The organism is Nocardioides szechwanensis, assembly GCF_900103935.1.
In the GTDB taxonomy this organism is placed as follows: Bacteria; Actinomycetota; Actinomycetes; order Propionibacteriales; family Nocardioidaceae; genus Nocardioides; species Nocardioides szechwanensis.
Window position 1 is genome coordinate 438,874 of the sequence record NZ_FNIC01000001.1, and the last position, 57,013, is coordinate 495,886.

A 57,013-nucleotide genomic window follows, 5' to 3' on the forward strand; every position below is an offset into this window, starting at 1 on the left:
GTGGACGCCGCTGATCGGCCACCTGACCGCACGGCTCCCGCGCGACCGGCGGCCGTGGCCGTTACCGCGCAGGGTGCTCGCGGAGCTGGTCGTCGGTGCCGCGATCGTGCTCACCGCGACGGCTGGGCTGGCCGCCGCAGCAGCGGAGCGACCCGCCGGCGACGACGAGCGCGCGGCTCTTGCCGCCGAGGTCGCCGCCTGGTCCCGGTCGGCCCCACCAGGTCGGGTCCTGGTGCTGCCCGCGACCGCCCAGGAGCCGCCCGAGCACTCACTGGCGGTGGCGCTGGGAGCCAGGCCCTGGGTCGGTCGTGGCTCGCTCCCGACGTCGGGTGCCGCCGCGACCGCCGCGCTGGACGAGGTCGTCACGCGCCTCAGCAGGGGGGACGGCGGTCCCGGCACCCAGCGGGCCCTGAGCAGGCTCGGCGTCGGCTACGTGCTCGTTCACCTGGGGGATCCGGACGGTTCGGACGCCGTGGCCTCGCTGGCACTCGTCCGGTCCGCGCTCGCCGAGCAGGACGCTCGACCCGTCGCCGTACTGGACGCAGGGGGGACGTCCCCGGAGATGCTCATCGACCTCGGAGTCCGCGCCCCGACAGAGCGGGTGGAGATCTGGTCCGTGCCAGAGCCGGCGAGCGGCTTCGTCTACGCCGGTGCCCCGCTCGACGTCGTCGGCGACCCCGGCGCCGTGGCCGACCTGGATGACGCCGGCGTGCTGGGGGCCCGCGCGGTCCGCCTCCAGGACGGCTCGTCCGGCGACCCCGTCGTCCTCTCCGACAGCGCGCGCAGACGTGACGTCGACCAGCGGGTCGCGGTCGACCCCTACGGACCGGCTCTGGCCGCCGATGAGCCTCGGTCCCTGGTCCCCGCCGACGCCTCTCCCGCGACGACGGCGGTCAGGCGCGTCACCGGGGTGCGCTCGGTCGCAGCCTCGTCGACGGCAGCAGCAGTCTCAGGCGACCTCCGCCAGCAGGGTACGGACGCCTACGCGGCGGTCGACGGCAACGTCTTCACGGCGTGGCAGTCGCGTCGGGGCGCGGGCCGGGGCCAGTGGTGGGAGATCGACCTCGAGGCGCCGGCGGACCTCGCGGGAACCGCTGTGCAGCTCGTCACCAACCCCTTCGGCGGCCACGTCGTGACGCAGCTCGAGGTGTCGACCGACCACGGCTCGATGGATCTGGCAGTCCCCGTCAACGGGCTCCTCACGCTGGACTCGCTGCCTCGCTCGGCCCACCTGCGCATCCGGGTGAGCGAGGTCGCCGGGACCACGACGCCACGAGACAGCGTGGGGATCGCGGAGGTGACCATCCCAGGGGTGAGGGTGCGAGACCAGCTGGTCGTGGTGGGTCCCGCGCCGACGACGTGGGTCCTCGGGGCAGAGCGAGGCAGCAGCGCACACTGCGTCCCGGCCGTCCTGAGCCAGCCGGCGACCCAGGGCCTGCCGACCGTGTGCAACGGGAGCATCTCCGTCGCCGGACCGGACGTCGGAGCGATCGAGCGCGTGCTCACCGTCGCGGAGCCCACCGCGGTGACCGGCCTCGCCTGGGCGCGAGCGAGCCACACAGCCGACGCGGCAGCGCTCGCCGATCGGCTGGGGCGCCCCACCGTCGTGGCATCGGGGTCCAGCGTCGTCGTCGCCGACCTGGTGACGCGTCCCCAGGCGGCTGCCGACGGCGACGCGTCCACGGCGTGGAGGCCGGCGTTCGATGACCCGACGCCCACCCTCACCCTGACCTGGCCCGAGAGCACGAAGGTCTTGGGACTCCGCCTGGAGACTCCTGACGATGGTGCCGCGTCCGTGCCGACGCGGGTACGCGTCGTCGCGCAGCGGGACGACGCAGACCCCTCGACGACCGGACCACCGGCCACCGAGGCGGACGTGCGGGGGGGCGGTTGGGTGGTCATCCCCCCCGTGCGCACCCGGCAGCTGGTGATCACCGTGCTCGAGGACACGGGCCGGATCTCTCTCGACCCGCTCACGAGTGCGCTCCGCCATGTCCCGATCGCGGTGGCGGAGGTGGACATCATCGGCGGTCCCGCGGTCCGCTACGACTCCTCGGGAGTGCACGACCTGCCCTGCGGCAGTGGTCCTGAGGTCGAGCTCGACGGACGGTCGTACCAGACGCGGGTGAGCACCTCCGCCGCTGACGTCGTCAACGGGCACATGGTGCGGGCGTCGCTCTGCCGCTCGGTGCGCCTGGACGCCGGTGAGGTCGAGGTGCGGGTGCCCGCGTCGTACGCGTGGGCACCCCAGGGCCTGCTGCTGGCGCAGGAGGGCGGGCCCTTCCGGCCGGGAGGGGAGGAGATCGAGGTGCTGTCCGACCGCCCTGTCCCTCTCGTGGCTCCCGTGCTGGGCGCCGGCGAGGACTCGGTCCTGGTCGACCTGGAGGACGTCTCGACCGAGCGGACGCTCGCCGTGGCCGTGCCCGCCGACAGCGGGTGGGACGCCATGACCGACGAGGGCGCGCTGGTGCCGGTGACGCTCGACGGCTGGGCGCAGGGATGGCAGGTCCCACCCGGTGTGACGCGTGTGGAGCTGCGCTACTCCTCCGCGGAGACCCTCCGCGACTGGGCGGGGGCGGGGGCCATCGGCTGGGGGTTGGTGCTGCTGCTGGCAGTCGTCGGGCTCCTGCCGTCGCGCGGGAGGTCGGCCGCAGGCGGCCGGTCCTGATCCGCACCCGCAGGTGGCGTCGTAGAGGTCCCCGGGTCCGGGTCGGCGCCGAACGGCGTGAGCCCCTGTGACCACCGGATGGCCGGCCGCTCGACCCACGCGTAGGTGGCGGCGCTGAGGGGAAGGGTCAGCGCTAGAAGCAGCGCCAGGCGGTAGGCAAGGCCATGGAGTCCCGTGGGGTAGGCGACGTCGGCCTCGAGGATCACGATCAACGGCAGGTGCCACAGGTAGATGCTGTAGGACCAGCGGCCTGTCGCCACGAGCCAGGTCGCGCCCATGAACCGGGAGAGCGGTGACGAGGGCTCCCCGAAGACGATGCCCACCAGCAGGATCGTTGCGGCGAGGGTCGCGCAGGCGAAAGAGAGCTGCTCCTCCGCAAAGGTGCGCGGCGCAAAGCCCGCCGGTCCGCCCAGGGACGAGGTGCCCAGCAACGTGAGGGCGAGCGCCGCGACCAGCAGCGTCCAGGGGTCTGCAGCAACACGCCCCAACCCTCCCATCGAGACCAGGCCAGCCCGGCGGCCTTCGGCCAGGTGAGCCACGAGCGCGCCGCAGGCGAACGCGGCGAGGAACCCAGGGAGCCAGAACGAGTAGGTGAAGTAGATCGTCAGGTCCTCGGCGTGCACCCACCATCGCCACGCTGCGGTGACCGGGAACGCCGCAGCGAGCAGTGCGGTCGTCAGCCAGAACCCGACCTTCGGCGACCGGGTGCGCGCCACGACGGCGGCACCCCCCAGCAGCACCGGCACGGCGACGTACCAGGAGAGCTCGGTCGCGAGGCTCCAGGTATGGAGGAGGGCGACCGGCAGCTGGCCCGGCTCGTAGATCCAGGTCAGCGTCAGCAGCCGCACCCATCCGCCGGGCGTCCCCGGGCGCGAAGGGGGATCGAGCAAGGTGACGACCATCGCCACGACGAGGAAGGCCGGGAAGATGCGCGCCAGCCGGCGACGGGTGAACTGCCGCAGCGACGGCCGGGCCGCGACCTGCATCCCCCAGCGGCCCCACGGGCGGTAGAGCAGGTAGCCGGACAGGACGAACAGGATGAGCACGCCGAGGTCGGTGATCCCCAGCCACTCGTAATCGGTGCGTCCCGACACGTGGATGACCACGACCATCATGGCGGCGAAGCCACGCAGGCCGGTCAGCGCGGCCACCTGCGCACCACGGGTGGCCGGGGTGCGGTTGGGCGGTGTGTCCTCGAGCGTCACAGCGGTGCTGGCGGCCACGTCACGTATTAGAGCACAGCGACGCGCCCGGTCCACCGGGCGCACTTCGGGCGGTCCGATCGCCCCCGGGGGATCGGATAGGGTCGCCCGGTGACCCCGGACCGCTCCTCAGAAGGCTCGTCCTGGGCGCCGACGCTGCGGCGATCGGTCAGGCTCTTCAAGGCGTTCCGGCTGGAGCAGACCCGCCCCGACATCTTCTACGGGGCGCTCGCTGCGGACTCCGCGAACCACCTCGAGCACTACGTCGACCTGGCCGGGAAGACGGTGCTCGACGTGGGCGGTGGGCCCGGCTACTTCCGCGACGCATTCAAGGCCAGGAAGAGCACCTACGTCTCGCTCGACGCGGACGTCGGTGAGCTCTCGGGCCTGGGCGACATCGCGCCGGGGACGGTGATCGGCAGCGGCATGCAGCTGCCGTTCGGCGACGCGACGGTCGACGTCTGCTACTCCTCCAATGTCCTGGAGCACGTCGCGGAGCCGTGGCGGATGGCTGAGGAGATGGTGCGAGTGACCAAGCCCGGCGGCATCACCTTCGTCTCCTACACCGTCTGGTACGGACCTTGGGGCGGGCACGAGACCGCACCGTGGCACTTCCTCGGAGGCCAGCGCGCCCGGGAGCGCTACCGCCGCCGGCACGGCCGGGAGCCCAAGAACCGGTACGGCGAGTCGTTGTTCCCGGTGACGGTCAAGGCGGGCCTCGCGTGGGCGCGCGCTCAGACCGGCGCCGAGGTCATCGACATCCTGCCGAGGTACAACCCGGCCTTCGCCTGGTGGCTCACTCGCGTACCCGTCGTCCGTGAGCTCGTCACCTGGAACCTGGTGATCGTGCTCAAGAGGCGATGAGCGGCTCGGCACCTCCGGCGGTGGACCAGGTCACGCGGCGCTTCCGGCTCGCTGCCTGCGCCCTCGTCCTGGCCGCCGTCGCGTTCTCGCAGCGGCCGGGGCAGCTGGTGGGGGACACCAAGTTCGACCTCGTCGTCAACCCGGCTGGGATGCTGGCGCGCTCCCTGCACCTGTGGGACCCCCAGGGTGGCTTCGGCCAGGTGCAGAACCAGGCCTACGGATACCTCTTCCCGATGGGGCCCTTCTTCTGGCTGGGCGAGCAGCTCACGATCCCGGGCTGGGTGGTGCAGCGGCTCTGGTGGTCGCTCCTGCTGGGCGTGGCCTTCGTCGGCATGGTCAAGCTCGCTGAGGCGTTGGGGCTCGGGACGCCGACCACGCGCCTCGTGGCTGGATTCGCCTACGCCCTGTCGCCGCGGATCCTGACGACGATCGGGCCGATCTCCATCGAGGCGTGGCCAAGCGCGCTCGCCCCGTGGGTCCTCGTGCCCCTGGTCGTCGGCGCGTCCCGGGGGTCACCGCGTCGCGCGGCTCTCCTGTCGGGGCTGGCCGTGGCCGCGGTGGGTGGCGTCAACGCCGCCGCGACGTTCGCCGTGATCCCGCTGGGCGCCCTGTGGCTGCTGACCCGGGAGCCCGGTCCGCGCCGTCGCGCGCTGATGACCTGGTGGCCGCTCTTCGTCGTCCTGGGGACGGCCTGGTGGCTGGTGCCGCTGCTCCTCCTCGGCCGCTTCAGCCCACCGTTCCTCGACTACATCGAGACCGCGAGCGTCACCACCCTCCCGACGACCCTGTTCGACTCCCTGCGGGGCACCTCGCACTGGGTCCCGTTCGTCGACTCCACCTGGCTCGCGGGCAACGACCTGATCTCGACCAGCTATCTCGCACTGAACAGTGGTGTCCTGCTGCTGGCGGGGGTCGTCGGCATGACCATCCGGCAGAACCCCCACCGACAGTTCCTCGTGCTCGCCACCCTCCTCGGGCTGCTCATGGTCACCGCGGGACACGGGGGCGTCCTCCAGGGCTGGTTCGCCGGCACGGAGCGGGAGGCTCTCGACGCGGCGCTCGCGCCGTTGCGCAACGTGCACAAGTTCGACCCGGTCATCCGCATCCCGGTCGTGCTGGGGCTCGCGCACCTGCTCGGCGTCCTGCGGGAGCAGGCGAGGGACGGCGCGGGCCAGCGAGAGCACGACGTACGCCGCTCCGGCGACCGCCTGGCCTATGCCGGTGTGCTGGTCGTGTGCCTGATCTCGGTCGCCGGAGCGGCCGGTCCCGCACTCACCGGCCGGCTCAGCCCGGCCAACAGCTTCGAGGCGGTGCCCCAGTACTGGTCGAACACGGCCGACTGGCTCGACCAGAACTCCGACGGCACCACCGCCCTGCTGGTCCCGGGCTCCAGCTTCGCCTTCTACGTGTGGGGCGATCCGGACGACGAGCCGCTGCAGTCGCTGGCGGCCTCGAGGTGGGCGGTGCGCAACGCCGTCCCCCTCGCTCCGGCCGGCAACATCAGGATGCTCGACGCCATCGAGGACCAGCTGGTCTCGGGTCGCCCATCTGCGGGTCTGGCGCGGTATCTGCGCCGCGCGGGGATCGGCCACCTCGTGGTGCGCAACGACCTGCGTGGAAACGACCAGCCGCCACCCGTGCTGGTCCACCAGGTCCTCGACGGCTCGCCCGGGATCCAACGGGTTGCGGAGTTCGGACCCGACCAGGGCAGCCCCGTGCGGATCGAGGAGGACGGGGAGAGCACGCTGGTGGAAGACGGGTGGGTCGAGCGCTACCCGGCGGTCGAGATCTACGAGGTGCTCGGCGCCCACCCGGCGGTCGTTGCCTCCTCCGGCCCGGTCGTCGTCGGGGGCCCCGAGAGCCTGCTCGACCTCCTGGACGTGGGGGAGCTCGGTGACGAGCCGACCATCCTTGCGGTCGACGCACCGGAGGGGATCGCGACCGACGACCTGATCCTCACCGACGGCCTGCGCCGGCGTGAGGCCAGCTTTGCGCGCATCCACGACGGCAGGTCGGCGACCCTCGAGCCCGATGACACGGGCCGGCGTGGTGCTCCGGCCCGCGACTACTCGCTGGGTGAGGCTCGGTGGGAGACCCAGGCACAGATCCTCGGCGCCAGGTCGGTGACGGCTTCCTCGTCGCGGGCCTTCGCGGACACGTCGGGTCCCGTGCTGCCGGAGACCCTGCCGTTCGCCGCCTACGACGGGCTCACGAACACCGCGTGGGAGTCGGACGGGCAGGACGGGCTGCCCTGGGTCGAGCTCGAGCTCGAGAACCCCTTGTCCGTCGCGCAGGTCACGGTCGTCGCGGCCGGCGAGGAGGGCGACGAGGTCGACCAGGTCGAACGCATCCAGGTGGAGACCGACCAAGGGTTGAGCGAGTCCTACCCCGCGCCCCCGGGCCAACCGGTGACGATCCCGCTGCCGCCGGGCCGTACCTCCGCGGTCCGGGTGCTCCGCGCCGCCCCCCACGTGGGCCCGTTCCGGGTGGCCGAGATCCAGATCCCAGGGGTCGACGTCGACCGCACCCTCGTGCTGCCCCTGGTCGAGGCTGCGTGGGGATCCCCCGACCTCGTCCTGCTGTCGGCCACTGCCGGATGGCGCGAGGCCTGCGTGAGCGTCGACGACGACGTACGGTGTGCCGCCGGGCGGGCCCGGGTCGGCGAGGAGCCGGGGGCGCTCGACCGCACTCTCCGGCTCGGGACCGGTGCTGCCTACGAGGTCTCGGCGATGGCGGCCCCGGTGGACGGCCAGGCTCTCCAGGGGCTGATCCAGCGCGACCAGCTCGTGAACGTGCGCTCGTCGTCGTCGGCCGTGCAGGACGCCCGGGCCTCGGCCGTGGCCGCCATCGACGGCGACCCCGGCACCACGTGGACCGCCGACCCCGACGACGAGCACCCGACGTTGTCGCTCGAGTGGCTGAAGGAGCGGACCGTTCGTGCCGTGCACGTGGCCCTGGACCGTCAGGCCGCGGCCTCCGAGGCGACTCGGCTCGTCCTCGACTACCCCGGTGGGCGGCAGACGGTCGAGCTCGACGACACGGGCCGCGCCGAGGTGGAGCCGTTCCGGGCCACCCGCGTCGACGTGCGCCTGGTCGCTGCCCGGACGACCGAGAGCCTGCACCTGGACGGCACCCGCGAGCCGCTCGGCGTCGGGGTCAGCGAGCTGCGTCTCGGCGGCACCGGGCTGCTGCCGATCGAGCTCTCCGACGTGCCGGTCGACCTGGGGTGCGAGTTCGGGCCGACGCTGCGAGTGGGCATCGGGCTCTACCCGACCGCGGTGACGGCGTCGCCCCAGCAGCTCTTCTCGGGCGGCGCGCTGCCGGCGAGGGTCTGCGGGCCACCCACGGTCGACGTGCCCAGCGGCTCGACGCGGGTCGTCCTCTCGCCGGCTCCCGCGTTCCGCGGGGTACGGGTCCTGATGCGCACCGGGGACCGCCCCCCGGCGATCGTGTCCCCCGTGGACCTCGAGGACGACTCGCCGGTCTCCCGTGTGCTGGTCCTCCCGCCGGGCGGCGGAGCTGCGTTGGCCGCGGTCCGCGAGAACCAGAACGAGGGCTGGGTGGCCTCCGCTCCGGGCCCCGGTGAGGTGACCCCCGTGACGGTGGACGGCTGGCAGCAGGGGTGGCAGCTCACGGGGCCGGTCGAGCGGGTCGAGATCTCCTACGGGCCGGACCGCTGGTATCGCGCGGCCCTGGCGGTCGGCCTGCTGATGCTGGCTCTGCTGGCGGCCCTCGCGGTGGTACGCCGTACCGCGTCGGGCGCCCAGCCGGGCCTCAGGCCCCGGCGGATCAGACCGGTCCTCCTGGTGGCGGGTGGTCTGCTCGCGCTCGGACTGATGGCGGGGTGGGCGGCGCTCGCCTGCGGCGCGGGTGGGGTGGCAATGGCCGTCCTGCTCGCGAGGTGGGGTCACGTCGACACGCGTTCATGGGTGGCCGGCCTGCTGGTCGCTGCCGCGTCGCTCTACTACGCCCTGCGCCCGCTCGGGTCGTCCGACGGGTGGGCCGGAGCGCTCGGAGCGCCTCAGCTCCTGGTGGCCGTGGCCTTGGGCGTGCTGCTCTCCGTCGACCTCGAGCCCGGTCGGCTCAGGTCCTTGAGGCGCATGGCCGGTCGCTCGAGCAGCCAGTAGAGCAGCTCGGCGACGAGGAGGCTGAGCGCGAGGGTGACTGCGAAGAGCTCGAGGGTCCTGCCCCGGAACAGCTCGAGGTCCAGCCACCTCGCCACCAGCTCGAGGATGACGAGGTGCATGCAGAACACGCCGTAGGAGATGTGGCCGAGATGGCGGAGCAGGGGCAGTGACAGCACCCGGACGTAGCGGCCGCCGGGATCCGCGAAGATGCCCGGCAGGATGAGCAGACCGGCCGCCGCGGCGTACAGGAGGTTCTTGGCCAGGGCCTCGCCCAGGGTGGGCGCGATGAGGGTGGACGGCCCGGCGATGGGCGTCGCCGCGATCGCGAAGATGGCCAGGCCGGCGGTCCAGCAGACCCCCGGGAGACGACCCATCTCGCGCACCGCGACAGCGAAGCGCGACCAGCCGCCCGCGCCGTCGGCTCCGCCCTGGTCGAGGTGGACGCCGCACGCGGCGAGCACGATGCCGACCGAGAACCACGTGAGGTAGGACGGCAGCCAGAGCGCGGGCGTCGCTCCCTCGAGGTCGAGCCGCGCGGCGAGGTCGAGGACCCACGCCATGTTCACGAGCACCAAGACACCCACCAGGGTGCCCACCCGGCTCGCGGACGCGGCCCCGCTCCGACCGCGGGAGAGCGCGACCCACATGAGCACGGGCAGCACCAGGTAGAAGGCCACCTCGGTGCTGAGGCTCCACATCTGGGTGAGCCCGTCGGGGAGCCCGCCGTCGACGTAGATGTTGCCCAGGAGGAGGGTCTTCACCCACGTGGTCGGGCCGGCCCCGTCGTTGCCGGGCAGCAGCACCAAGGCGGTGACCACGGCCACCACGTAGACGGGCAGGATCCGCAGCGCCCGCTTCCACAGGTAGCGCCCGGTCGAGGGTGCCGGCCGGCCGCGGGCGTGGCGCGACAGGAACGGACGCGCCAGCAGGAACCCCGAGAGGACGAAGAAGATGGCGACCCCGATGTCGAGTCGTGCCAACGCCGTACCGAACACGGGCTGCGCATAGGCGCCACCCCAGAACGACGCATGGGTGGCGAGCACCGCGATCGCCGCGATCGCTCGCATGGTGTCCAGCGCCGGGAAGGTCGCCGGGGCGTTCGGGTCGTCCGCGCTCACTGCGGGGACTCCGGACGGCGGGGGTGGCACCCGCCGACTATGGCATGAAGGTAGGCGAAACCCGGCCGCTACCCTCGGCGCCATGACGCTCCTGCAGAAGCCGGCCGCCGTGCTGGGGAGACTCGTCCACTTCGGTCGGCAGCGCGGAGTCCGGTCCGTCGTGCGCTCCGCGCTCCGGTGGGGCGGGCAGTGGCTCCTGGGGCGACTCGGAGTGACCAGCTACGCCCGAGGCTCCTTCGAGTACGACGGGCGGTGGGTGCCGTACTTCCACCACCCCTACAACTACACCTGGCTCAACGAACGGGCGGTGGAGACCGCTCTCGCGCTCGAGGTGCTCGAGGAACACCGCGGGAAGGACGTCCTGGAGGTCGGCAACGTGCTGGGTCACTACGTCCCGGTCGGGCACGTCGTGGTCGACAAGTACGAACGCGCTCCAGGTGTCCTCAACGTCGACGTCGCCGACCTCGCCCTGGACGCGCGCTTCGACCTGATCCTCGCGGTGTCGACCCTGGAGCACGTCGGGCTGGACGAGGAGGTGCGGGACCCTCTCAAGGCGGGGCGGGCGATCTCGGGGCTCAAGGGCCTGCTGAAGCCGGGAGGGCGGCTGTGGGTGACCCACCCGGTGGGTTACAACGCAGACCTCGACCGCCAGCTCAGGGCGGGGGAGCTCGGGTTCACCCGGCTGCGGGCCCTGCGCCGGGACGACACCCGCAACAGCTGGCGCGAGGTCTCCGTCGACGACGTCTGGGACGCGGCGTACGACCGGCTGGTCTACACCGCACACGGCGTCGTGGTCGCGGAGTACGTCGCCGCGCCGTGACCGGCGGAGCACGGGTGGCGCGGCCGCCCAGGGCAGTCCGGGCGCGCGGTGTGACGTCGAGCCGACTACGCCCCGAAGTCGCACGAGCGGTGTGTGACGTGCGCTACTGTGCGTCGATTCGACTTTCCTTGGGAGGGGAATAACAAGTGCGCAAGATCTTCGGCCTGATCCTTTTGGGCCTCGGCAGCTTTTTGCTGATCACGGCGTTGCTCGCGACGGTCTACCTGCCGGGGGTGGTCAAGAGGACCCCGCTGGATGTGGACTCCAAGACCGTGCTCACCGGCGAGGCAGCGAAGATCGACGTGACGACCGGCGAGCTCAGTGACCTGAAGCCCATCCGCATCGTCAGCCTCACGCAGTCGGACACCGACGCCTCCGACGACGACGTCGTCGTGTTCACGAACGGCACCTGTGTGGTCTTCAACGAGGACGGCGACACGCCCGACTGCGTCGACGGCGAGGACGCGCGCCTGATCACCGCCTCCGAGAGCAACTTCGCCACCGACCGGGTCACGGCTGAGGCGGTCGACAACGGCGACTACCTGCCCGACGCCGAGGTGCAGTACGAGGGGCTCGTCAACAAGTGGCCGTTCGACGCTGAGAAGAAGAACTACATGTACTTCGACAGCACCACCGAGGAAGCGGTCGAGGCAGTGTTCGACGGCACCGAGGAGATCGAGGGCCTCGAGACCTACCGCTACAAGGTCAACATCGACGAGGCGGTGATCGAGGTCGCGGCGGGCACCCCGGGCACCTACACCAACGAGGTCATCATCTGGGTCGAGCCGACCACCGGCTCGTTCATCAAGCAGAGCCAGGACCAGCAGCGCTACCTCGCCGACGGCACCCAGGTCCTCGACCTCGCGGCGGTCTACACCGACGACGAGATCAAGGAGAGCGCCGAGGAGGCCAACGACTCCAAGTCGCAGCTCGACCTGATCACCGGCACCGTTCCGATCGTCGGCTTCACCAGTGGTGCACTGGTCCTGATCGCGGGCATCGTCCTGCTGGTCACGGCCCGCCGCAAGGAAGCCAGCTAGACCAGACGGCCCTAGTCGTCGGCGCCGGCCAACAGGTCGGCGCCGACGACTGCTGTTCCAGGGGTGAGTCGTCCCCGGACCGCGGACCAGCCGCCCCAGAGGCGGTCGTGGCCCTCGGGCCACTCCGGCTCGAGCAACGTGGTGATCGCGAACCCGGCGCCGGTGAGCAGCGCGACCCAGTCGCCCAGCGTCCGGTGGTGCTCGACGTAGGCCACCTCGCCCGTCTGGTCGTCGACCTCGACGTACGGCGTGCGGTCCCAGTAGGACTGGCTCGCGACGAGACCCGCCTCGGTCGGGTCGTCGGGGAACATCCACCGCGTCGGGTGCGTGACCGAGAACGCGAAGCGACCACCGGGGCGTAGCACCCTGGCGGTCTCGGCGACTGCCAGAGCGATGTCACTGACGAACTGCAGCGCCCCGAACGAGCAGAACACGACGTCGAACGACGCGTCGCGGAACGGCAGGGCCGTGGCCGTGCCCAGCACGGAGGGGACCCGCACCCCCGTCTGGTCGTCGAGGCGCAGTGAGTGCTGCAGCTGCCGGTGGGACAGGTCGAGCCCGAAGGCGCGGCCGCCGTGGGTGCGCACCCAGCGTGAGCACTGCCCGGCGCCCGAGCCCACCTCGAGCACGTCCCGGTCGGCGACGTCGCCCAGCATGCCCGCCTGCGCCTCGGTCAGGCCCTCCGGACCCCACACGAACCCGGCGTCGCCGAGGAACTCGCCGTGCGTGGCCTGGTACTCGTCGGCGTAGCGGTCCCAGTCGGGGCCGTTGGCTGCCCTGGACTCGGCCTCGCCGACCGGTCGTCGCTCGACCCGGACCGGCGGATGTGGCCAGTGTTCCTGCACGCAGTCACGCTAACCGACGTCCTGCCGCCCTGACTGCGAGGATGGGCGGGTGGACTTCTCCTCACTGACGCCGATGCCAGGTGGTTGGTCGGGGGAGACGTTCCTGGCCGAGGCAGGCGGCGAGCGGCAGGTCGTCCGGATCTACGCGCGACCGCGCGATGTCGGAGGTCACGCCCACGAGATCGATGCCGCTGTCTTGTCGTTGGTGCGCGGCCTGGTGCCGGTCGCCGAGGTGCTCGAGGCGCGCCGCGCCGACCCTGCGTCCGGGATGCCCGGTCTGCTCGTGACCAGCGTGCTGCCGGGTGAGCGCGCCGACCTGGTGCTCCCGATCCTCGACCCGACCCGGTTGCGCCGGGTGGGCGCCGCGGTGGGGGAGCTGCTGGCCACCCTGGGCGGGATGCCGATGCTGCGCCCCGGGTCGTTCATCGACGGCAACCTCACCCTGGGCGACCTGGAGGGCCCTGACGGCCTGCCCGCCTGGGTCGCCGAACACGAGGAGCGGCTCGTCGACTGGTCCGCGGCCGAGCTGGCGGGTCTACGGGCCGTGGCCTTCGATGCCCAGGAGCTGCTGGACACGGTCACCCGGAGCTGCCTGGTGCACAGCGACCTGAACCCCAAGAACCTCCTGGTCGACCCCGACACCTGCATCCTCACCGGGGTGGTCGACTGGGAGTACGCCCACGCGGGCCATCCGTTCACCGACCTCGGCAACGTGCTGCGCTTCGACCGCGACCCGGCGTACGTCGATGCGGTGCTTGGCGCCTACGCGGACGGCCGCGGCACACAGCCTGACGTGGCGCTGGCCCTCGCCAGGGCCGCCGACGTGTGGGCGCTGGTCGACCTCGCGGCGCGTGGTGCGGAGAACCCCGTCGCGGCCCGCGCCCACGATCTGCTGCGCGCGGTCGCCCGGTCGAGGGACGTGCACGCCGAGCCCACGTGAGTACCGCGGCTCTGGGACGCCCCAGCCACCGCTGCCAATGTGGAAGCCATGACCCTCGCCGTGCCCACAGACACCCGTTCCCGCCGTGGGCTCTGGCCCGAGCTGGCCCTGGCCTGGACGTCACTGGCGCTGTTCGCCGCGGCGATCTTCATGACGGTCCGGGCGACCGAGTACGCGTGGGACGTGGAGGCGGACTTCGCCGTCAACGGCGACCAGGGGCAGGGGTTGTCCGGCCTGACCTTCTACTTCTACGAAGTGATTCTCGCGCCGGCAGCGATCGTGCACCTGCTCAGCGTGCTCCTCGCGACCTACCGCGCCGCCTCCGCACGTCCGGCGGGGGGTGCCGGCCGGGCGGTGATCTGGGTCGCCTACGTCCTGGGCGTGGTGTCCGTGGCAGCAGCGTGCGCCTTCGGCATGGACTACGCGATCGGCCTCACCGACGCCCCTGAGAGCCTGCGCGACCGCGCCATGTTCTTCCAGGGGGCGCCGGTGCTGGTGGCCGCGCTGGCAGGCGTGGTGCCGTTCGTGTGGTCGCGCAACGAGGTCCGCTTCCCCTGAGCCAGGCTGAGCGCACGGGCCTGGTCGTTCCCCGGGTTGGACTCCCGCCCCGCCGCACGCGTAAACTCGCGAGCTGCGCCTGTTGTCTGCCTGGGTTCCATACGGAGCGGACGCTCGCTCGCTATCACCGCCCCTCCCGCGATCGCGGGGACCGGGTCTCCATCGGTAGTGAAACCGGACCTCGGGCGTGCCCGGACAACATCTGCCCACCAAGGAATCACTTCCCTTATGACGAGCACCATGATCCAGCCGGACTACGACGCGCCCCAGGTGGCGGTCAACGACATCGGGTCCGAAGCAGACTTTCTCGCCGCTATCGACGCGACCATCAAGTACTTCAACGATGGCGACATCGTCGAAGGCATCATCGTCAAGGTCGACCGCGACGAGGTCCTCCTCGACATCGGCTACAAGACCGAGGGCGTCATCCCCTCCCGCGAGCTCTCGATCAAGCACGACGTCGACCCCTCTGAGGTCGTCACCGTCGGTGACGTCGTCGAGGCCCTCGTCCTCCAAAAGGAGGACAAGGAAGGCCGCCTGATCCTGTCCAAGAAGCGCGCCCAGTACGAGCGCGCCTGGGGCACCATCGAGCAGGTCAAGGAAGAGGACGGCGTCGTCGAGGGCACCGTCATCGAGGTCGTCAAGGGCGGCCTCATCATCGACATCGGTCTGCGCGGCTTCCTGCCGGCGTCGCTGGTCGAGATGCGCCGCGTGCGCGACCTCCAGCCGTACGTCGGCCAGGTCCTCGAGGCCAAGATCATCGAGCTCGACAAGAACCGCAACAACGTGGTCCTGTCGCGCCGTGCCTGGCTCGAGCAGACCCAGTCCGAGGTTCGCCACGGCTTCCTGACCCAGCTCCAGAAGGGCCAGATCCGCAAGGGCGTCGTCTCCTCCATCGTCAACTTCGGTGCGTTCGTGGACCTCGGCGGCGTCGACGGGCTCGTGCACGTCTCCGAGCTGTCCTGGAAGCACATCGACCACCCCTCCGAGGTCGTCACCGTCGGCGACGAGGTCACCGTCGAGGTGCTCGACGTCGACATGGACCGCGAGCGCGTCTCGCTGTCGCTCAAGGCCACGCAGGAAGACCCCTGGCAGCACTTCGCGCGCACCCACCAGATGGGTCAGATCGTGCCCGGCAAGGTCACCAAGCTGGTGCCCTTCGGCTCGTTCGTGCGCGTCGAAGAGGGCATCGAGGGCCTGGTCCACATCTCCGAGCTGGCCGAGCGCCACGTGGAGATCCCGGAGCAGGTCGTCCAGGTCAACGACGACGTCATGGTCAAGATCATCGACATCGACCTCGAGCGTCGCCGGATCTCGCTGTCGCTCAAGCAGGCCAACGAGACCGCGACCGCGGCCGACGTCGAAGAGTTCGACCCCACGCTCTACGGCATGGCGGCGACCTACGACGAGCAGGGCAACTACGTCTACCCGGAGGGCTTCGACTCCGAGACCGGCGAGTGGCTCGAGGGCTACGACGACCAGCGCGCCGTCTGGGAAGAGCAGTACGCCAAGGCGCACGCCCGCTGGGAGGCCCACGTCAAGCAGCAGACCGAGGCCAAGCAGGCCGACGTCGAGGCCGGCGAGGCCACGACGTACTCCTCGGGTGGAGACGCCGACGTCGAGACCGGCGGTGCCGCCGAGGGTGGCTCGCTCGCCTCCGACGAGGCTCTGCAGGCGCTTCGCGAGAAGCTCACGGGCGGCCAGGCCTGACCGGCTGACCGACCACCAGCACCACGCACGAAGGGCGCCCACCTCACGGTGGGCGCCCTTCGGGCCATTTGGGGGAGGTGCCGGTCGGCACGGTGAGGTTGGGGCGAGCTCAGGCGACTCGGCCCCGTAGGGCGAGCGACCCGAGGTCGTCGTGCTTCTCGGCCACGTTGGCGGGGCCGGCGAAGTGGTCGTGCCGGGCGTAGCGGACGACTCCGGCGAGAAGGGCGGTCAGGGCGATGAGGATCAGGATGGTGGCCATGGCAGTAATCATGCGCCGATTGGATTCGTGCCACGAGTGGCAGAGAAGCCAGCCTGCATCGATTTTCTGCCAAGAGTCTGTCAGGATGGTCAGATGCTCACGAATGTCGCCGCACTGGTCTACGACGGCGTCGCCCCGTTCGAGCTCGGCGTGCTCTGCGAAGCCTTCGGCGTCGACCGCCAGGAGGACGGTGTCCCGCTGCTCGACTTCTCGGTCTGCGGCCCTGTCGTAGGCCAGGTGCCCACCTCCGTGGGCTTCTCGATCAATGTCGAGCGCGGGCTCGACCGGATGCAGGAGGCCGACCTGATCGGCGTGCCGGCGATGCCTCGCGGCGGGCGCGTGCCCGACGAGGTCATCGGCGCGTTGCGCGCCGCCCACGACCGTGGCGCGCGCATCCTCTCGGTCTGCTCCGGGGCCTTCACGCTGGGGGAGGCCGGGCTGCTGGACGGTCGCGACTGCACCACCCACTGGCGCTACACGACCGAGCTCGCGCAGCGCTACCCGCTCGCCAACGTGGTGCCCGAGGTGCTCTACGTCGACGCCGGCCAGATCATCACCAGCGCGGGCACCGCGGCCGGTATCGACGCCACCCTTCACCTCTGGCGCCAGGAGTACGGCGCCGCCGTGGCGAGCGCGGTGGCCCGCCGGATGGTGGTGCCCCCGCAGCGCGAGGGCGGCCAGGCGCAGTTCATCGCCCGTGCGGTCCCCGACTGCCGTGCCGAGACCCTCGGCCCGGTGCTCCAGTGGATCACCGAGAGCCTCGGGGCCGATCTCGGTGTCGAGGCGCTGGCCCGCCGCGCCCACATGTCCCCGCGCACGTTCGCCCGGCGCTTCCGCGAGGAGACCGGCACCACCCCGCACAGCTGGGTCACCTCCCAGCGGGTGCAGGCGGCTGAGGTGCTGCTCGAGCGCAGCGACGCCTCCGTCGACTGGATCGCTGCCGAGGTGGGCTTCGGAAACGCCGCCACCCTGCGCCACCACTTCACGAGGGTCCGCGGCGTCAGCCCGCAGCAGTACCGGCGCCAGTTCGCCTGCTGAGCTGCAAGGCTGGGCGCCGATTCGGCATCGGAAACGGCGTGCGTGACAGACAATGGCGCGATGCTCCGGCTCGTCGTCGCCACCGTGCTTGCGCTGTGCGCTGCGGGGCCGGTGACGCTGGTGCTCCCCAACCCGGAGGCCGTTGCCGCGGCCAGGCCTGTCCTCTCCTCGGCTCCCGCCGTGCCGATGGTCGGTGAGAAGCTCACGCTGCGGACCCGGCTCTCCACCCGGATCGAGCGACCGGTCCGGCTCGAGCGGCGCTCCGGCCGGACCTGGATCACGGTCCGCCAGGGGGAGAGCACGCGCAGGGGGGTCGTGCGCTTCTCCATCTCCGCGCCGGACACCGCCACCTCGTTGCGGGTCGTGGCGAAGGAGCACCGTGCCGGTGGACAGCACTACGCCGCCGTCGTCTCGCGGCCGGCGACGGTGCAGGGCTCGCGGCAGGCGGTGGGTCTCTCGGTCTCCCTCGACCCCGGAGGGCTCGTCGATGCCGCGGTGACCGTCTCGCACGCCCGTCCGGGACGCTCGGTCGCGCTACAGGCGCAGGGTCCGGACGGACGGTGGTCGACGATCGCCGTCCGCCGGTCCGGGGCTTCGAGAGTGCTGCTCGACGATGCGACCACCATCAGCGCCGTGCGTGGGACGCCGCTGCGCGCGTGGGTCTCGGCGTACCGGGGTGCAGAGGGGGCGTCGTCCCCGGTCCACCAGCCGCCCTCGGTGTCGGTCCCGACAGTTCTCGCCGGCGACCAGGTGCGGCTCGCCGTGACGACCGGCGGCGCCGTAGATGTGGTGCGCTTCTACGTCGACGGGGTCCCGGTGGCCGTGGACACAGCAGCACCGTGGGAGACGGTGATGGACCCTCGGGTGGGAGATCACGACTTCGTCGCCCGCGCTGTGGGACCCCTCGAGAGCGTGCTCAGCCCGGTGGTGGGCCACGCTCTCGCCGCGTCGCCGATCGGCGTCGACAGCGGTGTGGCAGAGGGGTTCGCGCTGGAGAGGGTGCAGAGCGGCTTGGCGCTGCCCACGAGTGCCGCCGCGACCCCTGGCGGCGCCGTCCTGGTGACCGAGAAGGGCGGCCAGGTGGTGGCCGTCCAGCCGACCGCGGAGGCCGGCAACGCAGCGTGGTCGCCGCCGCGGGTGGTCCTCGACCTGACCGCGGACGTCGCGGACGAGGGCGACGGGGGCCTCACCGGCATCGCCGTGGATCCCGACTTCGCCGACAACGGCTACGTCTACCTGGCCTACGTGCTCGACGGTGGCCCCGACGGACTGCCATCGCAGCAGGTGGCGCGCTTCACCTGGGACGGCACGGTCCTGCAACCTGCCTCACGTCACCTGGTCCTCGGGTCCGTGACCGGTGCAGCCTGCTCCGCCCCGGAGAAGATCCGCACCCCGGACTGCGTACCGCTCATCGGCGAGGCGCACACGATCGGGGACCTTGCCTTCGACGGCGAAGGTCGCCTGCTGGTGGGCGTCGGCGACGGCGCCCTCTACACCGCGCCGGGCGGCTTGCGCGGCCGCGTGGAGGCGTGGCGGGCCCAGGACCCCGAGGTGCTTGCCGGCAAGGTCCTCCGGATCGACCCCGCCACCGGCCGTGGCGTCGCGGACAACCCGCTCCACACGGGCGACGGGTCGAGCAACGCGTCGCGGGTGCTCGCCCTGGGGCTGCGCAACCCCTTCCGGTTTGCCGTGCGCGGCGACCAGCTGGTCCTCGGCGATGTCGGAGAGAACGCATGGGAGGAGATCGACGTCATGTCCCTCGGCGACGGGGACGGTTCGGTGCCGAACTTCGGCTGGCCCTGTCGGGAGGGCGACTCGGACACCGCGCTGGGTGACGTCAGCGACCCGGACAGCCCGTGGCGCGGCTGCCTGGACGTCCGTGCTCCTGGCGGGTCCCGCGCCCCGGCTCACGCCTACCCGCACACGGGCAACGGTGGCTCGCTGACCGGGGGCGTGTTCCTGGACTCACCGGGTTACCCCGACAGCCTGCGTGGGCGCTACGTGTTCGGCGACTACACGCAGATGTTCATCCGGACCGCCGAGCTGACTGTGGGCGGTGGCGTCTCCGCGGTCACGGACCTGGCGGACTCCTCGGCTGCCGGGGGCCCGGTCAAGTTCTTCACCGGGCCAGACGGCTGGGTGTGGTCGGTGTCGATCGTCTCCGGCTCGCTCGAACGGATCCGGTGGACCGGCGAAGGCCCGGACGACACCTGCCCGGTCGGCTCCTTCCGGCGTTCGTTCCACGACCTCGACGGGCCCGACTCGGCGTTCGACCAGGAGTACACCTCGGACCCGGAGTACTCCTGGATGTACCCCTACGTCGCAGTCCAGCTTCCGAGCCAGGGTCTGGCGGAGGCGACCTGCGAGCCGGACATCCGGCTGCCGAGCACCGACGGCTCGCCCTGGGCGAGCCACGACGACCCCGACGGCCGCCCACATCCCGGTGACCGGTTCGGGACGTCGTGGCGCGGCCGGATCGACGTGGAGCCCGGGACCTACCGGGTGCGGGTGGCCGGTTCGGAGTGGGTCCGCCTGTGGATCGACAACCAAGAGGTGCACGACTTCTATGCCGACGAGTTCTGGGGAGACGCCCGCGTGCACGACGTCGTGCTGACGAAGGGGCAGCACGTCCTGCGCGCTGAGCACGTGCACGGGGACCGGGAGGTCGCTGCGGCCGCGATCACCTGGGAGCGGGTGGGGGGACCGCCGTCGGTGTCGATCGTCCTCCCCGCCAACGGGCACGTTGCCGCAAACGGTTCGGTGCCGTGGTCGCTCGTGGTCAGCGACCCCGACGGCGACGACGTCGCAGCACTCTCCGGGCGCACGGAGCTCGCGGTCGACCTCCTGCACTACACGGGCAACGCCTTCCACGCGCACCCTTCCAGCCGGATCAGTGGCCAGCTCTCCGGCACCTTCTCCCTCGACGACGTGCACGCCCCGGGCAACCTGGTCGCACGCCTGCGGGCGACGGTCACCGACGCCAGCGGGGCCAGCACGACGAGCCTGCCTGCCTACGTGTGCCTACCGGGCAGCACCGCAGGTCCGTGCGCACCGTGAGCCGCCGGCCGGGCGTCAGGGTGCAGTGACGTCGGGCAGCTCGTCGCGACGGATCTTTCCGGTGAGGGTGCGCGGCAGCTCGTCGAGGAGCACCCAGGTCTTGGGCCGCTTGGGCGGTGCCAGCCGTTCGCGGGCGTACGCCGTCAGCTCGGCCTCGGAGGCAGAGCCGACGACAGCGGCACACACGCGTTGGCCCCACTGCGCGTCAGGGGTGGCGTAGACCGCGATGTCGCGGACGCCGGGGTGCTCGCCGAGGACCTGCTCGACCTCCATCGGGTAGACGTTGACGCCGCCGCTGATGATCAGGTCGGAGCGGCGGCCGTCGAGGTAGAGGTAGCCGTCGTCGTCGAGCCTGCCCAGGTCGCCGACGGTGAAAGAGTCCCCGCGCCAGGCGGCCGCGGTCTTCTCGGGGTCGCCGAAGTAGCTGAACCGCGCGTGGGCGGGTACGGCGCACCAGATGGTGCCGTCGGGGTCGACCGACAGCGACCGCCCCGGCCGGGCCCGACCCACGGTGCCGGGCCGCTCGAGCCACTCCTCGCTGCGGCACGCGGTGAACTGGCCCTCGGTCGAGCCGTAGAACTCCCAGGTCGAGCCCTCGGGAAACTCCTCCAGCAGCCGGCGCTTGACGTCGTGTGGACATGGCGCGCCGGCGTGCGCCACCAGGCGGAACGACGAGAGGTCGGGCGTCCCGACCTCGTCCCAGTGGGCGAAGAGGCGCTGCAGGTGCGTCGGTACACAGAACATCGTGGTCGGCCGCTCGGTGTCGATGGCGGCGGTCACGACGGACGGGTCGAACGGGCCCGGGATGACCACGCGGCCCCCGGCGAGCACGGTTCCCATCGCGAACCGCAGCGGCGCCGAGTGGTACAGCGGGCTGAGCACGAGGTTGACGTCGCCCTCCTGGAGTCCCCAGAGCTCACGCTCCTCGGCGACCAGCGCCGCCGCGTGCTCCGCGCTCAGCAGCCCGCTGTCGACACCCTTCGGCGTGCCGGTGGTGCCGCTGGTGACGTGCATCGGCCGGGCGCGCGGCGGCCCGAGGGTGCCGTCGGTCAGGTCGGCCAGCGACCCCTCGTCGTCGACGACCAGGTCGGGGGAGAGCTGGGCCAGGATCCGGTCGCGCTCGTACGTCGTCAGCCGCGGGTCGAGCGGGATCGGGAAGATCCCGCGGGCCAGCAGCGACATCACGGCGTCGAGGTACGCGTGGGAGCCCGGGACCAGCAGCGCGACCCGCGCACCTTCGGACAGCGCGCTCATGCGAGCCCCAGATCCGCGGCGAGCTGGTCGACCAGCTGGGCGAAGTGGGCGTCGTAGTCCAGGATGCCGCGGTACATGTGGCCGAACAGCTCCAGTGAGAGGTTGCCGAAGAGCGCCGCCCAGGCCAGCAGCCCGCGGATGGACCAGGTCGCGTCGAGGGTCGGGTCCGTGAAGGCGCGGAGCGGCGCCAGGGCGGCCTGCTCGTCGTCGGTGAGGGGCACCGTCGTCACCGGTCGGACGCCGGCCGCCTGGGCGTCGGAGAACAGCGTGAGCAGCGCGGTGGTGACGCGGATGGCCGCCGGGACGGTGTCGTCCGGGGCGGCGTAGCCGGGCACCGGCGAGCCGTAGAGCAGCGCATAGCGGTGGGGCTGGGCCCGGGCCCAGTCGCGGATCGCGTGGCAGATGGCGGCCCACCGGCGGGCGAGGTCGGCCCGCTCGACGGCGGCGTCAGCCACCTCGACCGCGGTCCCGAGGTCGTCGTAGGCCTCGATCAGGAGTGCGGTGAGCAGCGCGTCACGGCTGGGGAAGTAGCGGTAGACCGCCGAGGACGCCATGCCGAGGTCGCGCGCGACCGCGCGCACGGACAGGGCGGCCGGACCGGTCTCGGCCAGCTGGGCCGAGGCGCTGTCGAGGATGGCGCGGGTCAGCTCGGCGCGCGCGATCGCGCGGGCGGTGCGGGGTGCGGGGGAGTCGCTCACCCGCCCATCGTGGCGCACATCCGAGAGCGGCGCAAACAAACGAGAGCACTGCTCTTGATTTGTGGTGGGAACCGTGCGAGGCTTCGAACAAGAGAGAGCAGTGCTCTCGTTTACGACGAAGGAGCAGGACGATGACGCGACGACACGTGGTGGTGGGCGCCGGCCCGGTGGGTCTGGCGACGGCACGCGAGCTGGTGGCGGCCGGGCACGAGGTGGTGCTCGCCAGCCGGTCCGGCACCGGTCCCGAGCTGGCCGGCGTCCAGCGGGTGGCCGCCGACGCGGCCGACGCCGGCCGGCTCACCCAGCTGGCCACGGCGGACGGCGGAGCGCACGCGCTCTACAACTGCATCAACCCGCCGTCGTACGACGTGTGGTCGACGTACTGGCCCCCGGTCGCCGCGGCGTTCCTCGAGGCCGCAGAGCGCAGCGGCGCGGTCCTGGTGACCGCGTCGTGCCTCTACGGCTACGGTCCGGTCGAGGTGCCGATGGTCGAGGGCATGCCGGACGCCGCCGAGGGCACCAAGGGGCGCCTGCGCGCGCAGATGTGGGCCGACGCGCTCGCGGCCCACGAGGCCGGGCGGATCCGCGCGGTCGAGGTCCGCGGCTCGGACTACATGGGTGCCGGGATCACCAGCGCGCACGTCCCGATGGCCACGCCACGAGCCCTGACCGGCAAGGCCGTGTGGCTGGTCGTCAGGCCGGACCAGCCGCACGCGTTCACCGACGTGCGCGACATGGGCCGCGCGCTGGCCGCCGTCGCGACCGACGAGCGGGCCTGGGGCCGCGTGTGGCACGCGCCGACCAACCAGGCGGTCACTCCGCGACAGGCCGTGGCGGACGTCTGCGCCTCCGTGGGCCGCCCGCCCGTCACCGTGCACGGGGTGCCCCGCTGGGTGCTCCACGCCGTCGGCTGGTTCTCGCCGGTGATGCGCGAGCTGCGGGAGACGGCCTACCAGTTCGAGCGCCCCTACGTGCTCGACTCGAGTGCCATCACGCGCGAGCTCGGCCTGGCGCCGACCCCGTGGGCGGACGTCTGCCGGGCGACGGCGACGAACGAGGTGGACACCGCGGCGCTACGGTGACGCCATGCGGGTGGGACTCACGGGCGGCATCGCCTCGGGCAAGAGCACGGTCTCGGCGATCCTGGCCGAGCTGGGGGCGGTGGTCATCGACGCCGACAAGCTGGCGCGTGAGGTCGTGGAGCAGGGCACGCCCGGGCTCGCGGCCGTGATGGAGGCCTTCGGGGAGGAGCTGCTCACCGCCGACGGCGACCTGGACCGGCCCGCGATGGGCGCCCTCGTCTTCAGCGACACCGAGAAGCGCCGCACGCTCGAGGCGATCATCCACCCCCTGGTCTTCGAGCGGATCGTGGAGCTCGAGGAGTCCGCGCCCCCGGACGCGGTCGTCGTCCACGACATCCCACTGCTGGCCGAGTCCGGCCGGGCAGACACCTTCGACGAGGTGATCGTGGTCGACGCCCCACCCGAGACCCAGGTCGAGCGGATGCTGCGCGACCGCGGCTGGACCCGCGAGGACGCGGAGTCCCGGATCGCGTCGCAGGCGTCACGCGAGGACCGGCTGGTGATCGCGACGTACGTCGTCGACAACACCGGCTCCCTGGAGGAGCTGCGCCGGCGGGTGGAGGAGATCTACGCGGGGCTCACGGACGCAGCTCGAGCGTCATGAACGTGCTGTGCGGGTCGAGGCGGTAGTCGCCGAACGGCTCGCACCCGGTGAACCCGTGCCGGGCGTAGAGCGCCCGGGCCGGGGCGAAGAACTCGAACGACCCGGTCTCGAGGCTCACCCGGCCGAAGCCGGCGGCCCGGGCCTCGCCGAGGACGTGGCGCAGCAGCGCCGTGGCCACGCCCTGACGGGTGCGGTGCCCGGCGGTGCGCATCGACTTGAGCTCGGCGTGCTCGGCGGTGAGTGTCTTGAGCGCAGCGCACCCGACCAGCTCGCCGTCGTCGCCGGTTATGGTCCAGAACCGGACGTCCGGGGCGCGCAGCCCGTCGAGGTCCAGGGCATGGCTGCTGCCCGGCGGGGTGACGTCGCGCAGCTGGGTGACGTGCTCCTCGAGGAACGCGACGACGTCGGCCCCCCGGAGGTCGTCGAGCGCGATCGTCATCCCGGTCACGGAACCATGCTGGCACGCACGCACCCCCCGGCTTGAGAGGGGCCGGGGGGTGGTTGGGGGGTGGAACTGTGCGGGAGGAACGGTGGGTCAGGCAGCGAGGTCGGGGTCGCCGAGGCGGCGCAGCTTCTGCAGCGCCTCCCGCTCGAGCTGGCGGACCCGCTCGGCGGAGATGCCGTGCTTGACGCCGATGTCGGCGAGCTTGTGCTGGCGCCCGTCGACCAGGCCGTAGCGGGACCGGATGATGTCGGCCGCGCGGTCGTCGAGCTGTCCGACGAGGCTGTTGAGCCGGTCGCGCGCCTCGACGTCGAGGACGGTGAGGTCGGGGCTGGGCGAGGTCTCCTGCGCCATCAGGTCACCGAGCGAGGTGTCGCCGTCCTCGTCGACGGGGGAGTCGAGGCTGACGTGCTCACGACCCCACGCCATCAGGTCGAGCACCCGCTCGAGCTCCATGCCGAGCTCGACGGCGATCTCGTGCGGCTCCGGGTCGCGGCCGAGCTGGCGCTCGAGCGTCCGGCGGGCGCCGCCGACCTGGTTGAGCTCCTCGACCACGTGCACGGGGAGGCGTACGACGCGGGCCTGCTGCGCGATGCCGCGCGTGATGGCCTGGCGCACCCACCAGGTGGCGTAGGTCGAGAACTTGTAGCCCTTGGTGTAGTCGAACTTCTCGACCGCCCGGATCAGGCCGGTGTTGCCCTCCTGGATCAGGTCGAGCATCGGCATCTGGGCCCGGCCGTACTTGCGGGCGATCGAGACGACCAGCCGCAGGTTGGCCGAGACGAACTGGTCGACGGCCTTGCGGCCCTCCTCGGCGAGCCACTCGAGCTCGGCCTCGGTGGCGTAGCCGGGGGCCCCGCCCTTGCGCCGTCCGACCCGGCCCTCCGCGAGCAGGGCCTCGGCCATCAGGCCGGCCTCGATCGTCTTGGAGAGCTCGACCTCGGACGCAGCGTCGAGGAGGGGAGTGCGCGCGATCTCGTCGAGGTACAGGCCGACGCTGTCGCGCCCCTCGATCTCGCGGGTGACTGTTGCGGTCCGTGCTGCCATGGGGACCCTCCTCACTGCGGGGTGACCTTGCACCCTGCGTTCATCCCAACGCTCGGGGAGGATCGAGGATTCCCGGTCCACCTGTAGAGCCTTCGTCATGAAGGACGCTTCGGATTGCCCAGGAGTTGCGGAAGTCGCCAACTCTCAGGGACTTCTCAGGGGTACCCACTTGGGGAGCCGCGCAAGCGGTCAGGACAGCAGTCAGGCCAGCCCCATCCGATCGAGGATCCACGCGAGCGAGAACGCGCGGTCGTGCCAGGCCTTGTAGCGGCCCGAGACCCCGCCGTGCCCGGCCGACATCTCGGTGCGCAGCAGGACGTCGGGCTCGACCGCCGTGGCCCGCAGCCGGGCGACCCACTTGGCCGGCTCGACGTAGAGCACGCGGGTGTCGTGGAGTGACGTCTCGGCCAGGATCGGCGGGTAGGCCTGCTCGGTGACGTTGTCGTACGGCGAGTAGCCGGCGATGTAGTCGTAGACCGCCGGGTCGGCCTCGGGGTTGCCCCACTCGTCGTACTCCGTGACCGTGAGCGGCAGGCTCGCGTCGAGCATCGAGGTGAGGACGTCGACGAACGGGACCCCGGCGACGATGCCGCCGAACAGCCCGGGCGCCTGGTTGGCGACCGCCCCCATCAGCAGTCCGCCCGCGCTGGCGCCCTCGGCGACCAGCCGTTCCGGTGTGGTCCAGCCGGTGTCGACGAGGTGGCGCGCGCAGGCGATGAAGTCGGAGAACGTGTGCTGCTTGGCGAACAGCTTGCCGTCGTCGTACCAGCGCCGGCCCATCTCGCCACCACCACGGACGTGGGCGATCGCGAAGGCGCCGCCGCGGTCGAGCATGGAGAGCCGGGCGATGGAGAAGTAGGGGTCGATCGACGTCTCGTAGGCGCCGTAGCCGTAGAGCAGCACCGGGATCGGAGCGGTGCCGCCGCCGACGCCTTCGCGGGACCCGCGCCGGGCGACGATCGAGATCGGGACCCGTTCGCCGTCGTCAGCGGTGGCCCACAGCCGGTGCTCCTCGTAGTCGGCGGGGTCGTAGCCGCCGAGCACGGGCGCGCGCCGCAGCAGGGTCCGCTCGCGGGTCCGGACGTCGTAGTCGTAGACCGACGCCGGGATCGCCATGGTGGTGTAGCCGAGCCGCACGGTGGGCTGGTGGAAGTTGGGGTTGCCGCCCGACCCCACGGTGTAGACGGGCTCGTCGAACTCCACGAGGTAGTCCTCGGTGACGCCCTCGTCCCCGAGCTCGAGGATCCGGAGCTGGGTGAGGCCGAGGCTGCGCTGGTGGACGACCAGGTGGCCGGCGAACGCGTCGACGTCCTCGAGGCGTACGGCGGGGTCGTGGGCGATCAGCGGCTCCCAGCCCTCGGCTGGGGTCGGCTCGATCGGGGCGAGGGAGAGCTCGAAGTCGGCGCCCGTGGCGTTGTGCAGCACCAGGAACCGGTCCTGGCCGCCGATGACGGCGTGGTCGAGGGAGTACTCCACACCCTCGACCCGCTCGCAGAAGGTGCGGAAGCCGAGCTCGGGGGTGTCGGCGTCGAGCACGCGGTACTCGGAGGTCGTCTTCGAGCCCGAGGCGATGACCAGGAACCGGTCGCTGCGGGTGCGGCCCAGGCCGACCCAGAAGCGGCCGTCGGGCTCGTGGTGGACCAGCTCGTCGGCGTCCTGGGTGGTGCCGAGGGTGTGGCGCCAGATCTTGTCGGCGCGCCAGGTGTCGTCGACCGTCGTGTAGTAGACGTGGGCGCCCTCGCGGTCCCAGGTGACACCCCCGAGCACGCCGGTGATCTCGTCGGGCAGCAGCTCGCCGGTCGCCAGGTCCTTGATCCGCACGGTGTAGCGCTCGTCGCCGACCACGTCGGTGGAGTAGGCCAGCAGTGCGGCGTCCGGGCTGATGCTCGAGCCGCCGAGCGAGAAGAAGTCGTGACCCTCGGCCAGCTCGTTGAGGTCGAGCAGCACCTGCTCGCCGGGCAGCGCCGGCTCGTCGGCGGAGCAGTCCTCGGCGGGGCTCGGCGGGGTCCAGTCGTCGGCCCCGGTCGCCGGCACCCGGCAGCTGGCGCCGTACTCGCGACCCTCGAACGAGCGCGCGTAGTACCAGTGGTCGCGGTTGCGGGTCGGCACGGACAGGTCGGTCTCGCGGGTGCGTGCCTTGATCTCGTCGAAGATCGACGCGCGCAGGTCGGCCAGGTGGGCGGTGCGGGCCTCGGTGTGGGCGTTCTCGGCCGCCAGGTGGGCCACCACCTCGGGCGACTCCTTCTCGCGCAGCCACTCGTAGTCGTCGACGCGGGTGCGTCCGTGGTGCTCGGTCGTGTGCGGACGGCGCTCGGCGACCGGCGGCTCGGGGTGCGTCATGGCCTGAACGCTACTGACGGGGTGAGAGAGTCGGTCCATGGGTGACGCCGGCGGTGGTCCGAGAGGGCGGGTCGACCTCAACGCCGACCTCGGCGAGGAGGTGACCGACGACGTCGCCCTGCTCGCCGTGGTCACCAGCGCCAACGTCGCGTGCGGCTACCACGCGGGGACGACCGCGACGATGCACGCCGTCTGCGCCGAGGCCGTACGCCGTGGCGTCTCGGTCGGCGCCCAGGTGTCCTACGCCGACCGCGAGGGCTTCGGCCGGCGGCGCACGGACGTGGCCGCGGCGGTGCTGCGCGAGCAGGTCGCCGACCAGGTCGGGACGCTCACCGCGATCGCGGCGGCCGAGGGCACCGAGGTGCGCTACCTCAAGCCGCACGGCGCGCTCTACCACCGGGTGATCGACGACGCGGAGCAGGCACAGGCCGTGCTCGACGCGTCCGGGACGCTACCGCTGCTGGGGATGCCCGGGCTGCTGCTGCGGCTCGCGGCCGACGCGGGCCGGACCGTGTGGCACGAGGGCTTCCCCGACCGCGCCTACGACGAGGCGGGGCGGCTGGTCCCGCGCGACCAGCCCGGGGCCGTCCTGGTCGAGGGGGAGCGGATCACCGCGCAGGCCCTGGCGCTGGCGGCCCGGGTCGACTCGCTGTGCGTCCACGGCGACGAGCCCGACGCGGTGGCGCACGCCCGCGACGTACGACGGGTGCTGGAGGCGGCCGGCTGGTCCCTGGTGGGCCTCGGCTGACCGTCCACAGGGCTAGACCCAAAGCTGTGGAAACTCGGCTCTGGCTGTGGAGGGAGCGGCCGGTTCTGTGGACGAACCTGTGGGACCGGAAGTTTGTGGGAATGGTTTCGGCCAATCCCTTGCGCGAGTTGTCCGCGGCCCCGTAGAACTCTCCCTACCAGATCGACGCGGACCGCAAGGAAAGCAAGGTCTGGGGATCGGACAGGATCGAAGACCCACACCCCGAGGCAACTCGAGGCGTCGGCCCGGTGACGGGGACGGCGGGGTCGGAGAGACAGTCATGATCGACCGGGCGTCACCGTTTCCGGTCAAGCCGAGGGCCTCCTGATGCTCATACCATCAAGAGGCCCTCACCCTTTTCTCACCACCATGGTCTCCGGGTTGTGCTCCTCGCCGCAACCCGCGGTGCGTGACGAGCGCGTGAACGCTCCTCGGCCGGCCGCACCCGGCAGACTGGTGCCGTGCGGCTGCGCCCGGTGGGTCCTCACGCGTTGCTGGCCGAGGTCGGCGACGCGCGGTCGGCCCTGGGCCTGGCGCTGTGGGCCCGGACGGCGGGCCTCGGGGTGCTCGAGGTGGTGCCGGCCGCGGAGACCGTGCTCTTCGACGGGGTGGACGACCCCGACCGGCTGCGTGAGCGGCTGGCCGGCTGGTCCGGGGAGCCGCCCGCGGTCTCGCGTGGCCCGGTGGAGGTGCCGGTGACCTACGACGGTGACGACCTCGACTTCGTCGCCGACCGCTGGGGGACCGACGTCGCGGGGGTCGTCGAGCGGCACACGGCGACCGGCTTCGTCTCGTCGTTCTGCGGCTTCGCGCCGGGCTTCGCCTACCTCGCGGGCTTGGACGAGCAGTGGGCAGTGCCGCGGCTGGACACGCCCCGGTCCCGGGTGCCGGTCGGCGCGGTGGCGCTTGCCGGCTCGTGGTGCGGCGTCTACCCGACCGCGTCCCCGGGCGGCTGGCGGGTCATCGGGCGCACCGACGTGGCCCTGTGGGACGCCACCCGCGCCGAGCCTGCCCTGCTCGCCCCGGGTACGCCGGTCAGGTTCGTGCGCGCATGACCCTGCACGTGCGGAACCCGGGTCCGCTGACCACGGTCCAGGACCGGGGCCGCCCCGGGCTCGCCCACCTGGGTGTCCCACGGGCGGGCCCGCTCGACCGCCCCGCCGCCGACCTCGCCAACCGGCTGCTGGGCAACGACCCGGCGGCGGCCGTGCTCGAGCTGACCCTCGGCGGTCTCGAGCTCACCAGCGACCGCGGTGTGTGGGTGGTCCTCACCGGGGCTCCGGCGCCGGTCGAGATCTCCGGCACGGTGCGCCGGCACGCGCACGCGGAATGGCTGGCCGCCGGTGACGTCCTGCGCATCGGCAGGCCGTCGTCGGGGGTGCGCTCCTACCTGGCCGTGGCCGGAGGGGTCGACGTCGAGCCCGTGCTCGGCTCACGCTCGACCGACACCCTCGCGTGGGTGGGACCCCCGCGGGTCGAGGCCGGGTCCGCGCTGCCGGTGGGCGACTCCGAGGGGCGGCCCGCGCCGCACGACACCCCGCGCCCGCCGGCCCCCGGCCCGCTGCGGGTGCATCCCGGTCCGCGGGCCGACTGGTTCGCGGCCGGCGCCCTGGACGCGCTGTGCGCCACGGCGTACGGCGTCGGAGCGGCGTCCAACCGGATCGGGCTGCGGCTCGAGGGGCCGCCATTGGAGCGGGTGCGGACGGGGGAGCTGGCGAGCGAGGGAATGGTCCTGGGGGCCGTGCAGGTGCCGCCGGACGGACGGCCGGTGGTGTTCCTCGCCGACCACCCGCCGACCGGCGGCTACCCGGTGCTGGCCGTCGTCGAGCCCGCCGACCTGTGGCAGTGCGCGCAGCTGCGGCCGGGGGAGACGGTGCGGTTCAGGCGCGCTTGACGAACTCCACCGACGCCTCGACCGGCCGGAAGCCGATCTGCTCGTTGATGTCGATCATGTAGCCGTTGGTCTCGCCGTTCTGCGTGGTGACTCGCGTGACGTGCGGGTGACGCGCCTGCACCTCCCGGAGGTTGACAGCCTTGACGGCCAGCCCGAGCCGGTGGCCGCGGTGCTCGCGGTGGACGAACGTGCCCCACTGGAACGCATCGGTGCCGTCGGCCTGCACCTGAAGGGTCGTCTGGGCGGCCACCTGGTTGTCGGGCGTGAGCGCGACCGTCTCGAAGGTCTCACGGCCCTGGGCGGCGGTCATCGCGTAGCGCTCGGCGAGCCGCTCGGGGGTCATGACCTCCTCCTCGAAGTCGACCGTGCCGGTGGGGGCGTCGACCGCGAGCTGGCCGAGCAGCACGCAGAGCGACTCCGCCAGCTCGTCGGGGAAGTGGCCGACGAAGGTCTCGACCCGGTAGCCGCCCGACTTCTCGGCCGCGTGGTCGGCCCACTTCCGGATCGCGTCGTCGGCGAGAGGCAGGTCCAGGTGGCGCACCACCTCGATGTTGGCCTGCGTGAAGCCCCGCGTCTCCAGGAAGCGTCGTTGGTGGTGGGTGTCCACCTCGGCGAAGGGGATCTTGGTGTCGGTGAGGACGGTCGTGCGGCCGTCGGCGCCGGCCTGGGCGACCAGGTGGTCGAGAAGCGCGCTGCCGACGCCCTTGCGCCGATGCTCGGGGTCGACGACGACCTCGAACCAGGCCTTCTCGGTGTTGTCGAGCAGGAACTCGTAGAGGATGCCGACGCCGACCATGCGGTCGTCGTCGAAGGCGCCGACGTGGATGGCGCGCTCGCCGCTGTCGGGGGAGCGCACGGCCGCGACGTACTCGTCGTAGGTCCAGCGGGGGGCGCCCTCGCGGCCGACCTGGGTGCCGGCGTCGTCGATCCGGTGCGCCTCGCGCATGAGGTCGTCGTCGTGGATGTCGAGCGGGCGGAGGTCCATGCTGGCGAGGCTAGGTCGGACGGGGCGGCGGGGCCATCGAGTTTTCGGCGTCGCCGGGCTCCGGTGGGCGCCAGACGGTGAGTTCGGGGTCGTCGACCGGGTAGGACCGCACCGGGCCGGCCGGGGTGTCCGCGGTCTCGAAGCGCACCGTGACGACGCCGCGCCCCGAGCCCCAGACCCAGCCCCGGCCCATCTCGGCGTGCACGACGTCGATGCCCGGCGCCCAGGCCGTACGCCGGCTGCTGGGTGCCTCGACGTGCGCGGGCTCCTCCTCGACCACCTCGGGGTCGGACTCGCCGAAGAGGTCGTCCTGGATCCAGTCGGCCAGTCCGGAGACGCCGACGCCGAGGAGCCGCACCCCGCCGGAGGTGTCGAGGTCGGCGAGCAGGGCGCGGGCGACCCGGGCGACCGTGGCGGTGGAGTCGGTGGGGGAGGGCAGGGTCGAGGAGCGGTTGAGCGTGGTGAAGTCGTGGAGCCGCACCTTGATCGTGACCGTGCGGCCCGAGAGCCCGTGCTTGCGCAGCCGGGTCGCGACCTCGCCGGCCTGGCGGGTGAGCAGTCCCTCCATCAGCTTGCGGTCGGTCAGGTCGGTCTCGTAGGTGCCCTCGACGCTGACCGACTTGGTCTCGCGCTCCGCGAGGACCGGGCGGTCGTCGTCGGCGCGGGCGAGGTGGAAGAGCCCGGTGCCGTGGGCCTTCCCGACCAGCCGGACCAGCTCGTCGAGACTCACCGACTCGAGCTCGGCGACGGTGTGGATGCCGGCGCGGCGCAGGCGCTCGGCGGTGGCCGGGCCGACACCCGGGATCACCGTGACGTGCATGGGGCGCAGCAGCTCGACCTCGGTGCCGGGGGCGACCACGGTCAGCCCGTCGGGCTTGTCGAGCTCGCTGGCGACCTTGGCGATGAACTTCGACGAGCCGACGCCGACCGAGGCGGTGAGCCCGTCGGTCACCTCGCGGACGCGTTGGCGCAGCGTCTCGGCGAACGCGGTGACGGTGGGTAGGTCGAGGTCGGGGAGGTCGGCGCGCTCGAGGTCGACGAACGCCTCGTCGAGCGACAGCGGCTCGACCAGGGGCGAGACCGAGCGGAGGAGGCCCATCACGGCGTTGCTGGAGTCGCGGTAGGCGTGGAAGCGGCCGGTCAGGAACGCCGCGTGCGGGCAGCGCGAGCGGGCCTCACGGGTCGACATGGCCGAGCGCACGCCGTACTTGCGGGCCTCGTAGGAGGCGGTCGCGACCACGCCCCGGCCGCCCACGCCGCCGACGACCACGGGCTTGCCACGCAGCGACGGCTTGTCGCGCTGCTCGACGGCGGCGAAGAAGGCGTCGAGGTCCAGGTGGAGGACCGAGGCCTGGGCACGCACGTCTCGCAAACTACCCGCGGGCCCCGACAGCGCACGGACAGGGCGCCGTACCAGGCCACGAGTCGTCCACAGGGAACCCGACGACGCCGCCGTCCACAGGGAGGGCTCGTCGCGGGCGTGGTCGTCGGCACCGCCGGGGACGGTCGAGGCATGACCTGGACCGAACCCCACACGATGACGGCACGCTGCCCCGAGGACCTGCTGGCAATGGTGCCGGTGACCCTGGGCTTCACGCCGACCGACTCGGTGGCGATGCTGACCTTCGGCGCCGCCCACCCCTTCCACGCCCGCGTGGACCTGCCGACCCGCCGCGACGACCTCCCCGAGCTCGTCCAGTCGCTGATGGACCCCGCCGGCCGCAACGGCGTGCCCCGGGTCGTCCTCGTCTTCTTCACCGACGACGAGGTCGCCGCCCGCCGGGCCTGGCGCGCCCTGAGGGACGCCTGCCGGCGCGCCGGCATCGAGGTGCTCGAGGCCCTGAGAGCCGACGGGCGCCGGTGGTTCCCACTGCTCCACGGCGACCGCCACCTGCGCGAGGTCGGGCTGCCCTACGACGTGAGCAACCACCCGTTCCTGGCCGAGGCGGTGCTGCGGGGCCAGGTGCTGCGCGCCTCCCGCGCCGAGCTCGCCGAGTCACTGACCCCGATGCCGGAGCGGGTGGCCGCCGTCCGGGCGGCACTCGGGGGCCGGTCGCGCCGCTGGAGCTCCTCACCGTCGGCCGAGGAGCTGCTCGGCGAGGGAGCGTGGGTGGAGGCACTGCTACGACGCCACCTCGCGCTGCGCACCTCGCCTGGTGACGACGAGGTCGCGCGGCTCCTGGAGGCGCTGCGGCTGCCGCGGCTGCGCGACGCCGCCCTCTGCGTGATCGCGCAAGAGACCGCGATCGCCTGCGTCGAGCTCTGGACCGACGTCCTGCGGCGTACGCCGGACGAGCGCGCCGCCGCTCCGGCCACGCTGCTGGGCTGGTCGGCGTGGCAGGCCGGCCACGGAGCGCTCGCGTGGTGCGCGGTCGAGGAGGCGCTGGCGGCCGACCCCGGCTACGACCTGTGCGACCAGCTCGCCGACCTGCTCGACCACGCCACACCGCCCAGCGAGTGGCACGCCGACCCCGACTGGGCCGCCGGGCTCACGCCGCGGGCGGGATGAGCCTCACCCTGAGAGGGGGAGGAGGACGGGCCCGTCAGGACTAGGGTGCCGACATGGGCGAAGAGGTCGACGCACAGGAGTTCACCCGGGCCGACCGCACCCGGCACCGCGAGAAGGTCCGGCGCTGCCTCGACGTGTTCGCGCGGATGCTGAGCGAGGCGGCCTTCGACACCGACGACCCGATGACCGGGCTCGAGGTCGAGCTCAACCTGGTCGACGACTCCGGCGACCCCGCGCTCAGGAACGCCGAGGTGCTGGCAGCGATCGCCGACCCCGACTTCCAGACCGAGCTCGGTCAGTTCAACATCGAGATCAACGTGCCCCCCGCCAAGCTGCGCGAGGGCGGGCTCACGACGTTCGAGGAGAGCCTGCGCCGCAGCCTCAACGACGCCGAGTCCAAGTCCTCCGACGTGGGCGCCCGGATGGTGATGATCGGCATCCTGCCGACCCTGGCCGAGGGGCACATGGCGCTCGGCTCGCTGAGCGGCAACCCGCGCTACCGGCTGCTGAGCGAGCAGATCCTCAACGCCCGCGGCGAGGACATCACGATCGACATCTCGGGCAAGGAGCGGCTGCGCACCACGGCCGACTCGATCGTGCCCGAGGCCGCCTGTACGAGCACGCAGTTCCACGTGCAGACGTCTCCCGACCAGTTCGCCGACTACTGGAACGCCTCCCAGGCGATCTCGGCCATCCAGCTCGCGGTCGGCGCCAACTCTCCCTACCTGCTGGGCAAGGAGCTGTGGCGCGAGACCCGGATCCCGCTGTTCGAGCAGGCCACCGACACCCGCAGCGAGGAGCTCAAGGCGCAGGGAGTGCGGCCCCGGGTCTGGTTCGGCGAGCGCTGGATCACCTCCGTGTTCGACCTGTTCGAGGAGAACGTCCGGTACTTCCCGGCCCTGTTGCCGATCACCGACGAGGAGGACCCGCTGGCCGTGCTTGACGGCGGCGGCACCCCGAAGCTCGCCGAGCTCCGCCTCCACAACGGCACGATCTACCGCTGGAACCGGCCCGTCTACGACATCAACGCGGGGGTGCCCCACCTGCGGGTGGAGAACCGCGTGCTGGCCGCCGGCCCGACCGTGGCCGACACGATCGCCAACGCCGCGTTCTACTTCGGGCTGGTCCGGGCGCTCGCCGAGAGCGAGCGGCCGCTGTGGTCGCAGATGTCGTTCAGCGCCGCCGAGGAGAACTTCCACGTCGCGGCCCAGCAGGGCATCGACGCGCAGGTCTACTGGCCGGGCGTCGGCCAGGTGCAGACCACCGAGCTGGTGCTGCGCCGACTCCTCCCGATGGCCCAGCAGGGGCTCGAGGCCTGGGGGGCGACCGGCGCCGAGATCGACCGGATGCTCGGCATCATCGAGCAGCGCTGCCTGACCGGGCGCAACGGTGCGGAGTGGTTCGCGCGCCAGATGCACCAGCGCACCGACGCCGACCGCTACGACGCCCTGCGGGCGACCCTGCTCGACTACCGCGAGCGGATGCACACCAACGAGCCCGTGCACACCTGGTAGCCGCTGACCCGTGGCAAAGTTCGCGACGGGTCAGCGCTCAGGCCAGGACCTCGCGCCGCAGGAACTCCACCTGGGAGGCGACCACCGCCTCGGTGCTCTCCCCCGTGAACGGCGCGAAGTGGTCGCCGGCGAACTCGTGCAGCTCACCCCGGGGCGCCTGACCGGCCAGCCGGCCCACGGCCTTCGCCGACACCGTGATGTCGTCGGCGCACCGACCCACCCAGAGCGCCGGCCGGATCCGCTTCGCGCCCCGCACCGGCCGGAACAGCCCGACCGTGAGGAACACCGCCGGCGAGATCTCGTTGCGCCAGCGCGACCCCGCGCGACGTGACGCCGCGAAACCGTCGGCCTCACCCGGCAGCGTCATCGCCCCGTGGCTCCCGGGCGGCCCGGTCACCGGGATCGTGCGGTGGCGTCCGATCAGGTCGAGCAGCGCCCGCGGGAGGATCCAGGCGACCAGCGCTGGGGGAGTGGCGAGCACCCGCGCCAACCCGTCGGCGAACGGGCAGAGGACCAACGCGGCGCGGACGTCCAGGCCTCGTGAGAGCAGCGATGCGACGTGGCCGCCCGAGAACGAGTAGCCCCAGGCCACGATGGAGCCGGCATCGACCTCCGGCCGCGTGCGGGCGTAGGCGACGGCGTGGCGCCAGTCGCGCTGCTGGTGCCCGATCCGGAACCGCTGGCGCGGCTCCCCGCCCGAGTCGCCGAGGTAGCGGTGGTCGAAGACCAGGACGTGGGTCCCGGCGGCGGCGAACCGCTCGGCGTACTCCTCAAGGCCGTCGGCACGGGTCATGCTGAAACCGTGTGCCATCACGACGCACGGTGCAGACGGTGCGGAGGTGTGCGCCGGGTAGAACCAGGCGGCGAGGAGGGCCCCGTCGGACTCGATCTCGACGTCCTCTCGCTGCGGGCTCGGGGACGGGGCGCCGGAGGCCGGCCCGGATGTTGTCATGGCGTGATCGTGGCACTGGGGCGCAGCCGCCGCCAGGTGCAGGCGGCACCGCTGCGAGGGTCACGCCAGCCGCGCCGGTTGACCAGCACCATCAGCAACGGCAGCCCGAGCTCGCCGTACGCCGCCCGCGCCGACGCCAGCCACGCGGCGTCCACGTCCTGCGTCTCCAGCTCGCCGGCCCGGGTCAGCCAGACCATCGGCACCGGACCCGGCTGCCGGGTGCGCCGGACCATCGCGGCGACCACGTCGCACCGCAGCGCGTGGTCGGTCGGCTCGTCGTCGCGCACGGCGAACACCGCCTCCACACCACCGGGAATCCCCACGTGGAGGAGTGGCAGGAAGACCCGGCGGCGCTCGGAGGTCGCATGGTCCAGGACCGCCCGGCGAAGGAGGCGATGCAGCGGCGCACTGAGCGGCGCCTGCAGTCCTTCGGTCATGCCGCCAGGGTGCCCCAGGCGACACGGACCCGCCGGGGTACTCCACAGGTGCCGTGGGGGTGCCGGGTTCGGTACGGTGCGCTCATGGGAAAAGTTGTAGTCGGTTACGTACCAAAGCCCGAGGGTGAAGCAGCCCTGTCCCAGGCGATCGCCGAGGCCAAGCTGCGCGGCGCGGACCTCGTGGTGGTCAACTCCCATCGGGGTGGCGCCGGCTACGACAGAGAGGCCTCCGACCAGCTCGAGAAGGACATGGCTGCCGTCGGTGCCCGGCTCGACGCCGAGGGTGTGGCCTACGAGATCCGCCAGCTGGTGCGGGGCTTCGAGCCCGCTGAGGACCTGATCAGCATCGCCGAGGCCAACTCGGCCGAGCTGATCGTGATCGGGCTACGCCGGCGTACGCCGGTCGGCAAGCTGATCCTGGGCTCCAACGCGCAGCGGGTGCTTCTCGACGCCCACTGCCCGGTGCTGGCCGTCAAGGGCGACTGACCTTTCCTTCTGGACGTGTGACGTCCTGGGTGGGGCGCGACCGTAGGCTCGAACGCATGAGCCTCCTGAACGCGCCTCCGACCTCCCGCCCGCGCACGGCGGCCCGGATACTGCTCGGCGGCATCCTGGTGTTCGCCGGGGTCAGCCACCTGACCTTCGCGCGCGAGGAGTTCGTCGCCCAGGTGCCCGACTGGTTCCCGATCTCCGACGCCCCGGTCGTGCTCGTGTCCGGTGTGGTCGAGATCAGCCTCGGCGCTGCCCTCGTGGCGTTCGGGCGCGGCCGGATCAGCGTCGGCCTGCTCGCCGCCGCGTTCTTCATCGCGATCTTCCCGGGCAACATCGCGCAGTACCTCGAGCACACCGACGCCTTCGGCCTCGACACCGACCGCAAGCGCTTCGTCCGGCTCTTCTTCCAGCCGGTGCTCGTCGCGTGGGCGCTCTGGGCGACCGGCGCCTGGCGGGACCGCCCAAGACGCTGAGCGGGGACGTCAGTCCCAGTCGAAGGCCAGCTCTGCGTCGGCCCGGGCACCGGCGATCACCAGGCGGTGACGGCGAGTCCCCATCTGTGCTCTCCCGACGTCGGCGCTGACGGCCGTCCCTGACGACCGGGAGTGTCGCATCTCTGGTCCGGCGTCACCACCGATTGGGCGGTACCGGCGTGCAGGTCGGGAGCACCCGGGTTCCTGCATGATGGGGGCCATGACGCTGCACATCACCGGCGACCCTGCCGCCGACCAGGTCCTCGACGAGTCTCCGTTCGCGCTTCTCGTGGGGATGATGCTCGACCAGCAGTACCCCATGGAGCACGCGTTCCGCGGGCCGGCCAAGGTGCTGGAGCGGTTCGGGAGCGTCGACCCCGAGGCGATCGCGGCGGCCGACCCGGAGGAGTTCGCGGCGCTGTGCGCGACTCCGCCGGCGGTGCACCGTTTCCCGGGGTCGATGGCGACCCGGATGCAGGAGCTGGCGGCCCTGGTGTGCGGCCAGTACTTCGGTGAGACGGAACGGCTGTGGACCGAGGCTGAGGACGCCCAGGACCTGATGAAGCGGCTCCTCGACCTGCCCGGCTTCGGCAAGCAGAAGTCGCGGATCTTCATCGCGTTGCTCGCCAAGCGGCTCGACGTACGCCCCGCCGGGTGGGAGGAGGTCGTCGGCGACTACGCGCTGGACGGCTACCGCTCCGTGGCCGACGTGGTCGACCCCGAGTCGCTGCAGAAGGTGCGCGACCACAAGAAGCAGCAGAAGGCCGCGGCCAAGGCTGGATGACCCGCGTGGGCCGGTGTCCGGGTCTGTGTCATGACCTCACCCGGCCCGTGGCAGAATGACAACGCGGCTCTTGACGTTACCGGGCCTTGCCGCGCCCTACGCCAGTTTGACGAGAGGTGTTCGTGTCTTCGAACGCGCGCAAGATCCCTGCCGACGTCCTGTCCCACCCCGCTGTCGAGGCGCTGCTCCAGCAGGCCGTCCCGACTGCGAGTGTCACCCCGGAGCAGGTCCGTCGGGCCAGTGAGGACGCGGCCGTCGAGCCGCGCCATCTCAAGGCGTTGCTCGCCCACCTGAGCTCGCTCGGCATCTCCGTCGCGATGCCCGCCGCCACCGCGCGGGTCGCGGCCGCGGCGAGCCCGCGCAAGACCACCACCGCGCCGGCGAAGAAGGCCGCCCCCGCCAAGAAGGCCGCCCCGGCGGCCAAGAAGGCGGCCCCGGCCGCCAAGGCGGCTCCCGCCAAGAAGGCAGCGCCCGCGAAGGCAGCACCCGCCAAGGCGGCCCCCGCCAAGAAGGCTGCGCCCGCGAAGGCGGCGCCCGTGAAGGCCGCCCCGGCCGCGAAGAAGACCACCGCCAAGAAGGCCGCTGCTGCCGCCGAGACTGTCGAGGTCATCGACCCCGCCATCGTGATCGGCCCCGACGGCAAGCGGATCCTGCCCGACCTGCCCGACGACCAGTTCGAGAAGGACGTCAAGACCGACCCGACGATCGTCGAGGACGAGAAGTCCGCGACGTTCATCGTCTCGGCCGCCGACGACACCGATGAGCCGGAGCAGCAGGTCATGGTCGCCGGCGCCACCGCCGACCCGGTCAAGGACTACCTCAAGCAGATCGGCAAGGTGCCGCTCCTCAACGCCGAGATGGAGGTCGAGCTCGCCAAGCGGATCGAGGCCGGCCTCTTCTCCGAGGAGAAGCTCGCCAAGGGCGGCAAGATCTCGGCCAAGCTCCTCGAGGAGCTCGAGTGGATCTCCGAGGACGGCCGTCGCGCCAAGAACCACCTCCTCGAGGCCAACCTGCGGCTCGTGGTCTCGCTGGCCAAGCGCTACACCGGCCGCGGCATGCTCTTCCTCGACCTGATCCAGGAGGGCAACCTCGGTCTGATCCGTGCGGTCGAGAAGTTCGACTACACCAAGGGCTACAAGTTCTCGACGTACGCCACGTGGTGGATCCGCCAGGCGATCACCCGCGCCATGGCCGACCAGGCCCGCACCATCCGGATCCCGGTGCACATGGTCGAGGTCATCAACAAGCTGGCCCGCGTGCAGCGCCAGATGCTCCAGGACCTGGGCCGCGAGCCCACCCCGGAGGAGCTCGCCAAGGAGCTCGACATGACCCCCGAGAAGGTCATCGAGGTCCAGAAGTACGGCCGCGAGCCGATCTCCCTGCACACGCCCCTCGGCGAGGACGGCGACTCCGAGTTCGGCGACCTGATCGAGGACTCCGAGGCGATCGTCCCGGCCGACGCGGTCAGCTTCACGCTGCTCCAGGAGCAGCTCCACGCCGTGCTCGACACCCTCTCCGAGCGCGAGGCCGGCGTGGTCTCGATGCGCTTCGGCCTCACCGACGGCCAGCCCAAGACCCTCGACGAGATCGGCAAGGTCTACGGCGTCACGCGCGAGCGCATCCGCCAGATCGAGTCGAAGACGATGTCCAAGCTGCGGCACCCCAGCCGCTCGCAGGTCCTGCGCGACTACCTGGACTGACGCGGTACGAAGAGCCGCACGGTGCGGGCAGGCCCCACGCCGCCCTCCGTGTGGGTCCGCACCGTGAAGCGATGCCACCCTGGCGAGAGCCGGCGGTAGGTCTCGCCCAGGATGAAACCACCGGGTGGCCCGACGCGGGTCCATCTCGGGGGACGCCGCGGGGTACGGACGACGTAGCGCGGACAGCAGCTGGTGTGGAGGGCGGGTTGCCCCCAAGCCACCCGCGCTGATCGCCCCCCGACGAGATTGGCCCTGAGCCGCGGCACCGGACCCGGCGGGATGGGACCGAGCACCATGGTGGTCAGCTCGCTGGTGTTGCCCTCCAGGTCACGGGCGTAGAACGTGAGGTCGGTCGTCCCACGGGGCACTTCGATGCTGAGTGCGTAGTCGACCTCCGTGTAGACGTCGTTCCCATAGGAGATGAACCAGCCGTGCGGCACGAAACCTGTGCCGTCGTCGTAGACGTGCTCCTCGACCACGGTGTCGCCGATCCGCGCGCCGAGCACGGCGAGGTCGTCACCGGGCTCGAGGTTGCCGAAGACCTCGGCGTAGACGCGACGGCAGCTCGTCTCCTCGCCGTAGCACGGGTTGAGGTCGATCTGGGGCGGGGTCGTGTCCGGAGGCTCGTCGGCCGAGGCGACCGCCCGTGGCACCAGCGCCAGCCCGGTCATCAGCATCATCAGAACCAGCGCGCGGGTCACCCGAGTCGTCACCCAGCGATGCTAACCCGACCCACGGCCCGGCCTGACAGCTCAGCGGCGGGTACGTCGAACCCGGCGGCGTAGCTGGAGGATCCGCAGCGTCCCGGCCAGCCCCGCCAGGAACAGTCCGGCCAGGGCGGCGACCAGGAGCGCAACCGCGACCGGCACCTGCCCGTCCCAGGCCAGGAACGAGACCGTGGTCTTTCGAGTGTTCTGGGCGATGAAGATGATCAGCAGGAGGAGCACCAGGCCCAGGCTGACCACGGCTGCCCACAGGCCGCTGGTCCGAGACCCGCGCAACGGGTCGTCCCCGTCCGTGCGGGGGTGCACCTCGATCGGCGTCTGCTTGCCGGGCAGGTGGTCGCGTGGGTCGGGGGTCTCGGTCACGTGTGACGGTACCCACGCAGTCGCGACCCAGTCGGCCCTGTGCCTCAGGTCAGCTGCCGGTTGCCCCGGTTGTCGCTCAGGGCGAAGCCGTGGTGCACGGACCAGGTGAGGGCCTGGCTGCGGCTGGTGACCCCCATCTTGCGGTAGGCCGAGCGGATGTAGGTCTTGACCGAGTTGATGCTCAAGAACAGCTCCCGGGCGATCTGCTCGTTGCTGAGACCCATGGCGATCATGCTGACGACCTGCACCTCGCGCGCGGACAGCCCCTCGGCGCGCCCGAGCGTGGCGGAGTTGCCTGTGTAGTCGACGGCCTCCACCGAGGCGTCGCCGGCGAGGTCACCGGCGGCTGCCGCCCAGATCACGTCGGTGAGCTCCGCGGTGTCGGCTGAGAGGGAGACGACACCGTCGACACCCCGGTCGATGGCGCGTGCGGCCAGGTCCGGGCGGAGGTCGCGAGCCACGGCCACGACCGCCGCGTGGGTCTCCTTGACGAGCCAGTCGAGGTCCTTGCCCTCGCCTCGGTTGAGCGCGGCCACGTCGTAGAGGGCGACGTCGATGCCGGGGTCGATCGCTTGCGTGAGCGAGCGGCCGAGCAGCTCGACCCTCGGGGCGAGCTCGGCCACGACGGAGGCGAGGCCGCGGTAGACGACGTCTGCCTCGGTGACGATCGCGAGCCGGATCGGTCGGAGGTGCTGATCAAGTGACAAGGAAACCGCCTTCGGTGACGAACCCCAGTGACTGGAACGACATTTTCCCCGAGACCAACAACAATCGTCAGGCGTCATTCCCCGCATCAGGTGGCCCAAAACCTCCGCAAGGTAAAAGTCTCCGCGTGCGCTCTGCAACCTTCGGGGGCAAAGATGCATCTACCTGATGCCAGCCCCTCACCCAGGAGACTCTGATGACCGTCAGCACCGTTGCCCGCGCCGCAGCCCTCGCCGGCGTCGCCGTACTCACCCTCGGCCTCGCCGGGCCGGCCTTTGCCGAGAGTACGTCGCAGACCGACCCCGCCGACGTGGGAGGCGCCTCGCTCACCGACATCCGCAAGGTGACGCTCAACCACGGGACCGAGCAGGTCATCACGAAGGTGCGGTTCACCGACCTCCAGGAGACCTCCGAAGCGGGACCGTCGGGGATGACGATCTACTTCGACACCCGTCCTGGTCGGAAGGGACCGGAGTTCCGCCTCGACACCGGTCTCCAGTCCGGCACCGACTACCAGCTCAGCCGCGTCCAGGGCTGGACGTCGCCGGGGGAGCCCCTCAGCTGCGACCACTCGCTCAGGCTCGGGTGGGCCACCGACGTCGCCACCCTGCGGGTCGCCCGCACGTGCCTGGGCAACCCGGCGAAGGTGCGCGTCGCGGTCAAGATGGTCGACCTGTACGACGGCAGCCACCCGGTCACCGACTGGCTGGGCAACCCGCGCTCCTTCACGGACCGGGTCGCCAAGGGCTGATCAGCCCCACCGGTCAACCCGCACCGGTCAACCCAGTGCGACGAGCGTGACCGTGACCGCGCACAGGCCCAGGCCCACCGCCTGGGCCTTGTGCACGTGCTCACGGAGCACGGTCGCGGCGAGCACGACCGTGAAGGCCGGGTAGAGCGACGTGATCACCGCCGCCACCGTCAGGTGGCCGTCGCGGGAGGCGGCCAGGAACAGCGCAGTGGCGGCCGCTCCGAGGCAGCCGCTGACGATCCCGAGCAGGGCCGCACCCTGGCGCGGCACCCAGGCCACCCCCAGGGCGGTCGCCACCGCGACCACCACGACCGAGGCGACGAGCTGGTTGAGGGCCAGCGGCAGCAGCCCGGCGTCTTCGGGGATCTGCGCCAGCGCGGCGAAGAGCGTGCCGAAGCCGACGCCCGCGAGGATCCCGTCGACGAGACCGGACCCGGGCGCGACCGCGTCGGCCGCCCGTGGCTCGCGCGCCACCATCCAGATCGCGGGCACCGCCACCGCGATGCCCAGCCAGACCAGCAGGCTCGGTCGTTCACCCAGTGCCAGCCCCACCACGATCGGGAGCAGGGCGGCACCCACGCCAGAGACCGGCGCCACCACGCCCATCCGGCCTGCGGAGAGGCCGCGGTAGAGGAACGCCGTACCCAGTCCGTTGCCGAGGCCCGCGAGGAGCGTCCAGCCGAGGACGGCGCGCCCGAAGGTGCCGCCGTCGAGCAGGCCGACGACCAGGAACGGGACGGCGCCCGCGAGCTGGCCCACGAGCGCGATCGTCCACGGCGTGACGCGCTTGGAGGCCACTCCGCCGACGAAGTCGGACAGGCCGTAGGACGCCGCGGCCAGCAGCGAGAGCAGGACAGCCATGGTCAGGTGAGGAGGACGCCGACGACCCAGGTGCCGGCCGCGAGCACGCCCGCGACCAGCTCGATCAGGATGCTGAGCCCGACCGCCTTCAGGGCGTGCTTGGTGGACGGCCACGCCTGGGCCGAGCCGACCCGCCGGTGCTCGGCGAGATAGATGCCGAGGACGAAGCCCAGGAAGATGCCGACCACGGGGACCACGAAGAAGCCGACGATCGCGAGGCCGGCCCCGGCCCACTGGGTCGAGGCGGGGATGCCGGCGCTCTTGAGCCGCTTGCCGGGCACGGCGTACTTCACCACGGTGCCCACGGCCAGCAGCACGGTCACCACGGCGAACACGACCCAGGCGATCGACCCACCGACGTCGAGGGCCCAGATGAGCACGCCGCCGAGGATGAGCACCGAGCCGGGCAGGACGGGGACCAGGATGCCGGCCAGGCCGACCGCGACCAGGAGCGCGACGAGGACTTCGGTGAGGCTCACGCCGCACACCCTGTCATGCGAGTCGTCGGTAAATAGCCGATGGCCCCGGACTCGCGTCGGGGGCCATCGGGGAGTCGGTGGGTGGCGGTGTCAGCGCTCGGCACTCGGCGTCGTTGCCGGGGTGTTGGTGAGCTTGTGGGTCTCGTCGACCACGTTGACGGCGACCTCTTTGAGCTTGTCTCCGTGCTCACGCGCGTGGTGCGCGCAAAACAGGAGCTCGCCGCCGGCGTGGAGCTCGACACGCAGGTAGGCCTGCGCACCGCAACGGTCGCAGCGGTCCTCGGCAGTCAGAGGAGCACTAGGGGCAACAGCAGTTGTCACTTCGGCCTCGTTTCTCGGGTGGTGTCCTAGTCAACGTAGCGAGGGAGACCAACATTCCCTGCATCGCGTGTCCTGGGCCTTTGATCCAATCACGGTGATGGTTCCCCAGGAGGACGATTTCCATGCCGTGGACGCCGGCCTGTGGAAAAGGCCCCGTTGGAAGCTCGGGGAGAGACACCTTGTTGAGTTTGACGTCCGAGAGGTGACCTGAGTTGCCGAACGGTGACACCGAGCACCGATCGTGTCCACATCGTGACGTGAGCCCCGGCTGCGAGCTTCCGCTCACCGTAAGGCGGGTCCGGCGAGCGAGCCTTCACCGGCCTCCGGCGTGTCGCAGGTAGATTCGGAGCCGGAGAACCACCGGATTTCGTCCCCCCGTTTCAGTACCCAGCTCATTCCGCTGCCAGGAGCCCCACGATCGCCGACAACACCTACAACGCCGCTCACCTCCTCGTCCTCGAGGGACTGGAGGCGGTGCGCAAGCGTCCCGGCATGTACATCGGCTCGACCGACACCCGCGGCCTCATGCACTGCCTGTGGGAGATCATCGACAACGGGGTCGACGAGGCACTCGCCGGCTCGGCCCACCGCGTCGAGGTCACGCTCCACGCCGACGACTCGGTCGAGGTGCACGACGACGGCCGGGGCATCCCGACCGACAAGGAGCCCAAGACCGGGCTGCCCGGGGTCGAGGTGGTGGCCACCAAGCTCCACGCCGGCGGCAAGTTCGGCGGCGGTTCCTACGTCGCCACCGGCGGGCTGCACGGCGTCGGACTCTCCGTCGTCAACGCGCTCTCCGCGCGGATGGACATCGACGTCGACCGCACGCCGTCCCAGCAGGGGCTGAGCTTCCACCGAGGGGTGCCGGGCGTCTTCGCCGGCGACGGTCCCGACGCGGCGTTCACCCCCCAGTCGGGGCTCACCCGCAAGGGCAAGCGCGTCGCCAAGGGCAAGACCGGCACGCTGATCCGGTTCTGGCCCGACCGCCAGATCTTCACCAAGGACGCGCGGTTCGAGTTCGAGGGGCTGCTCGGCCGGGCCCGGCAGACGTCGTTCATCGTGCCCGGGCTCGAGCTCGTCATCCGCGACCTCCGGGGCGACACCCCCGTCGAGGAGAAGTTCCGCCACGACGGCGGCATCGCCGAGTTCGCCGAGTACCTCTCGCACGACGAGCCGGTCACCGAGGTGCTGCGGCTGCAGGGCAGCGACACCTTCACCGAGACCGTGCCGATGCTCGACGTCAAGGGCCACATGACGCCCCAGGAGGTCGAGCGTGAGCTGACGGTCGACATCGCCGCGCGCTGGGGCACCGGTTACGACACCGAGCTGCGCTCCTTCGTCAACGTGATCGCCACGCCCAAGGGCGGCACCCACGTGAGCGGCTTCGAGTCGGCCCTCACCAAGACGTTCAACGACGCCATGCGCGCCACCAAGGCGCTCCGGGTCAACGACGACGACGTGATCAAGGACGACGTGCTCGAGGGGCTGACGGCGGTCGTGACGGTCCGTCTGGCCGAGCCGCAGTTCGAGGGTCAGACCAAGGAGATCCTCGGCACCCCTGCCGCGCGCTCCGTCGTACGACGGGTCGTTTCAGGGGAGCTGAAGAAGTTCCTGACCTCGACCAAGCGGGCCGAGAAGGCGCAGGCCAAGCTCCTCATGGAGAAGGTCGTCGCCGCGTCCAAGACCCGTCTGGCGGCGCGTCAGCACAAGGAGACCCAGCGTCGCAAGAACGCCCTGGAGTCCTCGGCCCTGCCGTCCAAGCTGGCCGACTGCCGCGCCAACGACAACGACCGCACCGAGCTGTTCATCGTCGAGGGTGACTCCGCACTCGGCACCGCCAAGCTGGCGCGCAACGCGGAGTTCCAGGCGCTGCTGCCGATCCGCGGCAAGATCCTCAACGTCCAGAAGGCGTCCGTGGGCGACATGCTCAAGAACGCCGAGTGCGCCTCGATCATCCAGGTCGTCGGCGCCGGCTCCGGACGCACCTTCGACCTCGAGGCCCGGCGCTACGGCCGGATCATCTTCATGGCCGACGCCGACTCCGACGGCGCCCACATCCGGTGCCTGCTGGCCACCTTGTTCTTCAAGTACATGCCCGAGCTGATCCACGAGGGACGCATCTACTCCGCTGTGCCCCCGCTGCACCGCATCGAGATCTCGGCGCCCAAGAAGGGCCAGGAGAAGTATGTCTACACCTACTCCGACGACGAGCTGCAGCGAAAGCTCGCGGAGCTCAAGAAGAAGAACGTGAAGTGGAAGGACCCGGTCCAGCGCTACAAGGGCCTCGGTGAGATGGACGCCGACCAGCTGGCCGAGACCACCATGGACCCCCGCCACCGCACCCTGCGCCGGATCACCGTCGACGACGCCGACGTTGCCTCGCAGGTCTTCGAGCTGCTGATGGGTTCCGACGTCGCTCCCCGCAAGGAGTTCATCGTGCAGGGTGCCTACGAGGTCGACGTGGAGTCGCTCGACGCCTGAGTGGCGCGCCGCCGCGAGCCGTCAGACGTGCTGCTCGAGCAGGCCGGTGTCGACGTCGTAGACGAAGCCGCCGACGACGGTGGACTCGGGGATCAGCGGGTGGGCGCGGATCTTGGCGATGTCGTCGGTGAGGGCCTGGAGCTGGTCGGTGATCACACCGAAGCTCTGCCACGACGCGTCCTGGCCCGAGGACTCGGAGATCCGAGTCCGGAGCTCCTCCTCGGTGTGGCTGGCCATGGCGCACCGGGTGTGGGGTACGACGAGGATGCGGTGCACGCCGAGCAGGTGGGTGCCGAGCACCAGCGCCTCGAGGGCCTGCGGGGTGATCCGGCCACCGGGGTTACGGAAGATCTTGGCGTCGCCGGGCTTGAGCCCGACCATCCCCAGCGGGTCGATCCGGGAGTCCATGCAGGTCACGATGGCGACCCCGGCATGGGCCACGCCGTCGAACCCGCCGAGGGCGAAGTCGGAGGCGAACTCTCGGTTGGCGGTCATCAGGTCGTCGAAGTCGGCCATGAGCGCGAACCTAGCGGACCTGGGTCACCGCGGCGTGCCATAGGCGCGGATGTGGACGTGGTCTTGCTCACCCACCGGCGCGCAGCACGTCCGCCGCGCTGAATGAGCGCGTGGCCGCACCCCGGAACACGACCAGCGCGCACCCGGCCGCGACCACCGCGCACAGCGCTGCGCCCGCGAAGATGGCGTGCTCCTGGGGGATCCCCGCGCCGGAGAGCAGGTCGCTGAACGCCTTGCACCGAGTCTTGCCGTTGCACACCTCACGCGCCGGCGGGAGCGGGTTGTCCGCGAGCTGGGCGTAGTAGCGGCGCAGGCCCACCGCGGTGAGCGCGGAGATGCCGACCAGCATGCCGACCATCCGTGCCACGACGACCAGGGCGGTGGCGACCCCGTGGACGTCGTCGTCCGTGCTGGCCAGGATCGCCGCGTTGACCGGCGCGAGGGCCAGCCCGAAGCCGAAGCCGCAGAGCACCAGCGTGGCGTCGGTGTGGAGGTGCTCGAGGCTGGTGATGTCCCACTGCGTCATCAGCATGAAGGCGGTCGCGGCCATCAGCATGCCGACGGCGGTGATCAGCCCGGCGCTGAACCGGCGGGTGAGGTAGCCGCCGACCACGGCGCCGATCGGCAGCGCGACCAGGAAGCGGACCAGCACGAGCGCGGCCATCAGCTGGGAGTCGCGATAGATGGTGGTGCGCGCGAAGAGCGGGATGTCGATCAGTGCGGCGATCAGGGCCGCGCCGACGAAGAAGCTGACCAGGATCGCGCCCCACGCCGGCGTGCGCCGCAGTGCTCCGCGGGGCACGAGGGGGGAGTCGGTACGGCGCAGGTGGACGACGAGCGCGACCGTCGCGACCGCGGAGCCGGCGAGGTAGTAGTAGCCCTGGTCGGCGAACAGCTGGATCTTGGGGTCGGCGGTGGCGAACGCCAGGATCACGCCGCCCAGGGCGACCGCCAGGAACAGGGCGCCGGTCACGTCGGCGTCGCGCATGCTGCGCACCCAGCTGGGGCCGTCGACCAGCGGCCGCCGGGCCGTGAAGCAGCGCACGACGAACAGCAGCCCGGCGAGGACTGCGGCCGCCCCGAGCGGGGTCAGCCACCGCCCGTCGCCGGCGAACGGGATGAACAGCTGGCCCCACGTCAGGTCCTGGAGCAGTGACGGCGGGCGGACGAACACCAGTCCGCCGGCGACCAGGCTCACCAGCAGGAGCACGCCACCGACGATGTCCGGGAAACCGCGGTGTGGGACGACACCACGTGTTTCGGGGCCTGATTCCTGCGGAATGTGACCAAACCGCAGAGCTCGGATGGCTGCGGCGAGCACCAGCCCGACGACGAGGTTGATCAGGAAGATCATCCGCCAGTCGGAGACGGCCAGGACCACGGCGCCGAAGAGCGGGCCGATGACGCTGCCGAGCTCCTGGACGGCCGACACCACGCCGAGGGGTACGCCGCGTCGCTCGCGCGGGTAGAGGTCGGCGACCAGGGCCAGCGTGGCGGGGACCAGCCCGCCACCGCCGAGACCCTGGAGGAAGCGGCCGGACACCATGGTCGGCATGTCGTAGGCCAGCGTGGTGACCAGCGAGCCGAGCGCGAAGATGACCAGCGCGGCCACCAGCACGGGGACCCGGCCCCGGAGGTCGGCGATCCGGCCGATGAGCGGGAGCATCGCGACGTAGCCGAGCAGGAAGCCGGAGATGATCGGGGCGGCCCGCTGGAGCTCCTCCGGGGAGATGCCGACCGCGCTGCCCATCTCGGGCAGGGCCAGCACGACGACGTAGGTGTCGGCGGCGGCGAACGCCACGGCTACGGCGGCGAGGCCGAGCAGCAGCCGTGGTGAGCCGTGGAGCGACTTCGTCGCTCCATTGGGAGTACTCGCTGAACTCGTACTCCCGGTCACGGCGCGGTGATGTCCTTCTCGGTGCCGTAGTCGTCGAACTCGATGGTGTAGGTCATCGTGTCGGCGCCCTGGTAGAACTCACCGGTCAGCACCGCCGTGCGCAGCTCGCCGGAGTCGGAGATGGTGTAGGTCGCCTCGAAGTCGCCGGTCGAGCCCGGGATGATGTTCTTGACCGTCGAGCCCGGGACGGTGCCGGTGTACTCGGTGAAGATCTCCTTGTTGTTGTCCCCGCCCCGGATCGACTCGCCCTTCTCGAGGCTGGTCGTGGCGGGGAGCAGCGAGGAGAGCCCCGCGTCGGCGCTCATCAGCTGGGCGGGATCGGGCGCGCCGTACTCGCCGGGGTTGATCTCCTGGAACTCGGTGGTGAACGGGAGCACGGCGTAGACCACGTCGTCGACGGCGATGACTTTCACCGTCGGCGTGCCGCCCGCGATGGCGACCACGATCGAACCCTCGAACGCCGGAGCGTGAGTGCCGACCCCGTCGGCCGTCAGGATGCCGGTGACGCCGTCGGGCAGGTCCGTGGTCTCGAGCGCGATGTTGACGCCGCTGGTCTCGTCGAGCTTGGTCTTGGCGGTCGCCATGACCTCCTCGGGCGTCGCGTCGTCGGCGCCCCCGCCGCCGCCGCCACCGTCGCCGCTGCAGGCCGAGCCGGACACGAGCAGGACGCCGACGAGGGCCAGCGGTGCGAGGCGCGAAAGCATGCGGTCACCCTTCCACATGGGAGGCGGCCGGTACGCCGATCCGCGCGGACAGCGGACCCGCGCACGCGACGATCGGCTGCGACCCGGGCGTGCCGGAGCCGTCGCGGCGGCCGTTGGCCTCGGGCAGCTCGACCGGAGCGCCGCTGGCCGCACTCGCGCGGGCCGGAGCGGTGCCGGCCCAGGCGAAGACCAGGGCGTCCTCGCCCTTGAGGAAGCGGTGGCAGCGCACGCCACCGGTGGCGCGGCCCTTGGGCGGGTACTCGGTGAACGGCGTGACCTTCACGAGCCCCGGCTCGGTGCCGGGCAGCGCGGTGGAGGAGCCGGAGGCGGTGACCACGACCGAGCCCTCGGGCTCGACGACGCCGAACCACGCCACGGACTCGCCGGACGTCAGCCGGATGCCGGCGATCCCGCCGCCGGCACGGCCCTGCGGTCGGACGCCCTCGGCGCCGAAGTGCAGCAGCTGGGCGTCGGTGGTGATGAAGCAGAGCGTCTCGGTGCCGGTGAGCAGCTGGGTGGCGCCGACGACCTCGTCGCCGGGCTCGAGCCGGATCACCTCCCACTCGTCCTTGCCCAGGACCTCGGGGTTGACCCGCTTGACCGTGCCCTGTCGGGTGCCGAGGGCCAGGCCGGGACCGTCGGCGGTCAGCGTGCACAGCGCGAGCGCCCGCTCGCCGGCGCCGAGCGACAGCACCTCGCTGAGCGGCAGCCCGCCCTGGAGGTTGGGGTCGTTGGCCGACGCGGGGATGGCCGGGAGGTCGAGCACCCCGAGGCGCAGGACCCGTCCGGCCGAGGTGAGTACGCCGATCTCGCCGCGCGCGGTGGTCGCGATCGCCGAGACGACGACGTCGTGGTTGGTGCGGGCGCCGCCCGACCCGACCGCCTCCGCGTTGGAGGTGCGCGCGAGCAGCCCCGTGGCCGACAGCAGGGCGAAGCAAGGGTCGTCGGCCACCTCGAGGGCCACCGCGCTGGAGGTGACGGTGGTGCCGGACGACTCCAGGAGGACGGTGCGACGGGGGGTGCCGTAGGCCTTGGCCACGTCGGTGAGCTCGTCGCCGACGACCTTGCGGAGCAGCTTCTCGTCGCCCAGGATCGCGTCGAGCTCTTCGATCTCGCGGCGCAGCTCCTGCTGCTCCTTCTCCAGCTCGATCCGGCTGAACCGGGTGAGCCGGCGCAGCTGCATCTCGAGGATGTAGTCGGTCTGCGCCAGCGAGAGGTCGAAGACCGACATCAGCCGCTCGCGGGCGGTCGCGGTGTCGTCGCTGATGCGGATCACCTGGATCACCTCGTCGATGTCCAGGAGCGCGACCAGCAGCCCGTCGATGAGGTGGAGGCGGTCTGCCTTCTTGTTGCGGCGGAACTGCGAGCGGCGGCGTACGACGTCGTAGCGGTGCTCGAGGAAGACCTCGAGCATCTCCTTGAGCCCGAGAGTGCGCGGCTGGCCGTCGACGAGTGCGACGTTGTTGATCCCGAACGAGTCCTCCATCGGCGTGTGCCGGTAGAGCTGCTCGAGCAGCGCCTCGGGCACGAAGCCGTTCTTGACCTCGATCACCAGGCGGAGCCCGTGCTCACGGTCGGTGAGGTCCTTCATGTCGGAGATGCCCTGGAGCTTCTTGCCCTGCACCAGCGTCTTGATCCGTTCGATGACCTTCTCGGTGCCGACGCCGTAGGGCAGCTCGGTCACCACGATGCCCTTGCGACGGCCGATGGTCTCGATCCGCGCACTGGCGCGCATCCGGAACGAGCCGCGGCCGGTCTCGTAGGCGTCGCGGATGCCGTCGAGACCGACGATCTTCCCGCCGGTGGGCAGGTCGGGGCCGGGCACGAACCGCATCAGGTCGTCGATGGTCGCCGTCGGGTGGGTGATCAGGTGGCGCAGCGCCTGGACCACCTCGACCAGGTTGTGCGGCGCGCAGTTGGTGGCCATGCCGACCGCGATGCCGGTGGTGCCGTTGACGACGAGGTGGGGGATCGCCGCCGGCAGGACCGTCGGCTCCATCTCGCGGGAGTCGTAGTTGGGCTTGAAGTCGACGGTGTCCTCGTCGATCGAGGCGGTCATCGCCACCGCGGCGGGCGCCATCCGGCACTCCGTGTAGCGCATGGCAGCGGGGGAGTCGTCGGGCGAGCCGAAGTTGCCGTGCCCGTCGACGGTGGGCACCCGCAGCGAGAACGGCTGGGTCATCCGCACCAGTGCGTCGTAGATGGCCGTGTCACCGTGCGGGTGCAGCCGACCCATGACCTCACCGACGACGCGGGCGCTCTTGACGTGGCCGCGGTCGGGACGCAGCCCCATCTCGTTCATCGTGTAGAGGATCCGGCGCTGCACGGGCTTGAGACCGTCACGGGCGTCGGGCAGGGCGCGGGAGTAGATGACGGAGTAGGCGTACTCGAGGAACGACGACCGCATCTCGTCGCCGACGTCGATGTCGAGGATATGCTCCTCGAAGTCGTCGGGGAGCGGCGGTTTCGTCGTACGGCGGGCCATGGCCGCATTGTCTCCCGCGCCGCGCGGCCATCCGGAGGGGGCACGCCGTTCACGGTCGTCGGGATAGATTCTGGGCGTGACCGCCGAGCCGACCAGCAGCACCACCGACGAACTGAGCGAGATCCCGAGCGCTCCTCGTCACTGGGAGGCCGACGTCCTGCTGCGCGACGGCCGCACGGCCCACATCCGGCCGATCGCGGCCAACGACGCCGAGCTGCTCGTGGAGTTCTACTCCCGCGTCTCCGACGAGTCGAAGTACTACCGGTTCTTCAGCCCGATGCCCAAGCTCTCCGAGAAGGACGTCGCCCGCTTCACGCAGGTCGACCACCAGGACCGGGTGGCGTTCGTCCTGATGCTCCAGGGGCAGATGATCGCCGTCGGCCGGTTCGACGTGATCAAGCCCGGCGAGGCCGAGGTGGCGTTCCTGGTCGAGGACCAGCACCAGGGCCGTGGCATCGCCCAGCTGCTGCTCGAGCACCTCGCCCAGGCCGGCCGCGAGCGCGGGGTCGAGCGGTTCGTCGCCGAGGTGCTGCCCGACAACCACCGGATGATCCAGATCTTCCGCGACGCCGGCTACCGCATCGCCAGCGAGTACGACGAGGGCGTGCTGATGCTGGAGTTCTCCATCGACCCCACCGAGACCGCCATCGGCGTGATGCGCGGCCGTGAGCACCGGGCCGAGGCCGCGTCGATCGAGCGGTTCTTCAACCCCCGCTCGGTGGCTGTCATCGGGGCCAGCCGCCGCCAGGACACGATCGGGCAGGCGCTGGTGCGCCACCTAGTCACCGGCGACTACACGGGCCGGGTCTACGTCGTGAACCCCAGCGCCGCGGCGGTCTCGGGCATGCCCGCCTACAAGGCGGTCGGCGACATCCCCGACGACGTCGACGTCGCGATCGTCGCCGTACCGGCCGAGGCCGTCGAGGACGTCGTGCTCGAGTGCGCGGCCAAGGGCGTCCACGGCCTGGTCGTGATCTCGTCGGGCTTCGCCGAGACCGGTGACGAGGGGCGCAAGCGCCAGCGCCGCCTGGTCGGGCTGTCGCGCTCCTACGGCCTGCGCCTAATCGGCCCCAACTGCCTGGGCGTCATCAACACCGACCCTTCCGTGTCGATCAACGCCTCGCTCTCGTCGGTGATGCCGGCGCGCGGACGTGCGGGCTTCTTCTGCCAGTCCGGCGCGCTCGGCTCGGCGATCCTCGAGAAGGTGCAGAACCGCGGGCTCGGCCTCTCGACGTTCGTCAGCGCCGGCAACCGCGCCGACGTGTCGGGCAACGACCTGCTGCAGTACTGGGAGGAGGACGACTCCACCGAGGTCGTGCTGCTCTACCTCGAGTCGATCGGTAACCCCCGCAAGTTCTCCCGGATCGCGCGCCGGGTCTCGCTGCGCAAGCCGATCATCGCGGTGCGCTCGGGCCGCACCACCCAGGGTGTGCCGATGGGCCACGCCGTACGCCGGATCGCGGCACCGCCGCAGGCCGTCGACGCGATGTTCCGCCAGGCGGGCGTGATCCAGGTCGACACGCTCGAGGAGATGTTCGACGTCGCCCAGCTGCTCGCGCACCAGCCGCTGCCGCGCGGGCGCCGGGTCGCGATCGTCGGCAACTCCGACGCGCTCGGACTGCTGGCCGCCGACGCCGCCGCCGCCGTGGGCCTGGTCGTCAACAAGTCGGTCGCGCTCGGCGCCGAGGCGACCGCCGAGGACTTCGAGGACGCCCTCGACGCCGCCATCGACGACCCCGACATCGACTCCGTCATCGCGGTCTACATCCCGCCGCTCAACGTCTCCGGTGAGGACGTCGCCAACGTGCTAGCCGCCGTCGGCGAGCAGTCCGACAAGCCGCTGGTGTCGTCGTTCCTCGGCGCCGAAGGCGTCCCCGAGCTGCTGCGCGTCCCCGACGTCGCGGGCTCGACGGCCGGCCGCGGCTCGGTGCCGTCGTACCCCGCCGTCGAGGCCGCCGTGCGCGCGCTCGCGCGCGTCGTGGAGTACGCCGTGTGGTTGCGCACCCCCGACGGCCCACCGCCCGACCCGGCCGAGGTCGACCTGGCGACTGCCCGCCAGCTGGTCAACAGCGTCCTGGCCGAGCACCCGCAGGGCACGGGCCTCACCCGTGAGCAGACCACTGAGCTGCTGGCCGCCTACGACATCACCCTGTGGGAGTCGCGTCCGGTCTCGACCCTGCGCCAGGCCCAGGCCGCCGGGCGCGAGATGGGCTGGGACGTCGTGCTCAAGGCGACCTCCCACCCGCTGCGCGAGCGGCCCGACCTGGCTCATGTGTGGCGCAACATCGACACCAGCGCCGAGATGCGTGACGCGTGGGACTCCCTGACCGCGCTGGTCGGCGGCGCCGACTCGGCGGGGTTCGTGGTGCAGAAGCACGCGCCGCCCGGCGTACCCATCGCCATCCGCAGCATCGAGGACCCGCTCTTCGGGCCGGTCGTGTCGTTCGGCATCTCGGGCCCGATCATCGAGCTGCTGGCCGACAAGTCCTACCGGATCCCGCCGCTCGGCGACCGTGACGCCGCGGCGATGGTGCGGGAGATCAAGAGCTCGCCGATGCTCTTCGGCTACCGCGGTGCCGAGGTCGTCGACGTGGTCGAGATCGAGCGCCTGATCAGCCGGGTCGCCCAGCTCCAGAACGACCTGCCGCAGGTCAGCTCCCTCGAGCTCGCGCTGGTCCTGGCCGGGACCAGTGGGGCCTCCGTGCTCACCGCCGAGGCCCGCGTCGACCCGGTCACCGACCCGCGCTCGGACCTGTTCGTGCGCCGGATGCCGGAGCAGCAGGGCGACACGCTCCCGGGCTGACCGCGTCGGGCCCCCGTGACAGACTGACGCCATGCGCAGCACCCGCACCGACGACCGCGACCGGACCCTCGAGCTCCGGGAGGCGATCGACCGCACGGGCTACTACCCCGAGGTCGTCGCCGACGGCGTCGAGGCGGCGGTGGCGGGGGAGCAGGTGGTGTCGTTCTACGTGCATCACGAGCCCACCTTCGAGCGCGAGGAGGTGCGCCGCCACCAGAGCGTCATCGTGCTCACGCCGTCGCGCCTGGTGCTCGCCCACACCGACGAGCACGCCGGTGACGACCTGCTGCCCGAGCCCTACACCTCCACCTCGACCGAGGCGATCGCCCTGTCGGCGGTCAAGTCGGTCGTCGTCACCCGGATGACCGCCAACCCCACGTCGGGCCCGACCCCGCCCGCCGAGGCGGTCATGACCATCGGCTGGGGCGGCGTGAGCCGGATCGACCTCGAGCCCGCCGGCTGCGCCGACCCCGAGTGCGACGCCGACCACGGCTACACCGGGGTGCTGGCCTCCGACGACTTCTCGCTGCGGGTCTCGGCCGCCGCCGACGGTGTCGACGCCGTGGCCGGGCTGCTGTCCTTCGCCGAGTCGCTGTCCGCTCGGACCCACGCGGGGTGACCGAGTTCGTCGAGCCCGCCTACGGGCAGCGCTCGCTGGGTGACGTCGTACCGGCCGTCGCGGCCGCGCTCGGGGTGCCGGGAGCAGCAGAGCCGACCGGGCTCGTGCTGCCGGACGCCGCGTCGTACGTCGTGTTCCTCATCGACGGGCTGGGGGCCCGGCTGCTCGAGCGCTACGCCCACGCCGCGCCCTACCTCTCGACGCTGCTGGCCGACCAGGCGCCCGCCACCGCCGGCGTGCCCTCGACCACCGCGACCAGCCTGACCTCCTTCGGCACCGGGCTCAGCCCGGGCGCGCACGGGCTGGTCGGCTTCACCTCGCGGGTGCCCGGCACCGACCGGCTGCTCAACGCGCTCTTCTGGGACAAGGACGTCGACCCGCTGGAGTGGCAGCCGCACCAGACGGCGTTCGGCCGGCTCCAGGCCGCCGGGGTGCCGGTCACGGTCGTCAACAAGCGCGAGTTCCGCGACAGCGGCCTGACCATCGCCGCCCACCGCGGCGCGGAGTACGTCGGTGCCGACAAGGTCGGCGAGCGGATCGCGGCCGCGGTCACCGCGTCCGCCGTACGCCCGTCCCTGACCTACCTCTACGACGGCGACCTCGACTGGACCGGCCACAAGTGGGGCGTCCGCTCGAGCCAGTGGCTGATGCAGCTCTCGATGATCGACGCCGAGGCCGAGCAGCTGCGCGAGGCGCTGCCCTCCCACACCCGGCTCGTCGTCATCGCCGACCACGGCATGGTCGACTCGCCGCCCGAGCGCCGGATCGACGTCGACGAGCACCTCGAGCTGCGCGACGGCGTCGCCCTGCTCGGCGGCGAGGCCCGCTTCCGCCACCTCTACTGCCAGCGCGGTGCCGTCGACGACGTCGTCGCGACCTGGACCGAGCACCTGGGTGACCGCGCCGAGGTGATGACCCGGGAGACCGCGATCGGCCGCGGCTGGTTCGGCGCGGTCGAGCCCCTGGTCCGGCCCCGCCTCGGTGACGTGATCGTCGCCTGCCGCAGCGACCACGCCATCCTCTCCAGCGTCGACTTCTCCTACGAGACCACCCTCGTCGGCCTCCACGGCTCCCTCACCGAGGACGAGATGCTGATCCCGCT

The 57,013-nt window shown here is 71.7% G+C and carries 48 protein-coding genes and 1 pseudogene (2 of these 49 running past the window's edge); 26 read left to right on the forward strand and 23 right to left on the reverse strand.

Translation table 11 applies throughout. From position 1 onward, the window contains the following. Window positions 1-2,668: the 3' portion of an alpha-(1->3)-arabinofuranosyltransferase domain-containing protein gene (locus tag BLR90_RS21715; RefSeq protein WP_170254213.1), read on the forward strand. The gene continues 1,007 nt to the left of window position 1, outside the view; the window shows 2,668 of its 3,675 coding nt (coding positions 1,008-3,675); its start codon lies off the left edge, out of view; its stop codon occupies window positions 2,666-2,668. 116 nt (window positions 2,669-2,784) lie between these two features. On the opposite strand, the pseudogene BLR90_RS21390 reads toward BLR90_RS21715, so the two are convergent. Then, window positions 2,785-3,936: pseudogene (locus tag BLR90_RS21390) on the reverse strand (acyltransferase family protein); the annotation flags it as partial. A gap of 45 nt (window positions 3,937-3,981) precedes the next feature. Here BLR90_RS21390 and BLR90_RS02150 point away from each other — a divergent pair. Further along, a complete protein-coding gene (locus BLR90_RS02150; protein ID WP_091022122.1) occupies window positions 3,982-4,734 on the forward strand; it encodes a class I SAM-dependent methyltransferase in 753 nt (250 codons plus the stop codon). After that, a complete protein-coding gene (locus BLR90_RS02155; protein WP_091022123.1) occupies window positions 4,731-8,861 on the forward strand; it encodes an alpha-(1->3)-arabinofuranosyltransferase in 4,131 nt (1,376 codons plus the stop codon). Before BLR90_RS02150 ends, BLR90_RS02155 begins: the two co-directional genes overlap by 4 nt. On the opposite strand, the gene BLR90_RS02160 is transcribed toward BLR90_RS02155, so the two are convergent. Continuing rightward, complete coding sequence (locus tag BLR90_RS02160; protein ID WP_170254212.1) at window positions 8,756-9,979, reverse strand: acyltransferase family protein; 1,224 nt, start codon at window positions 9,977-9,979, stop codon at window positions 8,756-8,758. The genes BLR90_RS02155 and BLR90_RS02160 overlap by 106 nt on opposite strands. Window positions 9,980-10,061: 82 nt before the next feature. Here BLR90_RS02160 and BLR90_RS02165 point away from each other — a divergent pair, with 82 nt between their 5' ends. Beyond that, window positions 10,062-10,799 carry a class I SAM-dependent methyltransferase gene (locus BLR90_RS02165; RefSeq protein ID WP_091022126.1) on the forward strand — a complete coding sequence of 246 codons (738 nt, stop codon included), beginning with the start codon at window positions 10,062-10,064 and terminating at the stop codon, window positions 10,797-10,799. A gap of 146 nt (window positions 10,800-10,945) precedes the next feature. Further along, window positions 10,946-11,839 (forward strand): cell envelope lipid trafficking protein PgfA, encoded by an 894-nt coding sequence (gene pgfA, locus BLR90_RS02170; protein WP_091022128.1) that lies wholly within the window; start codon window positions 10,946-10,948, stop codon window positions 11,837-11,839. An 11-nt stretch (window positions 11,840-11,850) separates the two neighbouring features. On the opposite strand, the gene BLR90_RS02175 is transcribed toward pgfA, so the two are convergent. Next, window positions 11,851-12,684, reverse strand: a complete 834-nt coding sequence (locus BLR90_RS02175) for a class I SAM-dependent methyltransferase (protein ID WP_091022130.1) — start codon at window positions 12,682-12,684, stop codon at window positions 11,851-11,853. Between the two features lie 49 nt (window positions 12,685-12,733). Here BLR90_RS02175 and BLR90_RS02180 point away from each other — a divergent pair, with 49 nt between their 5' ends. From BLR90_RS02180 to rpsA, 3 genes are all read left to right on the forward strand, one after another. Continuing rightward, complete coding sequence (locus BLR90_RS02180; protein WP_245715113.1) at window positions 12,734-13,624, forward strand: phosphotransferase family protein; 891 nt, start codon at window positions 12,734-12,736, stop codon at window positions 13,622-13,624. Window positions 13,625-13,672: 48 nt separating this feature from the next. Then, window positions 13,673-14,182 (forward strand): hypothetical protein, encoded by a 510-nt coding sequence (locus BLR90_RS02185; protein WP_091022132.1) that lies wholly within the window; start codon window positions 13,673-13,675, stop codon window positions 14,180-14,182. 228 nt (window positions 14,183-14,410) lie between these two features. After that, window positions 14,411-15,892, forward strand: coding sequence for a 30S ribosomal protein S1 (gene rpsA / locus BLR90_RS02190; protein ID WP_091022134.1), 1,482 nt, complete (start codon window positions 14,411-14,413; stop codon window positions 15,890-15,892). 109 nt (window positions 15,893-16,001) lie between these two features. On the opposite strand, the gene BLR90_RS20845 is transcribed toward rpsA, so the two are convergent. Next, window positions 16,002-16,151, reverse strand: coding sequence for a hypothetical protein (locus BLR90_RS20845; protein WP_170254211.1), 150 nt, complete (start codon window positions 16,149-16,151; stop codon window positions 16,002-16,004). A gap of 93 nt (window positions 16,152-16,244) precedes the next feature. Here BLR90_RS20845 and BLR90_RS02195 point away from each other — a divergent pair, with 93 nt between their 5' ends. Both BLR90_RS02195 and BLR90_RS02200 read left to right on the forward strand, forming a co-directional pair. Beyond that, a complete protein-coding gene (locus BLR90_RS02195) occupies window positions 16,245-17,189 on the forward strand; it encodes a GlxA family transcriptional regulator (RefSeq protein WP_091022136.1) in 945 nt (314 codons plus the stop codon). Between the two features lie 60 nt (window positions 17,190-17,249). Continuing rightward, entirely contained in the window at window positions 17,250-20,246 is a 2,997-nt protein-coding gene (locus BLR90_RS02200) for a PQQ-dependent sugar dehydrogenase (RefSeq protein WP_091022138.1), read from the forward strand. 15 nt (window positions 20,247-20,261) lie between these two features. On the opposite strand, the gene BLR90_RS02205 is transcribed toward BLR90_RS02200, so the two are convergent. Continuing rightward, on the reverse strand, window positions 20,262-21,500 hold the full coding sequence (locus BLR90_RS02205; RefSeq protein WP_091022140.1) for a class I adenylate-forming enzyme family protein: 1,239 nt from the start codon (window positions 21,498-21,500) through the stop codon (window positions 20,262-20,264). After that, window positions 21,497-22,198, reverse strand: a complete 702-nt coding sequence (locus BLR90_RS02210; RefSeq protein WP_091022141.1) for a TetR/AcrR family transcriptional regulator — start codon at window positions 22,196-22,198, stop codon at window positions 21,497-21,499. The genes BLR90_RS02205 and BLR90_RS02210 overlap by 4 nt, the downstream gene beginning before the upstream one ends. A 131-nt stretch (window positions 22,199-22,329) precedes the next feature. Between BLR90_RS02210 and BLR90_RS02215 the strand changes: the two genes are divergently transcribed. After that, window positions 22,330-23,280 (forward strand): NAD-dependent epimerase/dehydratase family protein, encoded by a 951-nt coding sequence (locus BLR90_RS02215; protein ID WP_091022143.1) that lies wholly within the window; start codon window positions 22,330-22,332, stop codon window positions 23,278-23,280. 4 nt (window positions 23,281-23,284) lie between these two features. After that, a complete protein-coding gene (coaE, locus tag BLR90_RS02220) occupies window positions 23,285-23,884 on the forward strand; it encodes a dephospho-CoA kinase (RefSeq protein WP_091022145.1) in 600 nt (199 codons plus the stop codon). On the opposite strand, the gene BLR90_RS02225 is transcribed toward coaE, so the two are convergent. The 3 genes from BLR90_RS02225 to BLR90_RS02235 form a co-directional block, all read right to left on the reverse strand. After that, window positions 23,859-24,323 (reverse strand): GNAT family N-acetyltransferase, encoded by a 465-nt coding sequence (locus BLR90_RS02225; protein WP_091023179.1) that lies wholly within the window; start codon window positions 24,321-24,323, stop codon window positions 23,859-23,861. The genes coaE and BLR90_RS02225 overlap by 26 nt on opposite strands. Window positions 24,324-24,419: 96 nt before the next feature. Next, window positions 24,420-25,373 (reverse strand): sigma-70 family RNA polymerase sigma factor, encoded by a 954-nt coding sequence (locus tag BLR90_RS02230; protein ID WP_091022147.1) that lies wholly within the window; start codon window positions 25,371-25,373, stop codon window positions 24,420-24,422. Window positions 25,374-25,574: 201 nt separating this feature from the next. Continuing rightward, window positions 25,575-27,713 carry a S9 family peptidase gene (locus tag BLR90_RS02235; RefSeq protein ID WP_091022149.1) on the reverse strand — a complete coding sequence of 713 codons (2,139 nt, stop codon included), beginning with the start codon at window positions 27,711-27,713 and terminating at the stop codon, window positions 25,575-25,577. 37 nt (window positions 27,714-27,750) lie between these two features. On the opposite strand from BLR90_RS02235, the gene BLR90_RS02240 reads away from it, so the two are divergent. The 3 genes from BLR90_RS02240 to BLR90_RS02250 all read left to right on the forward strand — a co-directional run bounded on the left by BLR90_RS02240 (window position 27,751) and on the right by BLR90_RS02250 (window position 30,355). After that, on the forward strand, window positions 27,751-28,461 hold the full coding sequence (locus tag BLR90_RS02240; RefSeq protein ID WP_091022150.1) for a 5-oxoprolinase subunit PxpA: 711 nt from the start codon (window positions 27,751-27,753) through the stop codon (window positions 28,459-28,461). 461 nt (window positions 28,462-28,922) lie between these two features. Further along, window positions 28,923-29,516 (forward strand): 5-oxoprolinase subunit B family protein, encoded by a 594-nt coding sequence (locus tag BLR90_RS02245; protein ID WP_091022152.1) that lies wholly within the window; start codon window positions 28,923-28,925, stop codon window positions 29,514-29,516. Beyond that, complete coding sequence (locus tag BLR90_RS02250) at window positions 29,513-30,355, forward strand: 5-oxoprolinase subunit C family protein (protein WP_091022154.1); 843 nt, start codon at window positions 29,513-29,515, stop codon at window positions 30,353-30,355. Before BLR90_RS02245 ends, BLR90_RS02250 begins: the two co-directional genes overlap by 4 nt. Here BLR90_RS02250 and BLR90_RS02255 read toward each other — a convergent pair. Beyond that, window positions 30,342-31,340: a GNAT family N-acetyltransferase gene (locus BLR90_RS02255; RefSeq protein ID WP_091022156.1), complete on the reverse strand. Its 999-nt coding sequence runs from the start codon at window positions 31,338-31,340 to the stop codon at window positions 30,342-30,344. The genes BLR90_RS02250 and BLR90_RS02255 overlap by 14 nt on opposite strands. Before the next feature lie 10 nt (window positions 31,341-31,350). After that, window positions 31,351-32,703, reverse strand: coding sequence for a DNA polymerase IV (locus BLR90_RS02260; protein ID WP_091022157.1), 1,353 nt, complete (start codon window positions 32,701-32,703; stop codon window positions 31,351-31,353). 150 nt (window positions 32,704-32,853) lie between these two features. Between BLR90_RS02260 and BLR90_RS02265 the strand changes: the two genes are divergently transcribed. After that, window positions 32,854-33,849 carry a DUF4192 domain-containing protein gene (locus BLR90_RS02265; RefSeq protein ID WP_143016078.1) on the forward strand — a complete coding sequence of 332 codons (996 nt, stop codon included), beginning with the start codon at window positions 32,854-32,856 and terminating at the stop codon, window positions 33,847-33,849. A gap of 53 nt (window positions 33,850-33,902) precedes the next feature. Further along, window positions 33,903-35,363 carry a glutamate-cysteine ligase family protein gene (locus BLR90_RS02270; protein WP_091022161.1) on the forward strand — a complete coding sequence of 487 codons (1,461 nt, stop codon included), beginning with the start codon at window positions 33,903-33,905 and terminating at the stop codon, window positions 35,361-35,363. Window positions 35,364-35,400: 37 nt separating this feature from the next. Here BLR90_RS02270 and BLR90_RS02275 read toward each other — a convergent pair whose 3' ends face one another. Further along, window positions 35,401-36,315 (reverse strand): alpha/beta hydrolase, encoded by a 915-nt coding sequence (locus BLR90_RS02275; protein ID WP_091022163.1) that lies wholly within the window; start codon window positions 36,313-36,315, stop codon window positions 35,401-35,403. Beyond that, entirely contained in the window at window positions 36,312-36,752 is a 441-nt protein-coding gene (locus BLR90_RS02280) for a hypothetical protein (protein ID WP_091022165.1), read from the reverse strand. The genes BLR90_RS02275 and BLR90_RS02280 overlap by 4 nt, the downstream gene beginning before the upstream one ends. 84 nt (window positions 36,753-36,836) lie before the next feature. Here BLR90_RS02280 and BLR90_RS02285 point away from each other — a divergent pair, with 84 nt between their 5' ends. The 4 genes from BLR90_RS02285 to BLR90_RS02300 all read left to right on the forward strand — a co-directional run bounded on the left by BLR90_RS02285 (window position 36,837) and on the right by BLR90_RS02300 (window position 40,201). Further along, window positions 36,837-37,238: a universal stress protein gene (locus tag BLR90_RS02285; protein WP_091022167.1), complete on the forward strand. Its 402-nt coding sequence runs from the start codon at window positions 36,837-36,839 to the stop codon at window positions 37,236-37,238. Between the two features lie 56 nt (window positions 37,239-37,294). Beyond that, window positions 37,295-37,717 (forward strand): DoxX family protein, encoded by a 423-nt coding sequence (locus BLR90_RS02290; protein WP_091022169.1) that lies wholly within the window; start codon window positions 37,295-37,297, stop codon window positions 37,715-37,717. A gap of 220 nt (window positions 37,718-37,937) precedes the next feature. Beyond that, window positions 37,938-38,501, forward strand: coding sequence for an HhH-GPD-type base excision DNA repair protein (locus BLR90_RS02295; protein WP_091022171.1), 564 nt, complete (start codon window positions 37,938-37,940; stop codon window positions 38,499-38,501). Window positions 38,502-38,623: 122 nt separating this feature from the next. Next, window positions 38,624-40,201, forward strand: coding sequence for an RNA polymerase sigma factor (locus BLR90_RS02300; protein WP_371863144.1), 1,578 nt, complete (start codon window positions 38,624-38,626; stop codon window positions 40,199-40,201). Here BLR90_RS02300 and BLR90_RS02305 read toward each other — a convergent pair. Genes BLR90_RS02305 through BLR90_RS02315 form a run of 3 tightly spaced genes read right to left on the reverse strand, consistent with a single transcriptional unit; the run spans window position 40,189 to window position 41,996 of the window. Further along, window positions 40,189-40,914 (reverse strand): fibronectin type III domain-containing protein, encoded by a 726-nt coding sequence (locus BLR90_RS02305; protein WP_143016079.1) that lies wholly within the window; start codon window positions 40,912-40,914, stop codon window positions 40,189-40,191. The two genes, BLR90_RS02300 and BLR90_RS02305, sit on opposite strands and share 13 nt — an antisense overlap. A gap of 39 nt (window positions 40,915-40,953) precedes the next feature. Continuing rightward, window positions 40,954-41,289 (reverse strand): lipopolysaccharide assembly protein LapA domain-containing protein, encoded by a 336-nt coding sequence (locus tag BLR90_RS02310; RefSeq protein ID WP_170254210.1) that lies wholly within the window; start codon window positions 41,287-41,289, stop codon window positions 40,954-40,956. A gap of 44 nt (window positions 41,290-41,333) precedes the next feature. Then, the gene (locus tag BLR90_RS02315) at window positions 41,334-41,996 is read right to left on the reverse strand and encodes a helix-turn-helix transcriptional regulator (RefSeq protein ID WP_170254209.1); all 663 of its coding nucleotides are present in this window, start codon (window positions 41,994-41,996) and stop codon (window positions 41,334-41,336) included. A gap of 194 nt (window positions 41,997-42,190) precedes the next feature. Here BLR90_RS02315 and BLR90_RS02320 point away from each other — a divergent pair, with 194 nt between their 5' ends. Beyond that, window positions 42,191-42,745, forward strand: a complete 555-nt coding sequence (locus BLR90_RS02320) for a hypothetical protein (RefSeq protein WP_091022180.1) — start codon at window positions 42,191-42,193, stop codon at window positions 42,743-42,745. Between the two features lie 27 nt (window positions 42,746-42,772). On the opposite strand, the gene BLR90_RS02325 is transcribed toward BLR90_RS02320, so the two are convergent. From BLR90_RS02325 to BLR90_RS02335, 3 genes are all read right to left on the reverse strand, one after another. Further along, window positions 42,773-43,606 (reverse strand): DMT family transporter, encoded by an 834-nt coding sequence (locus BLR90_RS02325; RefSeq protein WP_091022182.1) that lies wholly within the window; start codon window positions 43,604-43,606, stop codon window positions 42,773-42,775. Between the two features lie 2 nt (window positions 43,607-43,608). Beyond that, the gene (locus BLR90_RS02330; protein WP_091022184.1) at window positions 43,609-44,085 is read right to left on the reverse strand and encodes a DUF456 domain-containing protein; all 477 of its coding nucleotides are present in this window, start codon (window positions 44,083-44,085) and stop codon (window positions 43,609-43,611) included. A gap of 90 nt (window positions 44,086-44,175) precedes the next feature. Continuing rightward, on the reverse strand, window positions 44,176-44,406 hold the full coding sequence (locus BLR90_RS02335) for a DUF7455 domain-containing protein (protein WP_091022186.1): 231 nt from the start codon (window positions 44,404-44,406) through the stop codon (window positions 44,176-44,178). Between the two features lie 417 nt (window positions 44,407-44,823). On the opposite strand from BLR90_RS02335, the gene BLR90_RS02340 reads away from it, so the two are divergent. Then, window positions 44,824-46,887, forward strand: coding sequence for a DNA gyrase/topoisomerase IV subunit B (locus BLR90_RS02340; protein ID WP_091022188.1), 2,064 nt, complete (start codon window positions 44,824-44,826; stop codon window positions 46,885-46,887). A gap of 21 nt (window positions 46,888-46,908) precedes the next feature. On the opposite strand, the gene BLR90_RS02345 is transcribed toward BLR90_RS02340, so the two are convergent. The 4 genes from BLR90_RS02345 to BLR90_RS02360 form a co-directional block, all read right to left on the reverse strand. Continuing rightward, window positions 46,909-47,403, reverse strand: coding sequence for a beta-class carbonic anhydrase (locus BLR90_RS02345; RefSeq protein WP_091022190.1), 495 nt, complete (start codon window positions 47,401-47,403; stop codon window positions 46,909-46,911). Window positions 47,404-47,470: 67 nt separating this feature from the next. Further along, entirely contained in the window at window positions 47,471-49,300 is a 1,830-nt protein-coding gene (locus BLR90_RS02350) for an MFS transporter (protein ID WP_091022191.1), read from the reverse strand. Further along, the gene (locus BLR90_RS02355; protein ID WP_170254208.1) at window positions 49,297-50,004 is read right to left on the reverse strand and encodes an LppX_LprAFG lipoprotein; all 708 of its coding nucleotides are present in this window, start codon (window positions 50,002-50,004) and stop codon (window positions 49,297-49,299) included. The genes BLR90_RS02350 and BLR90_RS02355 overlap by 4 nt, the downstream gene beginning before the upstream one ends. A 4-nt stretch (window positions 50,005-50,008) precedes the next feature. Beyond that, the gene (locus BLR90_RS02360; RefSeq protein ID WP_091022195.1) at window positions 50,009-52,489 is read right to left on the reverse strand and encodes a DNA gyrase/topoisomerase IV subunit A; all 2,481 of its coding nucleotides are present in this window, start codon (window positions 52,487-52,489) and stop codon (window positions 50,009-50,011) included. A gap of 76 nt (window positions 52,490-52,565) precedes the next feature. Between BLR90_RS02360 and BLR90_RS02365 the strand changes: the two genes are divergently transcribed. The 3 genes in view from BLR90_RS02365 to BLR90_RS02375 are tightly spaced (at most 31 nt apart) and all read left to right on the forward strand, a layout consistent with a single transcriptional unit that may run on beyond the window. Next, on the forward strand, window positions 52,566-55,292 hold the full coding sequence (locus BLR90_RS02365) for a bifunctional acetate--CoA ligase family protein/GNAT family N-acetyltransferase (RefSeq protein WP_245715114.1): 2,727 nt from the start codon (window positions 52,566-52,568) through the stop codon (window positions 55,290-55,292). Between the two features lie 31 nt (window positions 55,293-55,323). After that, complete coding sequence (locus BLR90_RS02370) at window positions 55,324-55,911, forward strand: DUF5998 family protein (protein WP_091022196.1); 588 nt, start codon at window positions 55,324-55,326, stop codon at window positions 55,909-55,911. Next, on the forward strand, window positions 55,908-57,013 hold the 5' portion of the coding sequence (locus BLR90_RS02375; protein ID WP_091022198.1) for an alkaline phosphatase family protein. It continues 13 nt past the right edge of the window; 1,106 of the gene's 1,119 nt are visible here — the first part of the coding sequence; the start codon lies at window positions 55,908-55,910; its stop codon lies off the right edge, out of view. The genes BLR90_RS02370 and BLR90_RS02375 overlap by 4 nt, the downstream gene beginning before the upstream one ends.

What these genes read in the sequence shown, in the direction of transcription:
- BLR90_RS02155 (WP_091022123.1), top strand. Translation starts at nt 4,731, where the DNA reads ATGAGCGGCTCGGCACCTCCGGCGGTGGACCAGGTCACGCGGCGCTTC.
- BLR90_RS02165 (WP_091022126.1), top strand. Translation starts at nt 10,062, where the DNA reads ATGACGCTCCTGCAGAAGCCGGCCGCCGTGCTGGGGAGACTCGTCCAC.
- BLR90_RS02185 (WP_091022132.1), top strand. Translation starts at nt 13,673, where the DNA reads ATGACCCTCGCCGTGCCCACAGACACCCGTTCCCGCCGTGGGCTCTGG.
- rpsA (WP_091022134.1), top strand. Translation starts at nt 14,411, where the DNA reads ATGACGAGCACCATGATCCAGCCGGACTACGACGCGCCCCAGGTGGCG.
- BLR90_RS20845 (WP_170254211.1), bottom strand. Translation starts at nt 16,151, where the DNA reads ATGGCCACCATCCTGATCCTCATCGCCCTGACCGCCCTTCTCGCCGGA.
- BLR90_RS02195 (WP_091022136.1), top strand. Translation starts at nt 16,245, where the DNA reads ATGCTCACGAATGTCGCCGCACTGGTCTACGACGGCGTCGCCCCGTTC.
- BLR90_RS02200 (WP_091022138.1), top strand. Translation starts at nt 17,250, where the DNA reads ATGCTCCGGCTCGTCGTCGCCACCGTGCTTGCGCTGTGCGCTGCGGGG.
- BLR90_RS02205 (WP_091022140.1), bottom strand. Translation starts at nt 21,500, where the DNA reads ATGAGCGCGCTGTCCGAAGGTGCGCGGGTCGCGCTGCTGGTCCCGGGC.
- BLR90_RS02215 (WP_091022143.1), top strand. Translation starts at nt 22,330, where the DNA reads ATGACGCGACGACACGTGGTGGTGGGCGCCGGCCCGGTGGGTCTGGCG.
- coaE (WP_091022145.1), top strand. Translation starts at nt 23,285, where the DNA reads ATGCGGGTGGGACTCACGGGCGGCATCGCCTCGGGCAAGAGCACGGTC.
- BLR90_RS02225 (WP_091023179.1), bottom strand. Translation starts at nt 24,323, where the DNA reads ATGACGATCGCGCTCGACGACCTCCGGGGGGCCGACGTCGTCGCGTTC.
- BLR90_RS02230 (WP_091022147.1), bottom strand. Translation starts at nt 25,373, where the DNA reads ATGGCAGCACGGACCGCAACAGTCACCCGCGAGATCGAGGGGCGCGAC.
- BLR90_RS02235 (WP_091022149.1), bottom strand. Translation starts at nt 27,713, where the DNA reads ATGACGCACCCCGAGCCGCCGGTCGCCGAGCGCCGTCCGCACACGACC.
- BLR90_RS02240 (WP_091022150.1), top strand. Translation starts at nt 27,751, where the DNA reads ATGGGTGACGCCGGCGGTGGTCCGAGAGGGCGGGTCGACCTCAACGCC.
- BLR90_RS02250 (WP_091022154.1), top strand. Translation starts at nt 29,513, where the DNA reads ATGACCCTGCACGTGCGGAACCCGGGTCCGCTGACCACGGTCCAGGAC.
- BLR90_RS02255 (WP_091022156.1), bottom strand. Translation starts at nt 31,340, where the DNA reads ATGGACCTCCGCCCGCTCGACATCCACGACGACGACCTCATGCGCGAG.
- BLR90_RS02265 (WP_143016078.1), top strand. Translation starts at nt 32,854, where the DNA reads ATGACCTGGACCGAACCCCACACGATGACGGCACGCTGCCCCGAGGAC.
- BLR90_RS02270 (WP_091022161.1), top strand. Translation starts at nt 33,903, where the DNA reads ATGGGCGAAGAGGTCGACGCACAGGAGTTCACCCGGGCCGACCGCACC.
- BLR90_RS02275 (WP_091022163.1), bottom strand. Translation starts at nt 36,315, where the DNA reads ATGACAACATCCGGGCCGGCCTCCGGCGCCCCGTCCCCGAGCCCGCAG.
- BLR90_RS02280 (WP_091022165.1), bottom strand. Translation starts at nt 36,752, where the DNA reads ATGACCGAAGGACTGCAGGCGCCGCTCAGTGCGCCGCTGCATCGCCTC.
- BLR90_RS02285 (WP_091022167.1), top strand. Translation starts at nt 36,837, where the DNA reads ATGGGAAAAGTTGTAGTCGGTTACGTACCAAAGCCCGAGGGTGAAGCA.
- BLR90_RS02290 (WP_091022169.1), top strand. Translation starts at nt 37,295, where the DNA reads ATGAGCCTCCTGAACGCGCCTCCGACCTCCCGCCCGCGCACGGCGGCC.
- BLR90_RS02295 (WP_091022171.1), top strand. Translation starts at nt 37,938, where the DNA reads ATGACGCTGCACATCACCGGCGACCCTGCCGCCGACCAGGTCCTCGAC.
- BLR90_RS02320 (WP_091022180.1), top strand. Translation starts at nt 42,191, where the DNA reads ATGACCGTCAGCACCGTTGCCCGCGCCGCAGCCCTCGCCGGCGTCGCC.
- BLR90_RS02325 (WP_091022182.1), bottom strand. Translation starts at nt 43,606, where the DNA reads ATGGCTGTCCTGCTCTCGCTGCTGGCCGCGGCGTCCTACGGCCTGTCC.
- BLR90_RS02345 (WP_091022190.1), bottom strand. Translation starts at nt 47,403, where the DNA reads ATGGCCGACTTCGACGACCTGATGACCGCCAACCGAGAGTTCGCCTCC.
- BLR90_RS02355 (WP_170254208.1), bottom strand. Translation starts at nt 50,004, where the DNA reads ATGCTTTCGCGCCTCGCACCGCTGGCCCTCGTCGGCGTCCTGCTCGTG.
- BLR90_RS02360 (WP_091022195.1), bottom strand. Translation starts at nt 52,489, where the DNA reads ATGGCCCGCCGTACGACGAAACCGCCGCTCCCCGACGACTTCGAGGAG.
- BLR90_RS02370 (WP_091022196.1), top strand. Translation starts at nt 55,324, where the DNA reads ATGCGCAGCACCCGCACCGACGACCGCGACCGGACCCTCGAGCTCCGG.